The organism is Roseovarius sp. MS2, assembly GCF_051447875.1.
GTDB classification, from domain to species: Bacteria; Pseudomonadota; Alphaproteobacteria; order Rhodobacterales; family Rhodobacteraceae; genus Roseovarius; species Roseovarius mucosus_A.
The window spans coordinates 785,746-842,953 of the sequence record NZ_JBKHVF010000001.1; the positions used below are offsets into that span (position 1 = coordinate 785,746).

Genomic DNA, 57,208 nt, shown 5'->3' on the forward strand with positions numbered 1-57,208 from the left:
GCTGGCGACCGCCGGTCAGGTGCGCGAAACCTTTGCCCGCATGGCGATGAATGACGAAGAAACCGCGGCACTGACCTGTGGTGGTCACACCGTTGGCAAGGCGCATGGCAATGGCGATGCGTCGACATTGGGGGCAGAGCCTGAAGCGGCAGACGTCGAAAATCAGGGCTTTGGCTGGGTCAACCCGAACCTGGGCGGCAAAGCCACCAATGCCGTGACCTCTGGCATTGAAGGGGCCTGGACCACACACCCAACCAAGTGGGACATGGGATATTTCAAACTGCTGTTCGGCTATGACTGGGAACTCACCAAATCCCCGGCGGGCGCGCAGCAGTGGCAGCCCATCGACATCAAGGAAGAGGACATGCCGGTTGATGCGACCGACCCGTCCAAGCGCGTCATGCCGATGATGACCGATGCCGATATGGCGATGAAAATGGATCCGGCCTATCGCGCCATCTGCGAAAAATTCATGGCTGACCCGGCCTATTTCGACGATTGCTTTGGTCGCGCGTGGTTCAAGCTGACACACCGTGACCTCGGACCGCGGACCCGCTACATCGGACCGGACGCCCCCAAAGAGGATCTGATCTGGCAAGATCCGATTCCGGCAGGGTCGACCGGCTACGATGTCGCCGCCGTCAAGGCAAAGATCGCCGCAAGCGGTCTGAGCCTGTCGGATATGGTCGCCACCGCATGGGACAGTGCCCGCACCTTCCGCAACTCTGACCTGCGCGGCGGTGCCAATGGCGCACGCATCCGTCTTGCCCCGCAAAAGGATTGGGACGGTAACGAGCCTGACCGTCTGGCACGGGTTCTGGCAACACTTGAACCCATTGCAGCCGAAACCGGGGCGAGCGTGGCGGATGTGATCGTTCTGGCCGGCAATCTCGGGATCGAACAGGCGGCCAAAGCGGGAGGGTATGCCGTTGAGGTGCCGTTTGCCCCCGGTCGCGGCGACGCGACGGCAGAGATGACCGATGCCGCGTCTTTCGAGGTGCTGGAACCGCTGGCCGATGGCTTCCGCAACTGGCTCAAAAAAGACTACATTGTTGCGCCCGAAGAAATGTTGCTCGACCGGGCACAGCTGATGGGGCTCAATGCGCATGAGATGACCTGCCTCATCGGCGGCATGCGGGTTCTGGGCACCAACCACGGCGACACGGCGCATGGCGTGTTTACCGACAAGGTGGGCGCGCTGACCACGGACTTCTTCACCACGCTCACCGACATGAGCTACAAATGGGAGCCGAATGGCGATGGCACCTATAACATCGTAGATCGCAAATCCGGTGCCGTGAAACACACGGCCACCCGCGTCGATCTGGTGTTCGGCTCGAATTCGATCCTGCGCGCCTATGCAGAGGTCTACGCACAGGACGATGCGCCCGAAAAATTCGTGCGCGATTTCGTCGCCGCATGGACCAAGGTGATGAACGCCGACCGTTTCGATCTGGCCTGATCGGACTGAGCATTCCAATCAGAGAGGCGCGGCGAGAAATCGCCGCGCCTTTTCGTTTCCGTCCCCTTGATCGCTTTTGATTTGGAAACAATCGGGCTATTCTGTGACAAGAGCCACACAACCAAGGGGCCGGACAATGCGAGCGGTATATATCGGATTATTGAGCGTTCTGATCGGGGCACCACCGGTGCTGGCCGGGGCGGTGGACCAGTCATTACGCCCGCAGATGCGGCCCGGTTCGGGCCTCATCACAGCGGCGGTGGTTGTTTCGAGCGACGTGCCAGTGCGCAGCCTACGGCCACAATTGCGCCCGGCGGATGTGTCTGAGACCGCCATCGTGCCGGTCAATGCCAATCCGCGCTTTGACACCTGGGTGGCCGGTTTCCGGGGTCGCGCGCTATCGCAAGGGATCAGCGGACAGGTATTTGACCGCGCCTTTCGTGGTGTGACGTTCAACCCCGAGATTGTATCAAAAGATCGCAACCAATCGGAATTCAAACGCGAGATCTGGGACTACCTTGACAGCGCCGTCTCGCCCATCCGGGTCAACAACGGACAAGAGGCGCTGCGCAAACACCGCCGCGCGCTCGAACGGATCGAGGCACATTACGGCGTAGAAAAAGAGGTGGTCGCCGCCGTCTGGGGGATGGAAAGCACCTATGGCGAACGGCTTGGTGATTTGCCGTTGATCCAATCGCTGGCGACACTGGCCTATGACGGACGGCGCGGCGCGTTTTTTGAAAAACAGCTCATCGCCGCCTTGCAGATCCTGCAATCGGGCGATGTGACACCTGAAAACATGAAAGGGTCATGGGCCGGGGCGATGGGGCATACGCAGTTCATGCCCACTTCTTACCTGGCCTATGCGGTGGATTTTACCGGCGATGGCAAACGCGACATCTGGTCGGACAACCCAACCGATGCCCTGGCCTCAACCGCCGCCTATCTCAAGCGCTTTGGCTGGACCAAGGGCCAACCTTGGGGCGTCGAGGTACAGGTTCCGCGCGGGTTCAGCGCCGCCGCGGCCAAGGCCAAACGGCTACCGTCCCAATGGGCGGCGCAAGGCGTGGTCGGTATGGACGGGCGCGCGGTGCGCGATTTCGGCACTGCGTCGATCCTGCTGCCCGCCGGGCTTCAGGGGCCAGCCTTTATGGTTTTCGACAATTTCGGCGTGATCAAACGCTACAATAATTCCGATGCCTATGCGATGGGCGTTGGGCATCTTTCAGACCGGATCGGCGGCGGGCCAGAAATCAGGGGCGCTTGGCCACGTGGCTATAACCCCCTGTCTTTTGACGAAAAAATGGATATGCAGCGCCGCCTGCAACGCAAGGGTTTTGCCATCGAAAAGATCGACGGCATCATCGGCCCCAATACGATCAACGCCATTCGCGCCTTTCAGCAATCGGTCGGGGTGACGCCGGACGGCCTGCCCTCGCAGGAATTGCTGGCGCTGCTCAAACGCTCGTGAGCGTCCGCCAATCCGCACCCGACGAGTTGGCGGGCCTCATCTGCTGCCCGACGTGTGATCTGGTCTATACCGCGCCCCAGGTGGCGATGCGGCAACGCGCCATTTGCGCGCGCTGTCATACAGTCTTGATCGCACCACGGCGAAAGGCAGGCAAGCAGCTGATCGCTCTGGCGCTGACTGTGCTGATCCTGATCGTGGCAGCGGTGCTCTTTCCCTTTTTGTCGATCGGCGCGGGCGGGCTACACCATGACGCCTCGATCCTGCAGGCCGCCTTTGTGTTCGAGGGCGGGCTGTCTGTGCTGGCGGTGGCGGTTCTCTTTTTCATCGTGGTCATACCGGCGCTGCGCCTGATGCTGCTGATCTATGTCTTGGCCCCCATCATCCGCGATCACCCCCCCGCCCCTCTGGCGCGCCCTGCCTTTCGTCTTTCAGAGGCGCTCGTGCCGTGGTCCATGGCCGAAATCTTCGCCATCGGTTGCGCCGTGGCACTGGTCAAACTCAGCGATCTGGCGGATGTTGTCTTTGGCCCGGCGGCGTGGATGTTTGCGGTGCTGGTGGTGCTGGTGGTGGCGACCGACAGTCTGATGTGCCGCTATTCAATCTGGGCCTCGCTGGACGCATGAGAACCGCGCGCGACATGGGACTGGTGGGCTGCACACGTTGCATGGCTGTGGCGCCTCTTGGCACAGCGCGCTGTTCGCGTTGCGGCAGTGCGTTGCAATCCCGCGATCCGATGGCGCTGCAAAAGGTCTGGGCGTGGTGGCTGTTGGGCCTTGGCTGCTACATTCCGGCCAATCTTTTTCCGATGCTAGAGACGCGCACGCTGGTCAGTACGCAATCTGATACGATTGTCGGCGGGGCGGTGACGCTGGCAGAGCATGGCAATTGGGGCGTGGCACTGATTATTCTTGTGGCCAGTGTGGTGATCCCGGTGGCCAAGTTTCTGGTGCTGGCCGCTCTGGCATTCGGCGTCTGGCGCGGCTCGCGCTTGTCAAAGGCGCGGCGGCACCTGCTCTATGAGATAGTCGAATACATCGGCCGCTGGTCGATGATCGACGTTTTTGTTGTGGCGATCCTGTCATCACTGGTGCAATTGCAGGCCTTGGCCACGATCACACCGGGCCGCGCCAGCCTGTTTTTCGCCCTTTCGGTGGTTTTCACCATGCTCTCCGCGCAAAGTTTTGATAGCCGGATGATCTGGGACGGCACCCGCCGACCCGAAGACCAAGAGGATAGCCAAACGTGACCCAAGACAGCACGCCTCCGCCAGAGCCCACTGTTCTTCCTGCCGGACGGAGCCTGATCGACCGGATTTCAGTGATCTGGCTGGTGCCGCTGGCGGCGCTTTTGGTCGTGCTGGTCGTGGCGTGGCAGGCCTATTCCGAGCGCGGGCCGCTGATCGAAATCGCCTTTGAAAATGCGTCGGGTGTTCGGGCGGGGGCGACCGAGCTTCGCTACCGCGATGTGACCGTCGGCATGGTCGAGGACGTAAGTTTTGCCCCGGGTCTCGACCTCGTGTTGGTCAAGGTCCGCGTGGATCAAGAGGTGGCACCCTATATCGACCGCGACGCCCAATTCTGGGTGGTCCGTCCCCAAGTCACGGCGCGGGGCGTCACTGGCCTTGGGACCGTGCTCTCGGGCGTCTACATCGAAGGTTTATGGGACAATAGCCCCGGTGCGGCCGTCACGCAGATCGCAGGCCTGCCCGATGCCCCCTTGGAACGGGTGGGGCAGGATGGCCTGCGCCTCATGCTGCGGGCGCAGGGGCGCGCCTCGCTGGTCGAAGGCGCTCCGGTGATCTATCGCGGGATCGAGGTGGGGCGCATCGGGCGACCGCGCATCACCGCTGACGGAAGCTCCGCCGAGGCAGAGGCGCTGATCTTTGCCCCGCATGATCGTCTGATCAACAGCGCGACGCGCTTTTGGGACACCTCCGGCTTTTCCTTTTCGCTCGGACCCGGCGGCGCACAACTCGATTTCTCATCCGTTGCCGCACTTGTGTCCGGCGGCGTCACCTTCGAGACGATGATTTCAGGTGGCACATCGGCGCGGGCCGGAGACAACTACACCGTCTACTCCGAAGAATCCGCGGCACGTGCCAGCCTGTTTCGCGGAGACGACAACGAAATCCTCACGCTGGCGGCGGTGTTCGAGGACAATATCGCAGGTCTTAGCGTAGACGCCCCCGTTGAGTGGAACGGGTTGCGCATCGGTCAGGTGAGCGCGCTTAATGGCGTGGTCGATGAGGCGCGATTTGGCGATGACCGCGTGCGGCTTCTTGTCAGTCTGGCAATCCGTCCGGGACGGTTGGGGCTGGAGGGAGGTGCCGGGCGCGACTCGGCCCTTGCTTATTTGCGCGAAAGCGTGGCGACAGGCCTGCGCGCGCGGCTGGCCTCGGCGTCCATATTGACCGGAGGGCTCAAGGTTGAACTGGTCGAAGTGCCCGATGCCCCCCCTGCCGAAATCGAGACGGCAGATGGCGGCGATCTTCTTTTCCCCACCACCGAGAGCGAGATCGCGGATGTATCGGCAACCGCAACGGGCGTATTCGAGCGGATCAATGCCTTGCCCATCGAAGAGGTGATGGCCGAGGCGATCACCCTGCTGCAAAACGCCAATGCCTTGGTCTCCAGCGCCGATACGCGCGCCGTGCCGGGCAATGTCAACGCGCTTCTGGATGAGACACGCGGCGTGATTGGCGCACCAGAGGTGCAGGCCCTGCCTGGGCGGCTTGATGCCGTGCTGACCGAGATGGAGACGCTGGTCGCGCAAATCGCGCAAGAGGCTATAGCGGCCAAGTTGAGCACCGCGCTCAGCGATGCCTCTGCCGCGTCTCAAGGTGTGAGCGATGCCGTGAGCGGTGTGCCAGATCTCGTGGCGCGGCTGGATGCCGTGGCGCAAAAGGCCGAAAGCGTCGAGATTGATGCCATGGTTGCACAGTTGACCACGCTCATAACCTCGGCTGACACGCTTTTGGCCCAAGAGGGCACACAGGCCCTGCCTGCCACGCTGAACGCAACCCTTGACGAAATGCGCAGCGTTCTGGCGCAATTGCGCGAAGGCGGCGTGGTCGAGAATGCCACCGCCGCCCTTGGCTCTGCCCGCGATGCCGCGGATACTTTTGCGCAAGCGGGCCGTGATCTGCCGGGCCTTATTGCCGAGGCCGAGGCCGTGCTGGCACAGGCGCGCGGCACGCTGGCAGGCTATGCCGCCGACAATGGTGTAGGCCGCGACGCCCGCGCCGCAATGCGCGAGGTTGAACGCGCCGCGCGTGCTGTGTCATCCTTGGCCCGAGCCATAGAACGGAATCCAAATTCGCTGCTTTTGGGAAGATGATGAGAATGAAGAGATTTTCCGCCCTGCTTTTGCTGGCCGCCCTCACCGCCTGCACCGCTGTTCCCGAACAGCGACTGACCGTGCCACGCGCGCCGGTTGAGACCAAGCAGCGCATCGCCTTTGGCTCGGTCGCGCTGCGCGAGGTGTCCTTGCCGGGATATGCCGCGGGTGAGGAAATCTATTTCTCGGATGCAACAGGTGTTCTGAGCACTCAACCCGGCCTCTTTTGGGCCGATGATCCGGGCCGCGCCATCACGTTGGAACTCAGCCGTCATCTGGCCCAAATCACCGGCGCGCGGGTGGCGGCAGAGCCTTGGCCCTTTGGTGGCTTTCCCGAGGCACAGGTCGAGGTGCGGGTCGAAGAGATGCTGGCGCAAGCGAATGGCGTATTCCGGCTTGCCGGGCAGTATTTCGTGTCATCTGAGAATGGCCGCGCGCGCGCACAGCTTTTTGACCTGAGCGTGCCCGTACCGGACGAGGCAGGCATTACCGCCATCGCCGCAGCACGCGGTCAGGCCGTGCGGGATTTGGCGGTTACCATTGCACGCGACGGGCTGCGCTAAGGGCGTCCGATCTTTTACCTACCGACGCTTGCGCTCGGCCTTGCGCCTCTCGACCGTCGCCTTGCGCTTGGCGCTGCCAAGCTTGCGTTTGGGCGGCTTGCCGCGTGTGGCGCGCGGGCCTTTGGGCAGGGTCTCGCCATCGAGGCTAACCAGTTCAAGCGCAATGCCACCCGTCACGGGCGCGGCCTCGGCCAGCTTGACCGTCACGCGCTGCCCCAAGCCAATCGTAAGCCCGGTATCGGACCCCATCAGCGTGCTTGCTTCGCGGTCGAAGTGGAAATATTCCCGGCCCAATGAGCGCACCGGGATCAACCCATCCGCCCCGGTTTCATCCAGTTTCACGAACACGCCGAATTTGACGACGCCGCTGATACGCCCGGTGAATTCCTCACCCAATCGCTCCGACAGAAACGCCGCCAGATAGCGGTCATTGGTGTCACGCTCGGCCATCATCGAGCGGCGCTCGGTGTCGGAAATATGCTGCGCCGTCGCCTCAAGCTGCGCTTCTTCCTCATGGCTCAGACCATCTTTGCCCCAGCCATGCGCCGAAATCAGCGCCCGATGGACCACAAGATCGGAATAGCGCCGAATGGGCGAGGTGAAATGCGCATAGGCCTGAAGTGCAAGGCCGAAATGCCCGAAGTTTTGCGGCGCATAATAGGCCTGTGTCATCGCGCGCAGGGTGGACATGTTGATCACCTCGGAATGATCCGTATCGCGCGCTGCATGCAGCAGCGCGTTAAGATGTGCGGTTTTCAGCACCTGACCCTTGGCAAGCACCATCCCCGCCGTCGCCGCTACCTCGCGCAGGGCATCAAGTTTTTCGGGGCTTGGTTCCTCATGCACCCGGAACAAAAGCGCCGATTTGCGCGCCACCAGCGTTTCGGCGGCGGCCACATTGGCCAACACCATGCATTCCTCGATCAGCTTATGGGCCTCCAGTCGCTCGGTGAAATTCACCGACAAAACCTTGCCCGCGTCACTCAGGACCACCTTGCGCTCGGGCAGGTCGAGGTCGAGCGGCTGACGACGACGCCGCGCCTCCTCTAATGCGGCATAGGCGGCATAGAGCGGTGTAATCACCTCGTCCATCAGGGGCGCGCATTTGTCATCCGGCGCACCATCCTGCGCCGACTGAACCTGTTGATACGTCAGCGACGCAGCAGAGCGCATAAGACCGCGCACAAACCGATGCCCGATCTTTTCACCGGTCGCGGTGATCTGCATCCGCACCGCGATACAGGCGCGTGGCACACCCTCATGCAGCGAACACAAATCACCAGATAGGCGGTCGGGTAGCATCGGCACAACGCGATCAGGGAAATAGCTTGAATTGCCGCGCTTGCGCGCCTCGTGGTCAAGCGCCGTGCCGGGGCGCACGTAATGCGCCACATCGGCAATCGCCACCCAGATCACATGCCCCCCTTCGTTCTTGGGATCATCATCGGCATGGGCCCAGACCGCATCGTCATGGTCGCGCGCATCCCAAGGATCAATCGTGATCAGCGGCATATCACGCATATCCTCACGGCCCTTGAGGCCCGCAGGTTTCATCGCATCCGCCTCTGCAATCACGGCATCGGGAAAGCTGTCGGGGATTCCGTGCTGATGGATAGCGATAAGCGAAACTGCCTTGGGTGCCGAGGGATCGCCCAACCGGTCCAGAACCCGCGCGCGCGGCAGGCCCATGCGGCCCGCAGGGCCCGCCTGTTCCGCCTCGACAAGCTCGCCATCCTGGGCGCCGCCTGTGGCATCCGCGGCCACGTGCCATTCCTTGCCGTCGCCCTTGTCGATAGGCAGGATGCGCCCGCCCTCTGCCCCTTTGCGGAAAATTCCCAGCACTTTTCGCGGGTTGGTGCCGATACGGCGAATCAACCGCGCCTCATAGTGATGGCTTTCGCCCTTGACCTCTTGCAGACGCGCCAGGATGCGGTCGCCTACCCCCATCGCGGGGTCAGAGGCGCGCGGAATAAGAAGCACGACAGGCTCTATTCCCTCACCCGTCCATTCCAAGGGCCGCGCAAGCAGCTCTCCGTCAGAGGCCTGCCCCGTGATCTGCAACACGCTTACGGGTGGCAGCCGGTCAGGGTCACGATAGGATTTCTTGCGCTTTTCCAGATGGCCTTCGTCCTCGAGCTCCTTGAGCAGGCGCTTGAGGTCGATCCGCGCAGCCCCCTTGATGCCAAAGGCCTTGGCGATATCGCGTTTCGCGGTGAGGGTCGGGTTGTCCGAAATCCATTGCAGGATTTCGACCTTGCTGGGCATCTGGCTCATGTCTCGGCCCTAGCACGAAGCGCGAGCGGCGTCATCCGGGAAACCACCGAAATACCGGGCAGGGTTTAGAGAATTCTTCACCCTTTGGCCCCTAAGGTCAGACGAGACCCGCAGAGAGGCCCACGATGAAAACAACCACCCCTTTGGCCCGACTGAGCACCGTCGCCCATGGCGGGGTGGCCGCTCATCTGACCCGCGCGCAAAAGGCGGCGATCATCGTCAGGTTTCTGATCAACGAAGGGGCTGAAATCGCGCTGACGGACCTGCCGGACGTGTTGCAAGCGCGCCTCACCACACAGATGGGGTCGATGCGCTATGTCGACCGAGGAACGCTTGCGGATGTGGTCGCGGAATTCGCGCAGGAGTTGGAGGGGATGGGGCTGACCTTTCCGCGCGGCGTGGCTGGGGCGCTTAGCGCGCTCGATGGCCGGATCAGCCCGCAAACCGCTGCGCGCCTGCGCAAGGAGGCGGGCGTGCGCCAACAGGGCGACCCTTGGGAGCAGGTGAAACACGCCGATCTTGCCGCGCTCATCCCCATTGTCGAACGGGAAAGCACAGAGATTGCGGCCGTGCTCTTGTCCAAGCTCGACGTAGCGCGCGCGGCGGACCTCTTGGGCAAACTCCCCGGAGAATTGGCGCGGCGGATCACCTATGCGGTATCGCAGACCGGCGCGGTCAGCCCCGAGGCCGTTGACAGGATCGGTCTGGCACTTGCCGCGGAATTGCACGACATCCCCGAAACCGCCTTTGCCCAAGGGGCGGTCGAACGTGTGGGCGCAATCCTCAACTTCTCGCCCGCCGCGACGCGCGATGACGTGCTGACAGGATTGGACGAAGCCGATCAAGACTTCGCAAACCTTGTGCGGCGCGCGATCTTTACCTTTGTGCATATTCCTGAGCGGGTGAAGCCCACGGATATCCCGCGCATCACGCGGGAAGTGGATCAGGCGGTTCTTGTCACGGCGCTTGCGGGGGCAGCCTCGGGCGATCTGGTGACGGTGGCCGAGTTCATCCTCAGCAATATGGGCAAACGCATGGCAGAGGCCATGCGTGAGGAAATACAAGAGCGCGGCCGCGTACGCCTGCGCGATGCCGAAGAGGCGATGACCGCCGTGGTCAACGCCGTGCGCACCCTCGAAGCGGCGGGCGAGATCACCTATGTGACCCCCGAAGAAGACCAGAGCGCGTGACCACTGGACAAGCCGCGCCGGCCCTCCTAGGCTTGATTCCATGAGTGATTGGGATGGACGCCGCTGGCACGACATGGGCGGACAGGCTGCCGGGCCTGTGCCGATGGACGGTCATGATTTTGCCCTTTGGGAAAAGCGCATTGATGCGCTGATGGTGCTCTGCGGGGAAAAGGGCCTGTTTACCGTTGACGGGCTGCGTCGCGCTCTTGAGGACATGGGCGAAGACGCGTTTGAGACGTATTCCTATTACGAACGCTGGATCGCTGCCGTGAACCAGAACCTGCTCGAGGCCGGTGCCTATTCGCTTGAGGAATTGGCGGCCCGGATGGATGCTGTCGCCGCGCGCGGTCCAACCTATGCCGAGGCGCAAGATGGCTGAGCGGGTGCGGGTCAAGGCGCTTACGCCGCCGGGTCATGTGCGCGCCCCGTGGTATCTGCGCGGCAAGCAGGGCGTGATCGAGCGATCCTTGGGGGCCTTTCGCAACCCCGAGCAACTGGCCTATGGCCTGACAGCCGAGGAAAAGCCGCTCTTTCGCGTCCGTTTTGCCATGCGCGACATCTGGGGCGAAACGGCAGAGAACCCCGACGACACGCTCGATGCCGAACTCTACGCGCATTGGCTGGAACAGGTGGATAGCCATGCCCCATGACCACCACGATCACGACCATTTCCACCATGAGGGGATGAGCCCCTCTGGCCATCCCTACCGCGCCGACAACGACGGCCCACTGACCTATTGGCAGCGCATGGAAATCGCAGTGCGCGAATTGCTCGTGGAAAAAGGCCTGCTCACCCCGGCCGAGATTGCTGCGCAGATTGAGGCGATGGATGCCCGCAGCCCCGCCAACGGCGCGGCCGTCGTGGCGCGCGCCTGGGTCGATCCCGATTTCAAGGCGCGGCTTTTGGCCAATGCCTCTGCAGCCAGCCGCGAGATGGGGTTCAACATCGGCCCGCTCCACCTGATCGCGGTTGAAAACACCGTCCAGACCCATAATCTCATCGTCTGCACGCTTTGTTCGTGCTACCCGCGCAACCTGTTGGGCTTGCCGCCCGATTGGTACAAGACGCGGGAATATCGCAGCCGTGCGGTGCGCGAACCGCGCGCGGTTCTGCGTGAATTCGGTCTGGATCTGCCCGAGGATGTCACCGTCCGCGTCCACGACAGCACCGCCGATATGCGCTATATCGTGCTGCCCGCCCGTCCAGAGGGGACCGACGCGATGGACGAGGCGCAATTGGCCCGCTTGGTCACGCGCGATTCGATGATTGGTACGGGCCTGCCCCGTCAGCCCTGAGAGGCGGCTGGCATGTGCGGACGCTTTGTCATCACCCTGCCCAATGACGCGATGGCGCAGCTCTTTGGCGCGGCCCCGGACAACGACCTACCCGAGCCACCCGATTACAATGTCTGTCCCACAGCCCGGATCGCGACTGTTCGTCTGGGCGAGAGCGGCACGCGGCGGCTTTCGGCCTTGCGATGGGGGTTCTTGCCGAATTGGTATGACAGCCCCACCGCTGGCCCGCTGCTGATCAACGCCCGCGCCGAGACCATCGCCGACAAACCCGCCTTTCGCGAGGCGGCACGCGCGCGCCGATGTCTCATTCCCGTCGCAGGCTTTTACGAATGGACGCGGGATGGCAACACACGCCTGCCGTGGTTTATCCAAAGGCGCGATGCTGCGCCGCTTATCATGGCCGGGGTCTGGCAAATCTGGGAGCGCGGCAATACCCGGATCGACACCTGCGCGATTGTCACCTGCGCCGCGAATGACGGCATGGCGCAAGTGCATCACCGGATGCCGGTGATCCTTGAACCGCAGGACTGGCCGCTCTGGCTGGGCGAGGCGGGGCATGGCGCGGCGCGGCTGATGCGCCCTGCGCCCGAGGACACACTAGAGATGTGGCGCGTCGCCCCAACGGTCAATTCCAACCGCGCGCAGGGGGCTGACCTGATCGTGCCGATCCCACACACGACGGCTTGAACCCCTTCTTTCACGGGGACCCTTTTCTAACCCCGGTCAAACGATATATAGACGTCATGAAACAGACCCTGTCACATGGCAATAATCCGATAGTGCGACTGAAATGATCCAGCATCCGATTACAATGACCGGGCCCAAGGAGGACGCGGGCGATCCTGCGGTGGTCGTTGCCACACGGCCCAAGACCAAGCGCCCGCCGCTCTACAAGGTTCTGCTGCTGAATGACGATTACACGCCGATGGAATTCGTGGTGGCCGTGCTTGAACGGTTTTTCGGCATGTCGCACGCGCAGGCCTTTGAAATCATGCTGACCGTGCACAAAAAGGGGCTGGCGGTCGTGGGTGTCTTCAGCCACGAAATCGCCGAAACCAAGGTGGCGCAGGTGATGGATTTTGCCCGCCGTCACCAACATCCGCTGCAATGCACCATGGAAAAAGAATAACTTGGCCATCGCCACCCGCCTGACACTTGCCCTCGCCGACGGGGTTGCGACCCTGCCCGAGGCTGGACGCATTGCCGTATTCACCCCGCGCGTCGGGGCTGATCTCTCGGCCTTGCCCATGGACCGCGTGCAGGTGATCACGCCACTCAAGCCCGATTATGATTACTTTGCCGGTTTGGGATATGACTGTGCCATAGCCCCCGAGGGGCGGTATGGGGCTGCAATCCTTTGTCTGCCCCGCGCCAAAGCACGGGCCCGCGCCGCATTGGCAGAGGCCGCCACCGTCACCGATGGCCTGATCATCGTCGATGGTCTCAAGACCGATGGTATCGAATCGGTGCTGCGCGACTGCCGCCGCCGCGTCGCGGTCAGCGCGCCGCTGTCCAAGGCACATGGCAAGATCTTTAGCTTTGCCGCAGGCCCTGAATTTGCCGATTGGGCCGCAACCACAGCGCAGCCGATTGCGGGTGGATATGTCACGGCACCGGGGGTCTTTTCCGCCGATGCGGTTGATCCGGCCTCGCGCCTTTTGGCGGATAGCCTGCCGCAAGCGCTTGGCGCGCATGTGGTCGATCTGGGTGCGGGATGGGGCTATCTAAGCGCGCGCGCTCTGGAACGCGCCGGCATTGCCCGTCTTGATCTGGTTGAGGCCGATCATGCGGCCCTCGCCTGTGCACGCCAGAATGTCACAGACGCCCGCGCGCAATTTCATTGGGCCGATGCGACCGTCTGGAATCCCGACGCGCGTGCCGATAGCGTCATCATGAACCCACCCTTTCACGAGAGCCGCAGTGCCGATCCCGATCTTGGCCGCGCCTTTATACGCGCGGCGGCGGGCATGCTCAAACCCTCGGGTAGTCTCTGGATGGTGGCCAACCGGCATCTGCCCTATGAGACCACGCTGGCACAGTCCTTTACCTCGGTCAGTGAGGTAGCTGGCGACACCCGCTTCAAGATCCTCCACGCCAGCCGTCCTGTGCGCCAGAGCCGCTAGTGCCCCCATACGCGCCAGACCCAGCTTGAAAGGTCCGATATGTCCTTCTCGATCACCGGAAAAACCGCCATTATCACCGGAGGTGCCAATGGTATCGGCCTCGCTATCGGGCGTCACTTCGCAGACAAGGGCGCCAATGTTGTCTTTGCCGACATGGATGAAGCGCGCCTGATCAAGGAATTGGGCGAGAATGACGACAGCAGCAACATCCGCTATTTCGCGGGCGACCTGCGGCAAAAACTGACGCAGGCCAATCTGCTGTCGGCCACGATCGACGCCTTTGAACAGGTGGATATCCTCGTCAATGCCTGCCGCCAGATCGTGCCCTCGGATGCGCTCAACCCCGATGATGACGCGGTTGAGATGCTATTGGAGCAGAACCTGTTGACCGCGCTGCGCATGAGCCAACAGGTCGCGCGCCGGATGATCAAGCAATCCGAAGGCCAGACCGAAGGCAGCGCGGGCACCATCGTCAACCTGTCCTCGATTGCCGCGCGCTGCACCCATCCGGATCTCTTGGCCTATTCGGTGGCCTCGGCGGCACTGGATCAGATGACACGCAGCCTGGCACTTGCCCTGGCACCGCACCGTATCCGGGTCAACGCCCTGGCCTTTGGCTCGGTCATGAGCGCGTCGCTCAAGGAAACGCTACGGGAACACAGCGATTACCGCGCCGATATCGAATGCCACACGCCCCTTGGGCGGATTGCCTCGGCGGCGGAACTGGCAGAAGCGGTGCATTATCTGGCCTGTGATGGATCAGCCTTTATGACCGGACAGATCATGACGGTGGACGGCGGGCGGACCCTGCTTGACCCCTGCGCAGCCCCGGCGCACTAATAGGCAACATCGCCCGAGGACCAGACGCATGACCGACAACTTTACCCAGCAAAAATCACGTGCCGCCGCATGGTTTCGCCAGTTGCGCGACGATATCGTTACCGCGTTTGAGGGGTTGGAGGACAACCACGCCACCGGGCCTCTGTCAGACGCCGCGCCCGCGCGCTTTGAGGTAAGCGACACCAGCCGCCATAGTGACAACGGATCGGACGCCGGGGGCGGGCTGATGAGCGTGATGCGTGGCGGGCGGGTCTTTGAAAAGGTCGGCGTCAATGTGTCAGAGGTCTATGGCACCTTGGGAGAGGCCGCACAGCGCGCCATGGCGGCGCGCGGTGTGCCCGGCATGGACAGCGATCCACGGTTCTGGGCCTCTGGGATCAGCCTTGTGGCGCATATGCAGAACCCGCATTGCCCGGCGGTCCATATGAACACCCGCATGTTCTGGACCCCGCATGCGTGGTGGTTCGGTGGCGGATCGGATCTTAATCCCTGTATCGAGTATCCCGAGGATACGGCCCATTTCCATGGCCAGCAACAGGCGCATCTAGATCCGCATGGCACAGACCTCTATCCGAAACTCAAGGCTTGGGCGGATGAGTATTTCTTTGTGCCACACCGCAATCGGGCGCGCGGCGTGGGCGGTATTTTCATGGATGACCGCAACACTGGCGATTGGGAGGCCGATTTTGCACTGACGCAGGATATTGGCCGCGCCTTTCTGCCTGCTTATGTTCCTTTGGTGGAAAAACGCCGGGTGCAGCCTTGGTCGGATGCGGACAAGGACACGCAGCTTGTGCATCGTGGCCTCTATGCCGAATATAACCTCGTCTATGACCGAGGCACGAAATTCGGACTGGCCACAGGCCATGACGCCAACGCGGTGCTCATGAGCCTGCCACCTCTGGCGAAATGGACCTAAGCGCGTCCTAGGCGACGAGCTTTGACAAATCCGCCGCCGCGTGTCGCATCGGTTCTAGATACTCCATCGCCCGCTCGATGCTGAACCGCTGCGTCGGCGCGTGAAAGGCCAGTGTTGCCATCAGCCGGTCGTTGACATCAAGGATCGGCACAGCCAGAGCGATCATATCCTCCATGAACTCTTCGCGGTCGAGCGAGTAGCCTTGCTCGCGCACACGCTGGATCTCGGCCAAAAGGGCATCGGGGTCGGTCAGGGTGTTGGCGGTGCGGGCAACAATATCTGTCGCAGAGAGATAGCGCACCAGGTGGCTGCGCGCCAAAGTGCTCAGATACATCTTGCCACTGGCCGTGCAATAAAACGGCACACGCGTGCCGATCGGCAATTGTATCCGGAGCGGCCATTGTGTCTCAACGCGCTCTAGATAGATCATGGCATCGCGGTCCGGTAAGGCGATGTTGCAGGTCTCGCCTATTTCGCCGCTCAACCGCTTAAGGATTGCCTGCCGCGCTGTGCGGATGCGCAGCGACGACAGGATACCCCCGGCCATGCTGCGCAGGCGCGGACCCGGGGAATAAGTCCGCCCATCCATGTCGCGTTGCAGAAACCCTTCCTCTTCGAGTGTAGCGAAAAGGCGGTGGATCGTCGGCTTGGGCAGGCCAAGCGCTGCGTTGATCTCGGTTGGCGTGACGGGCACGCCCACGCGCGCGATCTCCTCGAGCACAAGCAGGAGCCTCAGATTGGTGGGAATGGTCCCTGCGTCGTCACCATCCATGTCCTGACCTTTCTCACCGTTGCGGAAGCAGCGCTGTGGATAGGGAAGGCACCAGAGCCACAAGCACCCAAACCGACAACAGCGCCACAAGATAAGGCACGATGTAGCGCAAGAGCTTGAAATAGGGAACGCCCGTCACCCCAGAGGCGACATAGAGGTTCAGCCCATAGGGCGGCGTGACAAAGCCGATAGAGGCCCCGACAAGGAAGATCACCGCAAACTGCACCGGCTCAACCCCGACGGAATGGGCGATAGGGGCCAGAATAGGGGCCAGAATGATCGTCACAGGCAGGCTTTCCAGCACCATGCCACAGACAAACACAATCGCCATCGCGGTAAAGAGCACCGCATAATACCCGCCCATTGAGGTCACGAAATTACCAATGACTTCCTGTGCCCCCAGAACCGACAGGATCTGTTGCATCACGACTGAAACCGCGATGAGAGGGGCAAGAATACCGGTGATTTGCGCCGAGCGCATGGTGATAGAAGGCAATTCCAGCGGGCTAAACCCTTCGACGACCAGCATCTCCGAGATTTTCTTTTCGCTCACATCACGCCCTTTGGCACCGCCCATCAGCTTGTAAAGCGGCAGGCTGATAAAGCCCACGATCACGCAAAAGCCCACGGTCACGCCCGCCGCCTCTGTCGGAGAGAATTTGCCGGTGTAGATGCCCCAAAGAACAAGGCCGATGGCAAAGAACCCAAGCCATGCGCCGATGGCGGTTTTGAAAACGCGCAGGGGGCTGAGGGGAATGAGGAACCCCCAGCCATTACGCCAGCAGATCAGAAAGGCGGCGAACATCATCGCCAAAACCATCAGCGCGCCGGGAATGATCCCCGCAACGAACAGTTCCGAAATCGGCAGGTTGAGCAGAAAGCCGTAAACGATGAAAATGATCGACGGTGGGATGATGATGCCCACAGTCCCCCCGCCGCCGCCGTCGCCGCCGAAAAGCGCGCATCATACCCGCCCTTGATCATCTCGGGATGCAGCATCGAGCCGATGGTCGCGGTAGTGGCCGAGTTAGAGCCCGAGATTGCGGCAAAGAGCCCACAAGCGCCAAGCGCCGCCATGGCCAAACCGCCGCGTATCCACCCTAGGCAGGCATAGGCAAAATCACTCAAGCGCCGCGCAATGCCTGAGCGGTTGATCAAGTCTCCCGTCAGAATGAACAGCGGCATCGCCAAAAGCGCAAAGCCGTCCGTGAACACATCGCCCAATGCGCCCCCAATATTCTGGAGCGGCATACCAAGGACAAATGACACACCGATCACCCAGTAACCGATGACCAGAAACACCGGCACACCCAGCATGAAAAGGAACGTCACCCCAATGGAAATGGCGGTGATGAGGGTTGGGTCGCTCATATCAGTCGCCTCCGATCACAGCTTGGGTGATCAAGGTCTCACCACTGCGGAAATTGGCAATATCGGTCAGGACATTCTCGATCACCCGCGCCACCAGCGTGGTAAAGGCCAGAGGCACGGACAAAAGGAACCACCATTGCATGACATTGTCGGTGCCCAGCATGATTTGGAAATTCGCTGCCGAATTGATCGCCACCTTGGTCGAGGTAACGACCACGACCCAGGAAAACCCGGTCCAGAGCAATGCATCCAGCATGAGGCAGGCCATTTGTCCCGTGCGCGACATCGCGTTGCGGAATTCGGCAAAGGCCAGATGCGTGCGCAACTTGACGTTATAGCTGCACCCGAAATACGTCATGATCAGAAAAAGAAAGGGCGGCAGGGTGGTCGACCATGGGACCTGTTGTGACAAGACGAAACGGCGAAACACCTCGACAAAGATGATCCCGCCAATGGCCAGATAAGACACGACCATGATCGTCTTTTCCAGATTACGCTCTGACCAAGGGCTGAAGCGATAGAACACCAGAATCAACAAGGCCAGCGCCAGCATCGCGGCCAGCCCAAGCGGCCAAGCCGCCGGTTCGTTCATCGCCTGACTTAACATCCAGGAATCGCCTGCCATGAGGGCACTCATGATATCGCCTGTGCCCTGAAACCAGCCGGTCATGCCCGTTCCTCCCTTTGGGTTGCCGTATGTATTCGCCGCACGTCTCGGCGGCTTGGGGTAACGGGCCGCGCGGATGGCGCGACCCGATCAGAGCCTATCGCGTCAGGCTGATCGCCACCAGCGGCGCGGCTCGACATTCTCGGGCAAGGTATCCACAGGAATCTCGCGGGCCACGTTGTAGATTTCTTGATAGGTGTCGATGCCACCAGCCCAGCCATTGAGACGCTCACGCCACTGCGCCCATGGCTCTGGATTGAACTCGGGCGAGCACATTTCTTCGGCCATCTTGATCTGATCGTCCGCCAGAAACGCAGGGCGCACATTGTTCTGGGCAAAGATGGTGCCGGGCAGTTGCGGGTCAGAGAAGCCAACGGTTTTGACCAGCGCCGCCTCATTGGCCGCCTGCACATGAACCTGCGCCAGATAGGCGGATTCCATGATGGCATCCTGCAAATGCGGCTCCATCGCGTCAAACACCTTGACCGACATGGAGGTATGTTCCGTGCCACAGAAGAACCGCAGGTCAACCGATTGGCTGACAACGGGGGCCATGTTGGCATAGGCCACAGCAGAGGCCCAGGTTTCCGCGCCGTCAATGAGGCCCTGCTTGAGTCCGTCCAGTGTTTCTTCCCAGGCCACCGGCACCGGGTTGAGGTTGAGCAACTGCATGGCGATACGGCCCAACTGTGTGCCAGTCACGCGGTTCTTGGTGCCAAACAGCTCTTCCAGCTTGGTGACGGTGGGTTTGTCAGCAAAGGACTGTCCCATCTGGAGGCCGCGCAATTCGCAATGCGAGAACAGAAACTTCAGCCCATGCCGACTTTCTAGTGGTTCGCGCAAAATCTTTTGCGAAGCGGGGCTATAGAGGAAATGATACTGCGCGGCGCGGCTCGGGAACATATAGGCATAGTCGAGCACGTTGAGATAGGGCGCGCCCCCGGCCGAGTTCTGCGTCGAGGCGGCATACATATCCACCACGCCGGTCTGGGTTTTTTCCACGCAGTTGAGCTGGCCACAAATCTGGTTGTCGCCGATGAACTCTACGCGGATTTCGCCGTCAGTGCGTTCTTCCAGATCGCGGGCGAATTCCAGAACGCCGGCGCGCTCGATCAGCAGGTTGCGAGCGTTAAACCCCGAAGCCCCCAGTTTCAGCGTATGCTTCGGTTCTTTGCCAAAGCGTTTTTCATAGGTGCTCTCGGCGGCCCGCGCCACCGACGAAAGCGAGACCGCCCCCGTCAGCGCCCCGGCCCCCAACACAACGGATGATAGGCCAAACTGACCTGACAGACGGAACAGGTCCCTGCGGGAAATTCCGCTCAGGGCTTTCGATACTTTCATGGTCTCCTCCCTATTTTGCAATTTTGATACTTGCAGTCTCAATAATGATCGAATTATCCTTGATCTGGCAAGGAGATTTTTTCCTTGCGCCAAGATTGAGCAAGGAGGCCCGGAATGTCGGAGATTTCAGCGGACTACGTGATCGTCGGCGCGGGTTCTGCCGGATGTGTTCTGGCGAATCGCCTCTCTGCGGATCCTCGGAACACGGTTATTCTGCTTGAGGCAGGTGGGCGCGATTGGAACCCGTGGATTCACATTCCGGTTGGGTATTTCAAAACGATGCATAACCCGGCGGTGGACTGGTGCTATCGCACGGAGCCAGATCCGGGGCTCAATGGCCGCGCACTAGACTGGCCACGTGGCAAAGTTTTAGGGGGCTCATCCTCGCTCAACGGTTTGCTTTATGTGCGCGGACAGCCGCAGGATTACGACCGTTGGGCGCAAATGGGCAATCCCGGCTGGGGATGGGACGATGTGCTGCCGCTCTTCAAGCGCTCCGAGCGACAGGAACGCGGTGCCGATGAGTATCACGGCGATCAGGGCACGCTTTGGGTGTCGAACATGCGCCTGCAAAGGCCCATCTGCGATGCCTGGGTCGCGGCGGCACAAGAGGCGGGCTATCCATTCAACCCCGATTACAATGGGGCCACCCAAGAAGGCGTGGGATATTTCCAACTGACAACGCGCAATGGCAGGCGGTGTTCTGCTGCCGTGGCATTCCTCAACCCGGCGCGCAAAAGACCGAACCTGACCATCATCACCCATGCGCAAGCCAGCCGTATCATGCTGGAGGGGCGACGTGCTGTTGGCGTGGCCTACCGTGACCGGGCGGGGTTGGATCAGGTGGTCAAGGCCGGACGCGAGGTCATCCTATCCTCAGGCGCGATTGGTTCGCCGCAACTCTTGATGCTCTCGGGCATCGGAGAGGCGGCGCATTTGCAGGATCACGGCATCGAGGTGCGCCAGAATCTGCGCGCCGTGGGCCGCAACATGCAGGACCATCTGCAAGCGCGTCTGGTGTTCAAGTGCCATGATGCCACGTTGAATGACGAGGTGCGCAGCCTGTCCAATCAGGCGCGGATCGCCCTGAAGTATGCTCTTTTTCGCTCGGGCCCCATGGCCATGGCCGCAAGTCTTGCCACGGGCTTTATGCGTACGGGCAACCATGTCGAGACACCAGACATTCAGTTTCACGTCCAGCCATGGTCCGCCGACAGCCCCGGCGAAGGGGTGCATCGCTTTTCGGCCTTTACCATGTCGGTCTGTCAATTGCGGCCCGAAAGCCGCGGGGAAATCCGCCTCGCCTCATCGGACCCGCGGAAGTATCCCAAGATCATTCCAAATTACCTCTCGACCGAGACCGACTGCAGGACCATCGTCGAAGGTATACGGATTGCCCGTCGCATTGCGCGCTGCGCGCCGCTGACCTCCAAGATCTCAGAAGAATTTCGCCCAGACCGCACGCTGGATCTGGACGATTACGAAGGCACGCTCGACTGGGCGCGGCGCTATTCGACAACGATCTATCACCCGACAGGCACCTGCAAGATGGGACAGGGGCCGGATACCGTCGTCGATGCCCGGCTCCGGGTGCATGGCATCGACGGGCTGCGCGTGGCGGATTGTTCGATCATGCCCGAGATCGTGTCAGGCAACACCAACGCCCCCGCGATCATGATCGGCGAGAAAGCCTCGGACATGATCCTTGCGGATCTCGCGGCGGGCTGAGTCCTACTCAGCCCTTCCTGATCGGGTTGGACCATGCGCGCTTGCCTGCCGCGTCCACCACAGTGACCCGAAGCCACGGTGAGGCGACGCAGCGGGGGTCAAGGGTAACGCGCGCGCGGGTCATGGAATGGCCATGCACCGCCACCCCGGCTGATCCGTGGCCCAGCACGATCACCGCAGACGCAGCAGAGCATTCAACCTCGACCGCCCCGTCTTCCAGATGCAGCGCGCGAATTTCAGGACCTTGGCTGGAATAAAACAGCCCCGCCTTGAGTGCGGCAAGCAGAGCCTCGGGGCTGTTTTCCGCTGCCTTGACCATGACCCAGCCACCGAAATGATCCGGTTCCGAGAAATGCGCGTCATCTGTGGCAATCAGGCTCAGACGCCGCCCCTCGCTCAGCAAGAGGTCGGCAATCCCAAAGCCGTCTCCCCGGTCACAGCCCATATGGCATCCATGGTTGTAAATCTCGACCGCATGCGCCGCCGTAAGACTGCGCGCATCGGCGAGTGTCAGCCCTGACCATTGTGGATGTGCCACGGCAACAAAGGCCCCGGCGGCGACGGCCCGCGCCGCAATCTCGGGTCCGGTTTCCTGATTGGCAACCGGTTTGAACTCGGGGGAATGGGAGGGGGCGAAATCATCCGGCAGACCCACGGCCAGAATATGCCACACCTCGCCATTGACCAAAGCGCCAGAATGCAACTCGGCCCCAAGCAGGGTGGTAAAGCGATTGCTGCGATAGGCGCGGGTATCGGTGATCGGATAGCCGTAGCGCCCGACAAAATGATCGGTCAGCGCCATGAAATCATAGCCCTCGGCGGCATAGCGGCGGCAGACCTCCTCAGGGGGCAACACCCCATCTGAGCGGGTCGAATGGGTGTGCAGATTGCCGCGCCAGAACCGTCCGGGGGCCGAGAATGTGTCGATCATGCCGATGCTCCGTTTGCGGCGCGGCGCTCGCGCTCTTTGAGGATGGCCCAGATCACCGCGCAGGTGATCGTTGCAAGGATAAAGAGAATTCCGATGACATTGACCACCGGCGAGAGACCAAAACGCATACGGGATCCGATTTCCGTTACCAGCGTATGCTGACCGCCGATGGCAAACATGGTGGTGTTGTAATTCTCAAAGCTCTGCAAGAAGGCGATGACAGCCGCCGTGGCGATGGTGGGGCGCAGGAACGGCAGGGTGATCCGGCGAAACGCCTGCAAAGGCGTGGCACCAAGGTCACGCGCCGCCTCTTCCAGCGCTGCATCCTGTCGCTGCAACCGCGCCATGAACATCAGCATCGCGTAAGAGGCAACAAAGGTGGTCTGCGCAAGAATCGCAGTGAACAGCCCCCCCGCCACCTCAAAATTGCGCCAGAAAATTACGGTTGAGATGCCCAAGATAAGTCCGGGCGTCAAAAGTGGTGACACCATCAACGTATAGAGCACCCCAGCCGCCCGCGTGCCCAACCGCCCCAGCAAAAGGGCCCCCGCCAACCCCATCGGCAGAGCAAGCGCGATCACGGCCCCCGCAATGATCAGCGAGTTGCGCAGGCCCGACCACATTCGCGCATCCGCCCAAAGTTCGCCAAACCAGCCTAGCGTAAATCCCTGCCAGACCGTGACAGACGGCGGCGAATAGGCATTAAATCCCGCTGCAACCATGATCCCGAGCGGCAGGAACATATAGACAAAGAACAGCGCCATATAGAGGCGGAGGATAACACCGCTGCCCTGCCCTCTCATTTCGCAATGTCCTTGAGCCGAACCTTGAGCAGCCGCATCATCAGGAAAATGAACCCGGTGCAGACGACCAGCAGGCTAAGCGCATAGGCGGCCCCTACGTTCCAGTTGGTCGCCTGAAAAAAGCGGTTGTAGACCAGTTGCGTGAACCACGGATCAGCGGTGCCGCGCGTCATGATATAGGGCACCGCATAAGACCCCGCCGACAGCATGAATGTCATGATACAGCCTACTGCAATCCCGGGGCGGGCATGCGGCAGCACCACGCGGCGGTGGATTTGAAGGGTTCCGGCCCCCAGATCCCGCGCCGCCTCGATCTGATGGGTATCGAGCGTTTCCAGCACGTTGTAGAGCGGAAAAACCATGAACAGGATATAGGCATAGACCATGGCTATAAAGACGCCAGACCCACTTTCTAGAAAGGGCACCGGGCCAATCCCCACCAGCCCAAGGGCCGCATTGATCGGCCCACCGTAGTTCAGGATCATCTGCCAGGCAAAGACCCGCAGCAGCTCGTTAAGGGCATAGGGCACGATCAGCGCCATCATAATCATCGCGGCCCGGCGCGGCGGCTCTAGCTTGGCGATGGCAAAAGCGATGGGATAGCAGACGACAAAGGCGATGGCCGTCACCGCAAGCGAGGCAAGGATCGTCTTGGCAAAGATTGCAAGATGCGCCTGCCCCATCTGCCCGTAATTGGACAGCGTCCAGGTTTTGACAGGCGTGGTTTCCCGGGCTTCGAGCGTGGCAATTTCGGCCCGAACCGTGTCGCGCTCGGTGTCGATAGCGGCGCGGGCTGTGGCGTCTGCGGCGGCCTGATGGTCCAGCGCAAGAACATCGAGACGATTGTAGAGCCCGTCGATTTTGACCGACAGTTCGGCGGCGCCTTCGGGGCGCTGCATGGTCCAGAACGACTGCCCGATCATGATGATCTGTGGCGCGGCAATCAGGCCCAGAATCCAGACCCCCACCAGAAACACGATCAGTGCCGACAAGGGTGCCCCAAAGGCGCGGCGCAACTCAGTCATGGGCGGTTTCGCCCAAGGGCAGGATTACCCCAGCCTCTTGCGAGAACCCAAGGCGCAACGGGCCCTCCGCAAGGGGGATGCCCCCGCCATTCACGCGGTGCACGGTCAAATGGCTTTGGCCGGTGTCAATCACGAGCGTCGAGAATGCCCCCTCCATATCGCGACGTATGAGGCCACCGGCCAGCATGTTGGCGCGGCTCTCGCCTTCGGTCAGCACATGCAACCGCTCGGGCCGCAAAAAGAGAAACGCCTGTGCGCCAACACTCAAACCCGCCGGATTGAGCGCGACAAAGGCCCCCTCGGGTGTGGCGATGCGGGCGCTTTGCCCGTCTACCGCCTCGATGCGCCCGGTCAATCGGTTGGTTTCGCCGACAAAGGTTGCAACAAAGGCATCAGTGGGGCGGTCATAAAGGTCGTCCGCCGTGCCCAATTGCACCAGCCGTCCGGCGTTCATGACGGCCACCCGGTCAGACATGGTCAGCGCCTCGCCCTGATCATGGGTGATATAGACAAAGGTGATGCCAGTCTCGCGCTGTAACTGCTTGAGTTCGGCGCGCATGTGCTGCCGCAGCTTGAGATCCAACGCCGAGAGCGGTTCGTCCAACAGCAGAACCGCCGGTTCAACGGCCAGAGCACGGGCAATCGCCACCCGCTGACGTTGGCCCCCCGACAATTCCGAAGGCAGCTTGTCGGCCTGTTCGCCAAGGGCGACCATCGTGAGCAGTTCAAGCGCCCGCGTGCGGCGTTTGGCCTTGCTCCAGCCGCGCATCTCTAGGCCAAAGGCGACATTCTCCCACACTGGCATCAGGGGAAAGAGCGCGAGATTCTGAAAGATCAGCGCAGTTGGACGGTCCGAGGGCGCAATGCCCGCCATCGACCGGCCACCGATCAATATGCTGCCCTCTGAAGGGTCCAAAAACCCCGAGACAAGGCGCAGAATCGTGGTTTTGCCACAGCCCGAGGGGCCAAGGATCGAGAAAAACTCGCCCGCGCGAATGGTCAGGTCCGTAGGGTGCACGGCCTGAAAGTCGCCAAATCGCACGGCGGCTGAGCAGAGGGTGATTTCCATACCGCGAGCGGAAACTGTCATTGGGGTCGTTCCATGAAACGGGCGCGGGGAACTCTCCCCGCGCCACTCTGTCAGCTCAGGCGTTGGTCAGTTTTTCGGAATACTCTTCGCGCACCGCCGAGAACCACGGCGTGAACATCGGCCACCACCACAGGTTCTCGATCGCACCGTTCTGATAGGCAAAGGCAAACGCCGTCTTGTTGGCCTCGCTCAGATGCGCCGATGCGCCGACAGCCGCTGAATTATAGCCGGTCGCATTGGCAAACATGCCGCCGATTTCCGGGCTCATCAGAAAGTTGAGGAACTCATAGGCCTGATCGACATTCTCGGCACCCGAGGGGATCGCAGCGGTATCCATCCACGCCAGAGCGCCCTCTTTCGGGGCGGCATAGCGCCACTTGGGGTCCACATCCATGTGCAGCTTGATGCCGGTCGTATCCCATGTCTGGCCGATGGTGCAGCCCGCATCGGTAAAGGCACCGGTGGCCTCGGTGGCGTTATTCCAATAAGCGCCGATATTGGCCTTGTTCTTGGCGGCAAAGGCCACGCAGGCATCAAAGATACGGCGCGTGTCTTCTTCGGTCTTGTAGAGATCCATGGCCCGGTTCGACGGCACTTCGCCAATCGAGTCGAGATAGATCGCAAGGGTGATCAGCACTGATTTCTGGCGCATGGCAACCTTGCCATCCAGACCATCAGTCCAGAGATGGGCATAGGACAGATCGGCGGGCGCGACATCGACAGCGCTCGAATCCCACGTCATGCCCTCAGTGCCCCAATCGAACGGCACCAGATAACGCTTGCCGCGATGCGCAGCCCCCAGTTCCAGCGACGAACGCCACAGCGCGGGCTCGATCCGATCCACCTTGAGGCGGCTCTCGTCGATCTCAGACAACAGGTTGCCCTCGTCATAATTGGGACGGGTGTCAACCGAGGGGAAGAGAATGTCAAAGCCCTTGCCGCCAGCGGCGCGCAGCTTGGACGCGGCTTCTTCGTTCGAGCCATAGGTCGAGACATTCACCTTGATGCCGGTGGCCTTGGTAAAGGCTTCGGGGATCTCGCCATTCTGGAAGTAATCGCCCCAAGCAAAAACATTCACCTCGCCAGACGAGGCAAGCGCGCGGCGCGCAATCAGCGGGGTCGCCAGGGCGGCGGCACCCGTGGCCAGCACGGCACGACGGGACAGGGATTGAAGGGGGTAGGTCATTCTTGTCTCCTGAGTTTGATCAACTCCGGCCCAGAACTGGCCGAGTTGCTCAGGCGTTTAGAATGCTCAGGCAACAATCACGTGACAGTCCCCGGCTCTTGCCGGGAACTGCCCAAGGTCAATCGCGCGACTTGGCCCGGCCAAAGAGACGCGTCACGATCACAAAGAAGAGCGGCACAAAAACCACGCCCAACACTGTGCCCGAAATGGTGCCGCTCAGCACGCCGGACCCAATGGCATTGCGCCCACCGGACCCTGCGCCAGAACTCAGCACAAGCGGCAGAACGCCAAGAGAGAACGCCATCGAAGTCATGATGATCGGTCGGAACCTTTGACGCGCCGCCTCGATCACCGCCTCCAAAATGGTCTCGCCTGCCTCATAGCGTTCTCGGGCAAACTCTACGATCAGGATCGCATTCTTGCCCGTCAGGCCCACCACCGTCAGCAGCCCCACCTGAAAGAATACCCCATTCTCAAACCCGCCAATCCACGCGCCGGTCAGCGCGCCCACGATGCCGATGGGCATGGCCAACATGACCGCAAAGGGAATTGACCAGCTTTCATAGAGGGCCGCCAATGACAGGAACACCGCCGCCAAAGAAAGCGCGTAGAGCAGCGGTGCCTGATTGCCCGACTCGCGCTCTTCCAGCGACAGCCCGGTCCAGGCCAGCTCATAGCCCTGTCCCAGTTCCGCCACGAGACGCTCCATCTCGGCCATCGCCTCGCCTGTCGACACACCGGGCGCGGGCGAGCCCTGCAACTGCACCGATGGGATGCCGTTGTAACGATAAAGCCCCTGCGCGCCGTAATCCCATCGCCCTTCGGCGAAATTGGAAAACGGCACCAGCCCGCCGCTGGCGTTTCGTACCCGCCATTTGTCAATATCGGTGGGTTGCGCGCGCGCGTCGGCCTCTCCTTGAACATAAACCCGCTTGATCCGGCCCTGATCAAGGAAGTCGTTCACATAGCTGCCCGCCCAAGCAATCTGGAGCAATTGCCCCACATCCGTCGGCGTCAGCCCCATAGCCCCCGCCTTGCGCCAGTCGATATCAAGATTGTATTGCGCTGCATCCTCTAGCCCGTTGGGCCGAGCCGAGGCGATAAGATCGCTTTGCGCCGCCATGCCCAGCAGCTGATTGCGCGCGGCCATCAGATCGGCATGGCTTTGCCCCGCCCGCGCTTGCAGGTAGAAATCAAAGCCCGACACATTGCCCAGCTCGATCACCGAGGGCGGCACGACCGGGAACACCATCGCATCGCGGATTTGGCTAAAGGCCCCAAAGGCACGGCCCGCCAAGGCCTGCACGCTCTGTCCCGGTTCGGTCCGCTCTTCCCAATCCTTGAGCTGCACAAAGGCCAGACCCATGTTCTGCCCATTCCCCGAAAAGCTGAAGCCGACGACGCCGAACATCGAGTTCACAACATCGGTTTCTTGTTCGAGATAATAATCCTCGACCTGCTTGATCACCTCCAGCGTGCGCTCGGCGCTTGATCCGGTAGGGGTTTGGATGAGGGTAAAGAGAATGCCCTGATCTTCTTCGGGCAGGAACCCGGTGGGCGTGCGCAAGAACATCAGCGCCATGCCCAACGCCAACGCCAAATAGACGACGAACACCCGCACCGGGCGGCGCACCGACCAGCCCACCGCGCCGCCATAGCCATTGGTCAGCTTACCAAAGCCGGTGTTGAACCACGCGAACGGTCCGCGCGTCGCACCATGGCCATTCTTGGCCTTGAGCAGGGACGCGCAGAGCGCGGGCGTGAGCGTGATCGCAACCACCACCGACAGCGCCATGGCGGACACGATGGTGATCGCGAATTGCTGATAGATCACGCCGGTCGATCCGGGAAAGAACGCCATCGGCACGAACACCGCCGAAAGCACCATGGCAATGCCCACCAGCGCTCCGGTGATCTGGCCCATGGATTTATGCGTAGCCTCACGCGGGCCAAGGCCCTCTTCCTCCATGATACGCTCGACATTTTCAACAACGACAATCGCGTCATCAACCAAAAGGCCGATCGCCAGCACCATCGCCAGCATCGTCAGCGTGTTGATCGAGAACCCCGCCGCCGCCAGCACCCCGAAGGTGCCCAACAAGACAACAGGCACCGCGAGGGTAGGGATAAGCGTCGCGCGCAGGTTTTGCAGGAAGAGGAACATCACGAGAAACACAAGACCAATCGCCTCGAACAGGGTCTTGACCACTTCCTTGATCGAAATTTCGACAAAGGGCGTGGTGTCATAGGGGATCACGTAATCCACACCTTCGGGAAAGAAGCGGGCGAATTCGACCATCCGCTCCTTGATCGCGCGCGCCGTGTCGAGGGCATTCGCCCCCGGAGCCAGAGTGATCGCCATACCTGCCGCAGGATCGGTGTTGAACCGCGCCGTCGTGGCATAGTTTTCCGCCCCAATCTCGACCCGCGCCACATCGTCGAGCAGCACGAGGCCGCCGTCAGTCTCGGCACGCAGCACGATCTGACGGAAATCCTCAGGCGTGCTGAGCAGCGATTGCGCGGTGATCGTGGCGTTGAGTTGTTGGCCTTCGACCGCCGGTTGCGCGCCAAAGGCACCAGCAGAAATCTGCGCGTTCTGCGCCGAAACCGCCGCCACAACGTCTGATGGCGTCAGGCCGAATCCCGCCAGCTTGGACGGGTCGAGCCAGATACGCATCGCATATTGCGCACCAAAAACGTTGACCGATCCGACCCCCTCGGTCCGACTTAGTTCATCAACAAGGTTGGTGACCATGTAATCCGACAGGTCCACCTGATCGAGCGTGCCATCGGTCGAGATCATCCCAACCACCATCAGGAAGCCTGCCGAGGATTTCTCGACCGTGATCCCCTGACGCTGCACAATCTCGGGCAAGAGTGGCGTGGCCTGACCTAGTTTGTTCTGAACCTGCACCTGCGCGATATCCGCATCTGTGCCCGTCTCAAAGGTCAGCGTCACCTCGGCACTGCCCGCCGAGGTCGAGCGAGACGAGAAATAGCGCAGGCCGTCCAGCCCGGTCATCTGCTGCTCGATCACCTGTGTCACCGTATTGGCCACAGTATCGGCTGAGGCCCCGGGATAATTGGCGGTGACCGTGACAGAGGGCGGCGCGATTTGCGGATATTGCGCCACAGGCAGGATCAGGATGGCCAGCACCCCGACCCCCATGATCAGGATCGAAATGACCCATGCGAACACCGGGCGGTCGATAAAAAAGCTGGCCATTCGGAATATCCTCTGCCCGGTCGGTTATTGTTGTTGTGCGGCGGCGCGCTCTTCAGGCGTCACGGTCGCCCCCGGTGCGGTTTTCTGGAACCCTGCCACCATCACGCGATCACCAGGGTTCAACCCCTCATCCACCACCCAGGCATTGCCACGGTCTTGGATAATGTTCAGCGCGCGTTCCTCGATCACACCGTCGCCATTGACCACCCAAGCAAGCGGACGACCGCGCCGATCGCGAACCACGCCCTCTTGCGGCACGAGGTACACATCGCGCGCCACTTCAACCGGCATATCGACCTGCACATACATCCCCGGCAGCAAAAGAAGATCAGGATTGTCGAACTGCATCCGCAGCGTGACAACCCCGGTTTGCGGATTCACATTGGGTTCCGCCGCCTTGAGCTGACCTGTCTCGCTATAGTCCGAGCCATCCGCCAGCTTGAGCCGCACCGTGGCATCCGCATCCTCAAGCTCGCGCTCCGTCTCACCGCGCCGCCACCGCAAGAGGTCTGCAGCGGATTGCGTCACATCGACATAAACCGGATTGATGTTGCGGATCACAGTCAAAGGCTGGGCTTGGCTTGCGGTCACAAGCGCACCCTGCGAGGTTAATGACAGGCCTATCCGCCCCGACAGGCGAGCCCGAATAGTTGTGCGTGACAGCTCGATTTCCGCAGAATTGAGCTGTGCTTCGGCGAGTTCCAGCCCTGCTGCCGCCGCATCTCGAGTCGATGTCGCCTCGTCAAGCGCCTGCTCGCTGGCGACATTTCGGGATTGCAGTTCCACCAGACGTCTCGCCTCGCGCTCTGCCGCGCGCAGCTGCGCTGCGGCCTGCGCCACACCGGCACGCGACTGCCGCACAGTGGCCTCATAGGTGGCCTTGTCGATCTGATAGAGGGGATCACCGATGGTCACATCAGCCCCTTCTTCGAACAGGCGTTCCGTGATGATCCCATTGACCTGCGGACGCACCTCAGCCTCTGCCGAAGCTGCCACGCGCCCCGGCAAGAGCGACGTCAAGGTCACATCCTGCGGCGCAAGCGTTACAACGGTCACGGGTGTCGGCCCCTGGGCCTGTTGCGCAATGGCAAATCCCGGCACAAAGCCAGCACAGAGCGCGAGCACGCGGATCATTCGGGGAAACGCAGCCATCAGAGACCCTTTCACGATATGGATTGGCAGAACGGCGTCCAGTCAGATATAAAACGCGTGCGTTTTATAAATATGACAAACGGGCAAATGGCAACAGCACAGCGCCATGCGCACAACCAATGTGCGAAAATGAGGCCACGTGATGCGAGATGGCACACGACGCGAGCAAGCCCAGAGCAAGATCCGGCGCGGACGCCCGGTCACACGCAGTTGCGAAGACCGGCGCGACGCCATTTTTGCCGCACTCGAAGCGGTGCATGCCGAGCGCGGTCTAGACGGGGCCACGATGGAGGCAATCGCCGCCCATGCAGGAATGTCCAAGCGGACGCTCTATGCCGCTTTTTCCAGCCGCAGCGCGCTCTTTCGGGCCTATATCAATAAGGTGGCCGATGCGTTCATCCGTCCGCTGCCCGACGCCGACACGGCCCTGCCCATCGCCGCGCGACTTGAGCGTGTGTTATCGCAAGGTGTCCGGCATCAGGGTTATGGCTTGCCGCTGGAAATCCTGCGCGCCTTCATCGCACAGGTGCCGCAGGCACCGGATATTGGCCGCGATCTGGTCCAAACCCTGATGCGACGTGATCTGTCGATCCTCAAGGCCGAGTTGGACCGTGGTCTTGACCGAAGTGAAATTGCGGTTGCAGATACAACCGACGCGGCGCTCCTGCTGCTCGATATGGTGCGGCCATGGCCGCTGGAGTCTCTGCTGGATCCCACCTGTCTTGCAACACCAGAGGCCCTTGCCATGCGGCAAAGATTGGCAATCCGGGTGTTTCTCAACGGCCTTGTGCCTTAGTTGCCCGGCACTCCAGCCACCAGGACCAGGGGTGGCTGCACCTGCAATCCCCCCTCCTCAACGATGAAATCGACAATGGCATCAACGCCCAAGCCGCGCCGCAATTGCGCCAGCACATAGGGCCTGCCAGCGCGGGCCTGCGCCGTATCCGCCTCAAGACGCACCAGATCGACGCCAACATAGGGGGCAAGATCGGTCTTGTTCACCACCAACAGGCCCGATTTCGTTACCCCCGGCCCACGTTTGCGCGGAATGTCCTGACCGGCGGCAGTATCAATCACATAAAGGGTAATATCCGCCAATTCCGGGCTGAACGTCGCGGCAAGGTTGTCACCGCCCGACTCGATCAGGATGAGATCGAGATCAGGAAAGGCGGCCGTCAGCTCCTCCACTGCGGCCAGATTGATAGAGGCATCTTCGCGAATGGCCGTATGCGGGCAGCCGCCGGTTTCCACCCCGCGAATGCGGTCTGCGGGCAGGACCTGCGCACGCAAGAGGTATTCGGCATCCTCGCGGGTGTAAATGTCATTGGTGATAACCGCCATCGAACAGCGCGGCGCCAGCGCACGCGCCAGCATTTCGGTCAGCGTCGTCTTGCCCGCGCCCACTGGGCCACCGATCCCCACACGCAGCGGGCCATTCATGCTCTTGCCTGTCATGTCCGGAATATCCTCACGTCCTGAGTTTCATGTCGCAACGCCGCAAGATCACCCGCCAGCGCACAGGTCCCGATCTCGTCAAGGGTGGCTCGCGCCGCCCGATCCGCCTGCGCGTGAATTTCCGGCAAAAGCCGCGCCAACACAGCCTGCCCTTCGGTCTGACCCAATGGCACGTGGCGGACGCTGATGGTCACAAGGTTCCCGACAAAGCCATGCAGATAAAGCGCGATCACATCGCGCTTGGGCAGGTCCAGCGCCGCCGCCGCCTCACCCACCGCCACAGGTAGGAAACGCGCGGGCAAGGCGCGCCCAGTGATCCCCGCCACGCATCGCGCCAGTGCCGCCCCCTGTTCCCGGCTTTCCTGCAAGCGTTCGGCGCAGGGTTGCAGCGCGCGTGCAAGATCGTCGAGCCTGTCACATTCCCCATCCAGCGCATGGGCCAGCAGCAACGCATCTTGCCAGCCAGCGCCGTATCGCAGGATATTGCCAAGCCATACCACAAGGCTTGCGGCATCCCGCACCGTGCCTGCCGCAATCTCAGCCTCCAGACCATGTGAATAGGCAAACGCCCCGGTTGGAAAGGCTGGCGAGAGCCATTGCACAAGCGTGAGATGCCCAGAGCTGAGCATCAGGCGTGGCTGTGATGGGCGTGGCTGTGATCCCCGTGGTCATGCCCCATGGTGCGCCCCTTGCCATAGGCCCCGCCCTCGGGCCGGAACGGGCCAGTGACGGGCGTCAGCTTTGCACCCAGATAGGCCAGCATCGCCTCGATCACGTGGTCGCGGCGGATACACAGATGATCCGCACCAATCTGGCATGGCGTGTGCCGGTTGCCGATATGCCAAGCCAGCCGCGCAAGATCGCCACGCACCTCAATTAGATCCTCGGGTGCGGCCTCGACCGCCACCGCGCGCCCATCGTCGAGCGCAAAGCCCCAGTGATCGTCAAGGTTCGTCACCTCTGCCAGATCGACAAGAAATGCCAGGCCATCCCGCCCCACCAGCCGCTTGCGGCGCATCAGCCGCGCGTCATAATCCAGCACGACCGTATCAGACACCCGATCAGGGGCGTGATGAAGCAGGTGGCGGGCAACAGGCAGGTCGGTCATGGCAGGCCCTCAGAACATGAAATAGCGTTGTGCCAGCGGCAACTCAGAGGCTGGTTCGCAAGTGAGCAATTCGCCATTGGCGCGCACCTCGTAGGTTTCGGGATGCACCTCGACCTCGGGTGTCAGGCTGTTGTGGATCATGTCGCGCTTGGTGATCTTGCGGGTATTGGCGACGGCGAGGGTCTCTTTGGCCAGACCCAAGGCCGCGCCGATCCCCTCGGCCTGCGCTGCGGCACTGACAAAGAGCACGGCAGAGCGTTCCACCGCCCGCCCATAGGCCCCGAACATGGGCCGCGAATAAACCGGCTGGGGCGTGGGAATAGATGCATTGGGATCACCCATCTGCGCCAAAACGATCGTGCCGCCCATCAGCACCATTTCCGGCTTTGCACCAAAAAACGCCGGGCTCCAGAGGACAAGATCAGCGCGCTTGCCGGGGCTGACACTTCCGATATAGGCGCTCATCCCGTGCACAATGGCGGGGTTGATGGTGTATTTCGCGATATAGCGTTTCACCCGCATGTTGTCGTTGTCGCCGGTCTCTTCCGGCAACCGCCCACGCTGCTTGCGCATTTTTGAGGCGGTTTGCCATGTGCGGATGATCACCTCGCCCACGCGCCCCATCGCCTGACTGTCCGAGGCCATGACAGAAAACGCGCCCATGTCGTGCAGGATATCCTCGGCGGCGATGGTTTCACGCCGGATCCGGCTCTCGGCAAAGGCCACATCCTCGGGGATCGCTTTGTCCAGATGGTGACAGACCATCAGCATATCGAGATGTTCCTCGATCGTGTTGACAGTGTAGGGCATGGTCGGGTTGGTCGAAGACGGCAGGATATGTTCATAACCCACCACTTTCATGATGTCCGGCGCGTGCCCGCCGCCTGCGCCCTCGGTGTGAAAGGCGTGGATGGTGCGGCCTTTGATAGCGGCAAGGGTATTTTCCACAAAGCCGCTTTCATTCAGCGTGTCGGTGTGGATCATCACCTGCACATCCATGTCATCGGCAACACTCAGGCAGCAATCAATCGCACCGGGCGTGGTGCCCCAATCCTCGTGCAGCTTCATCGCGCAGGCCCCCGCTCGGATCATTTCGATCAGCGCCTCGGGTTGGCTTGCATTGCCCTTGGATGACAGGCCGAAATTCATCGGGAACGCATCCAACGATTGCAGCATCCGCCCGATATGCCACGCTCCCGGCGTGCAGGTTGTGGCAAGCGTGCCATGCGCGGGGCCGGTGCCGCCACCCAGCATGGTGGTGATCCCGGAATGCAGCGCATCCTCGATTTGCTGCGGGCAGATGAAGTGGATATGCGCATCAAAGCCACCCGGAGTAAGGATCTTGCCTTCTCCGGCGATGATCTCGGTGCCCGGACCGATGATGATATCGACACCCGATTGCGTGTCTGGGTTGCCCGCCTTGCCTATGGCGGCAATCAAGCCATCGCGCAGGCCGACATCCGCCTTGGTGATCCCTTGATGATCGACAATCAGCGCGTTGGTGATGACGGTATCCATCGCACCCCCGGCGCGGGGGATCTGGCTCTGGCCCATCCCGTCACGGATCACCTTGCCGCCGCCGAATTTCACCTCTTCGCCATAGGTGGTCAGATCACGCTCTACCTCGATGATGAGATCGGTATCACCAAGCCGCAGCCGGTCGCCCGTGGTGGGGCCATACATGGCGGCATAGGCAGAGCGGGGGATCGCATAGGGCATCTAGAGGTCTCCCATCACCTGTTGATTAAAGCCGAACACCCGCCGCGCGCCGCCGTAGGGGATCAGCCGCACCTCGCGGCTTTGCCCCGGCTCGAACCGGACGGCGGTGCCAGCAGGAATATCCAGACGCTGGCCGCGCGCCGCGTCGCGGTCAAAGCTGAGGCCACTATTGGCCTCGGCGAAATGGTAATGGCTGCCGACTTGAACTGGTCTGTCGCCGGTATTGGCAACCATCAGCACAGTCACCGGCGCGCCCGCATTCAGGGTGATGTCACCGTCGGCGGGCAACACCTCGCCGGGGATCATTTGCGCCTCCGACCCAGCACATAGCCGCCAGCAGCTGCGATCACCCCGACAACGCCAAGCCACATTGCGTCAATCCCATGCGGGTGCAGATGCGGACCAGGGTCGGCCAGTGCCAGCGTCGGTGTGAGAAGGAAAAAGGCAACGGGATAGCGCATGATCAGTTCCTTTCAGCGGATGGGATTATGAACGGTGACAAGCTTGGTGCCATCAGGAAAGGTCGCCTCGACCTGCACCGCATGGATCATCTCTGCGATGCCATCCATACAGTGCTGGGACGTGATGACATGCGCACCCGCCTCCATCAGATCGGCCACCGTGCGCCCGTCGCGCGCGCCCTCGACCACGTAATCGGTGATCAGCGCCACGGCCTCGGGGTGGTTAAGTTTGACGCCGCGTGCGAGCCGCCCTCGTGCGACCATCGCGGCGAGGCTAATCAACAGCTTGTCCTTTTCACGCGGGGTGAGGTTCATCGCGGTTCTCTCCTAAATCTGCCAGACGCGGGGCAAAGGGCCAGGGCGCAACACCGAAACCAGCCGCATGATCTGCCGCTTGAGCGGCCAGCCATCAGTGGCCATAAGGCGGATCACCAGCTTGCCGTCAAAGCCCGACGCGCCGCTGGTCACGCCCTCTTCGGTCAGTTCTGCACGAGCGCGCTCCACCGCATCCGCAGCCCCCGGCGCCACCAACGCCAGCGTGGCAAAGGCCCGCGCTGCGCCCAAAATGGCGGGACCAGCGGTCAACGCCTCGGTGCCCAAATGCAGCGGCTCGATCAGAACCGGGCGGCCCAAGCGCATGATCCGGCGCGTATCGCGCAGCGTTACATCGGCCAGTGTCTCGCCCATGGCAATGCGGCCCAGAACGATGGCCTCTAGCATCAGGCAAGAAGCATCCTCGGCCAAGTCTATCTCGGTTTCGCGGACGAGGTGGCTGCTGTCATAGAGGATGGTTTCCTGCGGCAGCCAATCGAGGTGCCCGCCGCCCCCTACAGAATGCCGCACCGTGACATGCGCCGCACCATCCGCGCTGCGATAGGCGCGTTCAGCGGTCTGCGTGGTGGCGGTGGCACGGCACCCCGCTGCCAAATCAAGACGGTAGGCCAAGGTGTCTCCGCCCGCCAAACCGCCGGATGTGTTGAGAAAGACCACCTCAGGGCCAAAGGCGCCCGGATGCACGAACGCTTTGGCCGACCCCGCCTGATGCAGCCGGTCCAGCCGCGCCCCGGCGGGGCCCGGCAAGAGGGCGACATGTGCCGCGCCGTGGCTACGCTGATGCAAGGGGGCGGGACAGGCGGTCATGGGTGATTCCGAGTTGCGACAGGTCAGAGGCTACCTGTTGTGTCGGGGCCTGCCAGTCGCCCGGCGCGCCAGCCTGAAATCCCACAGGCACGCCGGCTGTATCTGCCTATTTTTAGCGCAGATGGCCTATTAAATAGACACCTCACGCAAAAGCCGGTCTCGCTCCACCATCGCCGCAGGCTCGGACAGCCGCACTTCGCCCCGGTTCAAGACGACCAGATCATCCGCCAGCCCATAGGCGAAATCGAAATACTGTTCGACCAACACGATGGCAATTTCCCCCTCGTCCCGCAGCAAACCGATCACCTCGCCAATTTGCTTGATGATATTGGGTTGAATCCCCTCGGTCGGCTCATCGAGCAAAAGCACGCGCGGCTTGGCGATCAGCGCACGGGCAATGGCCAACTGCTGTTGCTGCCCGCCCGAGAGGTCGCCGCCGCGCCGGTCCTTCATCTGGTCCAGCACCGGAAAGAGATCATAAATCCGCGACGGAATCCGGTGTTCGGATTTCGGCAGACAGGCAAAGCCGGTTTCGAGGTTTTCGGTCACAGTCAGGAGCGGAAACACCTCGCGCCCCTGCGGCACATAACCGATGCCCGCCCGCGCCGCCTGCGCCGCGCTCAGATGATCCAGAAACGCCCCATCAAGCGTGATATGCCCACCCGAATACGGATGCCGCCCGGCAATCGCCTTTAGCAAGCTGGTCTTGCCCACACCATTGGTGCCCATCACCGCCGTCACAGCACCGGGGCGCGCCGTCAGGCTGACACCATGCAGGATCTGCGACGCACCGTAATGCAGCGTGAGGTTCTCGACGCTCAGCATCGCTTATCTCCCCAGATAGACATCAATCACCTGCTGGTTTTGGGTCACATGATCCAGACTGCCCTCGGCCAGAACCGAGCCTTCGTGCAGCACCGTCACCTTGCAACCCAAGCGGCGGATGAATTCCATGTCATGCTCGATCACAACAACGGCGCGGGTCTGCGCCGCGCGTTTGAGAATATCCGTCGTATGCTCGCGCTCGGCGGGGGTCATCCCGGCGGCGGGCTCATCCACCAGCAAGAGACGCGGATCTTGGGCCAAGAGCATCCCGATTTCCAGCCATTGCTTTTGCCCATGGCTCAACTCTCCGGCGCGGCGCGGTAGCGCATCAAGCAGGCCGATTTCCTCAGCCAATTCAGCAATCCGGGCCGTGGCACGCAAGGAGCGGCGATAGAACAACACATCAAACGGCCCGCGCTTGGCCTTGAGCGCCATGGCAAGGTTCTCGCGCACGGTCTGCGCCTCAAAGACCGTCGGCTTTTGAAACTTGCGCCCAATCCCTGCTCGCGCGATCTGGCTTTCGCTCATCCCAAGCAGCGAGACGGATTTCTCTCCCCAGATCACGCGGCCCTCATCGGGCCGCGTCTTGCCGGTCACGATATCCATAAAGGTTGTCTTGCCTGCGCCATTCGGTCCGATCACGGCGCGCAATTCAGGCTCTGCCACTTGGATCGACAGGTTGTTGATCGCGCGGAACCCGTCAAAGGTCACGGAAACGCCTGAAACTTCTAGAAGCGTGCTCATGGTTTTCTCACGATCTTGTCAAAGAGGCCACCGATGCCACGCGGAAAGAACAGTGTCACCGCAACAAAGCCGAGGCCCAGCAACACCAGCCACCAATCGGTCCAATTGATCGTATAGAACCCGAGGTTGATGTTGGGCGCGCCGCCCCCCGTGAACCAGCTTGACGCAAGGCTGACAACCGCAGCCCCAATCACCGCCCCATAGAGCCGCCCACGCCCACCGATAGCCACCCAGACGGCAAGGTAAATCGAGGCAATCGGCGCAATCTCGGCTGGGTTGATGATACCAGCCTGCGGATAATACAGCGCCCCGGCGATTGCCGACACCACCGCTGTCAGCGTGAAAATGACCAGTTTGTAACTCTCGACATCATAGCCCAGAAACCGCACCCGCGCCTCATTGTCGCGAATGGCGCGGATGACCGATCCGAATTTGGCCGAGACCAGCCAAGCAAAAAGCAGATAGCCGAGCCCAAGCGCAACCGCTGAGGCCCAGAAGAACCACAGCGACAGCGTGGATTGCGGCACATGATCAAGACCGGGAATGTTTTGCAGGCCCGACAGACCGTTGTTGCCCCGCAACCCGGTGTCGTTCTGGAAAAGATAAAGCGACAGCGCCAGCGTCATCGCCTGCGTGAGAATGGAAAGATATACCCCGGTAACCCGACTGCGAAACGCCAGCCAGCCAAAGACCAGCGCCAAAAGGCCCGGCACCAGCAAAACCATCAACAATTGCAGCGTGAGACTGTGCGCAAAGCCCCAAAGCCATGGCAATTCATTGCTGCCCACCACACCAAAAATCTGGCTGGCGATGGCATTTTGAACCTCACTCTGCGTTGGCGGAATGGGCGCAGCGGAAAGCGACTCGACTACGATCCCTTGGGTGCGGGCATACATAAGCCACATGCCGATGGCATAGCCGCCAAGGCCGAAAAAGGCGAAATGCCCTAGGCTTAGGATGCCGCAATAGCCCCAGACCACATCCATCGCAACCGCGATGAGACACAGGCAAAGCGTCATACCAAGGATCTTGACCATCGAGGTTGAGAGAAGCGCAATGCCGAACCCCTCGGACAAAACCGTCACCCCAAGGGTGAAGAGCGCGAGGCAACCAAGGAACCACAAAACCGACGGGTTCTCTGCCAAAAACCGCTTGCGTGGGGCAATCTCGGGTTTGCTCATGGCTCAGTCCCCCGCCGCACGACCCTTGAGGGCGACGATACCCTTGGGCCGGAATTGAATGAAAAGGATGACGAAAAGCACCATATAGGTCTGCGCGGCCAGGGTGTTCGAGGGGTTGAACCACTCGATCCCCTTTTGCAGAAACCCGATCATCGAGGCCCCCGCCAGCGTGCCCCAGACGTTGCCGACGCCGCCCACTACAACGGTCATAAAGCTCTGAACGATGTAATTCGCCCCCATCTCGGATGTGACCTGCGCGTAAAGACCAATCGCCACGCCCGCGATGCCAGCGATGCCCGACCCAAGGCCAAAGGTCAGCATGTTGATGCGGTCCGGGTCGATGCCCATACTTGCCGCCATCCCGGGATTTTGCGTGACCGCGCGCACCTCCAGCCCCAGCCGCGTGCGCTTGAGGATGAAAAGCAAGAGCGCCAGAAAGATCAGGGCAAGCACGAAAATTGCCACGCGAATATTGCTGATGCTGACAATGTCATTCAGCGTCAACGCCCCGCTTAGCCAGTCAGGGGCCGTCAGAGGGCGCGCCTGCGTGCCAAAGATGTTCTTGGCGAGCTGTTGCAGGGCAATCGAGATGCCAAAGGTCGCGAGCAGTGTTTCCAATGGCCGGGTGTAAAGATGCCGGATCACCAGCCGCTCCATCACCACGCCCGCGCCAAAGGTCACGACAAAGGCCAGTGGCAGGGCAATGATCAGGCTGACGGTGTAATCGGGGATGAACAGCTGCACCACATAGCCGGTGTAGGCCCCCATCATGATGAATTCGCCATGCGCCATGTTGATCACGCCCATGACGCCAAAGGTGATAGCAAGACCGATGGCCGCGAGGAAAAAGATCGAGGCGAGCGAGAGCCCGTCAAGCACCAGATCGAAGGTCTGAAAGAGGCCAAGCGCGCGCGAGGTGGAAGCGAGCGCCGCCTCAGCGGCGGCTGTCACCTCGGGGTTCGGCTCGGCATAGACCTCGTAGAACATATGCGCCGCAACTGCGCGGGCCACTTCATCATCGGCAGCACGAGGGGGCACAGTGCCTGCAGCCTCCAACGCCTCATAGGCGCGGGCACGGGCATCATCGGTGTTGAGAAGATGCAAGGGCACCCCCCCACAGCCCCATCGACGATATGCTGTGCCAGCACATCACGACGATCAGTGGCGCTCTGACGTGGCGGCGCGAGATTGGCAGCCACCAGCCGATCATAGGCCTCAACCTCGGAAACATCCGTGCCAACCTCAAGCACGCGCGCAATATTGGCATCAGTGGGCAGGGCGGTGCCGACGCCCTGCGCGCGAACCGTCAATTGGTTGAGCACGCTGCGCGCTTCAATGCTGATATCCCCGGCCAACCCTTCGATTGCCGCGAGGCGGTAGGGCAGCGCCGATGCAAACTGCGCGGTCAATAGCGTCAGAAGCCGTTCTTTGCGCTGTTTCAGCGCGGGATCTGTCTCGGTCTCAATAGACTTGCTCAATGGGTCGATCTGGCTGGCGTCCCCACTGCGGGCAATCGCGTCTAGTGCCGCCGCGCGTCGCGCCGGATCGGGCGCATTCAGCTCAAAGGGCACAAGCGCCGCCGCGATTACCCCACGCACCCCAGAGTTGGGCCGGATTTGATTAACGTCACGGCTGCTGACCTCGGCCACCGCAGCCCCGCTATCGATGTCGATCAAACGCAGCGCGCCGCCCGCCTCTTCAGCATAGAAAAACAGCCCATCGTCAGGCCGCTCATAGACCCCGCGATCCTGCCACCGCAGCAGGAATTCGGCGGTTCCGGGCCGGTCCGCAGCCATCAATGCAGAGAGCACCCGATCAACGGTGCTGCGCGATGGCTTGGCGATCTCTGCCTGATACTCTTGCAAGAGCGGCTGTAGCCCCTCTTGTGCCCGTCCCTCGGAGGGCCGCAACAGGGACAAAAGGCCAATGGCCAGCACTGTCGCCACAAGCTGGGCGAGAAAAAGAAACGAACGCATCTGGATATGGGCCTTGCCTGAGAGGAAAGGCGCGCAGGGGGCTCCCCCCGCGCGCCCGGTGCGCGTCAGTAGTTCGACGTCATCTGCACGCAGGTCTTGGTCTCGGTGTTGTACATACCGCAGCCAAGATCTTTCCAATCGCTCGTGAGCGGTGCGCTCTCGGGCAGGTAATCGGTCCAAGCATCGCCCGGCACCTCTGTGGTCTGGCTGATGATGTCAAACTGCCCATCGGCCCGGATCTCGCCGATCAGCACCGGCTTGGTCAGGTGATGGTTCGGCAGCATGACAGCCGTGCCGCCGGTGAGGTTCGGAAATTCCTGTCCCCACATGGCCGAGCGCACCGCGTCCACATCGGTGGTGCCCGCCGCTGTGACCGCGTTCACCCACATATTGAAGCCGATGTAATGTGCCTCCATCGGGTCGTTGGTTACGCGGTTTTCACCGGCATAGGCCTTCCACGCCTTGACGAATTCGGCGTTGATCTCGGTATCGGCGGACTGGAAATAGTTCCATGCCGCAAGATGGCCCACGAGTTCGGTGGTATCGAGACCCGACAGCTCTTCTTCACCCACAGAGAAGGCCACGACAGGAATGTCGTCGGCGCTGACACCAGCGGCGGCAAGTTCCTTGTAGAAGCCGATATTGGCATCGCCATTGATGGTCGAAATCACACCGACCTTTTTACCGCCAGCGCCCAAAGCAACCACATCCGCGACAATGGTCGCCCAGTCGGAATGGCCAAACGGGGTGTAGTTGACAAAGATGTCCTCGGCGGCGACGCCCTTGGATTTGAGATAAGCGTCAAGGATGTTGTTGGTGGTGCGGGGATAGACATAGTCTGTACCCAACAGAGCAAAGCTCTCGACGCCCAATTCTTCAAGGAAGTAATCTACCGCCGGGATCGCCTGCTGATTGGGCGCGGCACCGGTGTAGAACACGTTCCGCGAGGATTCTTCACCCTCGTATTGCACCGGATAGAACATCAGGCCGTTCAGTTCCTCCAGCACCGGCAGGGCGGATTTGCGGCTGACGCTGGTCCAAGAGCCAAAGATCACATCGACCTCGTTCACCGTCAGCAACTCGCGCGCCTTTTCGGCAAAAAGCGGCCAGTCAGAGGCCGGATCGACCACGACCGCCTCAATCGGGCAACCCAGCAACCCGCCCTTGGCGTTCTGCTGTTCCACCAGCATCAGGACTGTGTCCTTGAGCGTGGTTTCCGAGATTGCCATCGTCCCCGAGAGCGAATGAAGCACGCCCACCTTGACCGGGCAATCCTGAGCCAGCGCAGGGGCCGCCACAAGAACGGTGGTCGCAACGAGGCTCGCCATAAATGTTCTTTTCGTCATATTGTTCGGAACTCCCTTGTCCGGGCTGCGCGCGTCGTGGCGTTGTTCAATTTCGGGTCCCCCACCGTCATTTTGGCGACGCAGCATTTTGTTTGCACCTCTCCGCAGAGGAGCGCCGTTTGGTGTGACCAGCGCCGCCTTCAGAGGGTCTGAGCGATTTCAGACAGAACGAAGCAAACAGATTTGCGGCGATTTGCTCTAGCGAGAGCGTGCAGCGCGGTGGCGAACCTGCCAAGATTACCGCTTTTTGGGCAGTTCGCAGGCGCACCGCCTATTTTATTTGCGATTGCAGAAAAAATGCCGCGCTGCGGCATTGTGCGATCAAGGCTTTTGCCCGCGCCCTTGCACAAGAATACCAAGAAGGCCCAACAGGCCTGATCCCACCATCAGCGTGACCGATACGGCATTCAGCACAGGGGTCGAGCCTTCGCGCATCCGGTCGAACATCGTCACCGTCAGCGGCGCATTCGATCCGTTGAGGATCAGCGTGGTGTTGAAATTCTCGAAGGAAATCAAAAAGGCCACGATCCCCGCCCCAAAAAGCGCGGGCCGCAGCCATGGCAAGGTGATAGTCAGAAAGACCACCGCTGGGCTTGCCCCGAGGTTGAGCGCCGCCTCTTCCAGCGTGCGATCAAAGCGGCGCAGGCGCGCGGTGATCACCAGTGTCGCAATCGTGGTGATAAAGGAAAACTGCCCGAGAATCACCAGAAACAGCCCCGGTCGCAGGGCGGAAACCTCGTATCCCGTCAGAGAATTCACCGCCTCTGCCAACGTGGACGAAAACACGAGGATGGAAATGCCCAAGATCACCCCCGGAATGACCAAGGGTGCCAGCATCATGATATAGGCGAATTCCTTGAACCGGAAATCGTGGCGATCAAAGAGAAAGGCGGTGGTGGTCGCCACACTCAGCGACAGGGCCGTGACCCAGAATGCCACAAACGCCGAGTTAAAGAAGCCCGCGACGATGCGCCGGTCGTTGATCAGACCCAAGCGAGGTTGCTCCGCCCCGATGAACCAATCCAGCGTAAACCCTTCCCACGGGAGGCCAGGAAACTGACTGTCGTTGAATGCAAAAACCGCCACCACCGCCAGCGGCAGCGCCATGTAGACAAAGAACAGCGCGACATAGGCCGCATAGGCAAAGCGCAACAGCGGCGAACGGGGGAGCGAAGCCAGCATCCTAGCGCCCCAGCGTATTCGAGAGCGACTGCCCCGACAGCCGCAACAAGAGCCAGACAAGCGCGCTCGACGTGGCCAAGAGGATAAAGCCAAAGGCCGATCCCAACTCCCAGTTGAAGCGCGTGATGAACTGCGAATAGATCTGCGCGGTGAACCACTGTCCGCTCTTGCCGCCCAGCAAGGTCGGCGTCAGATAATTGCCAAGCGCCAGCATGAACACCACGATAGAGCCCGCGATGATCCCCGGCATGGCATAGGGAATGACGATACGCGTCAGCACGGTCCAGCCATTGCCGCCCAGATCATACCCCGCCTCGACCAGCGCATCATCCATGCCGTCAATGGTGGAAATCAGCGGCACGATCATAAAAAGCATCGAGGTATAAACCAGCCCGATCAGAATGGCTGCATCATTATAAAGAAACTCAACCGGCCCCGATGTGATCCCCAACCCCTGCAAGGCGTTGGAAATCAGTCCAGTTTCCCGCAAGAGCAGCATCCAGCCAAATACCCGCACAATCTCGGACACCCAGAACGGCAAAAGGCATAGCATGAAGAGCGCCGCCTTGGTGCGGCCCTGCGCAATCTTGGCGATGTAATAGGCCACCGGAAATCCGATGAGGAATGTCAGAACCGTGGCGATGATGGAAAAGACCACCGTGCGCAACAACGTCCAAGGATAGACCCACGTCGCCGCGAAATCCGCATAGTTTCGAAACCCGGTTTCATAGACGCGCGGGGCCACTTTTTCGCGCAAGGACAGGATCAGCATGTCGATATGCGGGATCACGATCAAAAGCGCGATCCATGCTACGAAGGGTGCAAAGAGCAACCAAAAGACCAGCTTGCCCTCGCGCATCACACCCCCGCCACCGCAAAGGACACGACAGACCCCGGCCCTAGCCCTAGCGCCACAGAGGCCCCGCGCCGCAAGGGTTCAGCCTCTCCTGATTGTGGCAACAGCGCTTCGATCACGTCGCCCCCCGGCAGACGTGCCAATATCCGGCTTTGCGCACCGTTAAAGAGCACATCCTCGATCACCGCTTCCAGCCGGTTGGTGCTGTCTTGAGCAGGCGCGCCCACGGCGATGGATTCGGGCCGGATAAAGATGTCGAGCATTCCCCCCACCTCGACCGAACCCGACCGGGGGGCGCGGCAACCAGTGTCAGCCCCTGATCCGTTGCCAGCTTGCATCCCGCACTATCCGCCGCGATCAAGCGCGCGCGCAGTTTGTTGGCATCGCCCACGAACCCGGCGACAAAGGCGGTCTGCGGCCTGAAATACAATTCCTCTGGCGTGCCCACCTGTTCGAACCGCCCGGCGTTCATCACCGCAACCCGGTCCGACATCATCATCGCCTCGGATTGGTCATGGGTGATGTAAACAAAGGTTGTGCCGAATTCGTGCTGCAACTGCTTGAGTTCGATTTTCATATGCTCGCGCAGTTTGAGATCGAGTGCGCCCAATGGCTCGTCCAGCAGCAACACGGCCGGGTCGAGCACCATCGCCCGCGCAATCGCGATCCGCTGCTTTTGTCCGCCCGAGAGCTGATCGATCCGCTTGGGTCCGGCATCTGACAGCCCCACCCGGCCCAGCACCCCCGCAACCGCGCGGGTAATCTCGGCGCGGGGTGTGCCGCGACGGCGCAGACCATAGGCGATATTTTCGGCGACGGTCATCATCGGGAACAGCGCCAGATGCTGAAACACAAGATTGACAGGCCGCCGGTTGGGGGGCGTATCCAGAACCGACGCACCCTTGATCAGGATATCGCCCGCATCCGGGCGCGCAAACCCTGCCATCATCCGCAGCAAAGTGGTCTTGCCGCAGCCAGACGGGCCAAGAATTGAAAAGAAGGATCCCTTGGGGATTGCAAAGGACACGTCGTCCACAGCCGTGAAGCTGCCGAACCGCTTGATCAGGTTACGGCATTCGAGATCGGCGGAAATACTGTCCACGTGGTCTGACCTTTTAGGGGTGACGCGGCGGTTGACCCGCCGCGCCCCATTCCAGTTATTGCGCCGCAATCTGATCCAGCAAACGGCCTTCGATATCCTCAAGACCGGCGGGGATTGGCGGGAACCACTTGATGTTGGAAATCACCTCGGGCGGGAACGCCTCTTGATAGGCGGCACGCAGTGCCGGATCGACCATGTCGTCAGACCCTTTGGAGGCCGAGAAAGACCCCGCTTGATTGACGATCTGCGCCGCAACATCAGGGCGCATCACAAAGTTGATCCATTTGTAGGCGGCCGCATCATTCTCGCCTTTGGCGGGAATGGCAAAGGTGTCGATCCAGCCCAAGGCCCCTGTCGAGGGGGCCACGAAGTTCCACTTGGCATCCTCGGCATTCAGCTTGAAGCCGGTCGCATCCCACGCCTCTGCGGCCACAACCTCGCCTGAGCGCATCATCGCCAAGAGATCATCAGCACCGCTCCAATAGGCTTTTACATTGGCCTTGCATTCGCCCATGGCAGTTGCGGCGGCGGTGATGATTTCCTCGTATTTCGCAGGGTCAGAATAGGCCGCGAACGGATCCTCTCCGGCAGCAAAGGCAAAGCCCAGAAGGGCGATCCGCTTGGTCCGCATGGAAATCTTGCCCGCGTAGTCAGCCGAGCAGAGATCGGCATAGGTCTTGATATCGCCTGCAACCGAGCGGTCCACAGCAAAGCCTGACACGCCCCAGATATGCGCCACGCCGTAAGCCGCGCCATCCACCGTGGTTGCGGCCACCGAGGCATCATAGAGATCGCCGATGAATTGCTCTTTGTCGATCTGGCTCAGGTCGAGCGGCTTGTAGATGCCGAATGCCTGTTGCGGCCCAAGGATACGGTCCTGGCTGGGCTGTGCCAGATCAAAACCTGCCCCACCCGTGGCGCGCAGCTTGGAGATCATGTCCTCGTTATTGGAGAGGGTCACTTCTACGTCGATGCCCGTCTCGGCCTTGAAGGCGGTGATCACAGACTCGGGCGCGTAACCGCCCCAAGTCAAAAGGCGCAAGGTCTCGGCAGACCCGGCAGTGCCGATCAGCGCAAAGGCTGCGCTGGTCAGGACGGTTCCCAACAGCTTTCTCATAGTCCACTCCCTGTGTATCGCCCGGTTCCCGGGCCTTTGTTGTGGCCAGACGCTATGCCGCTGCCCGGCATGCGTCAAGCCATGCGCAGATTACGCTTGAGCGAGGGCTGTCGCCAACCCTCGCTATTCAACAGCAACAGAGCCGAGAGGATCAGAGCGTCAGGATCGTCGAGCCCGTCGTCTGCCGCCCTTCCAGCGCGCGATGCGCCTCTGCAACCTGATCCAGAGGGAAACGCTGCCCGATATTGACCTTGATTGCGCCGCTCTCGACCTTGTCGAAGAGATGCCGCGCCATATCCTGACAACGGGCGTGATCGGCGAGGAAGGTGAACAGCGTCGTGCGCGTCAGCTTGAGAGATCCCTTGGCTGCCAGCGTCAAAAGGCTCACCGGCTCAACCGGGCCAGAGGCATTGCCAAAAGACATCATCATTCCCAAGGGCTTGAGGCAATCGAGGGATGGCGCGAACGTATCCTTGCCAACACCGTCCATCACAACATCCACACCCTTGCCATCGGTCAGCGCCTTGACCTCTGCCACGAAATCGCTGTCGCGATAGTTGATGCAGGCTGAGGCGCCGTTTTCCATCGCAAGGCGGCATTTTTCATCCGTGCCTGCGGTGCCAATCAACCGGATACCTTCTGAGCGCGCCCATTGGCAGGCCAATAGGCCGACACCCCCCGCAGCGGCATGGAACAGCACGGTTTGCCCCGCCTCAAGAGGCCAGACCCGATGAAAGAGATATTCCACCGTCATCCCTTGCAACATGATCGACGCGGCATCTTCAAACGAAATGCCATCCGGCAGCGGGCAAACCTGCGACGCGGGCATCACCCGCGCCTCGGCATAGGCACCCGGCGGGGTCGCGGCATAGGCGGCGCGATCACCGGCTTTCAGGTGGGTCACACCCTCGCCAACTGCCTCGACAATCCCTGCCGCCTCCATCCCCAAAGCATGCGGATAGGCCAGCGGATAGAGGCCAGTGCGTTGATAAACATCAATAAAATTCAACCCACAGGCCATGTGGCGGATGCGGATTTCACCCGGCCCCGGCTCTCCTACGGGCCAGTCGACCAGCTTCAACTCGTCTGCACCGCCCGCTTTTTCGATAATGACTGTTCGCGCCATGTCGTGCTCCCTCTCATTCATTGCATGATCCCTGTCGCCATGTGGCGATTGGCGGGGAATAAAGGCCAGTCCGCGGCGAAAGGCAATCCCGGCGCTTGGGATTTCCCAGTCTGCAATCCGCATGACCCAATCCTGACCAGCCGCGCTGCACGACGCCCAAGTATTTGTTAAAAAATGGAAAAAGGGCAAAGATGAACGCGTGCATGCGCAACGCTCTGTCTTTGACCGCTGACTATGTCCGTTTGAAACCTGAGATATGGCGGCGTGAAATGGGCCAACCGATCCAAGATCCAATAGATCAATGACAGCGAGGCCCTGCGCGGCTATGCTGAGCAGGACCCGGCAGAAACATGGGGTAAAGCATTGTGAACAAACTGGAAACTGCACTTGCTGCGATTGACGCGGCCAACCGTCATGACCCGGATTTGCGCGAGGGCGAACCGGCGGCTTGGCTTTATGGGCGACGGATGAGCGCGGAATGCACTCGGCTGTTTCCAGAGGCATCAGAGCCGTTGCAGATTGCCGCGCGCGGCCAGCATATCGAGCGTTGGGTATTGAAAAGACAGGATTTTCCAGAGGGGCGTGCCGGATATCTGACATGGCGCACGACCCTTGCCAAGCATCACGCGGCCCGCGTGGGCGAAATCATGCAAGACGCAGGCTATGACAGCCACGACATTGATATTGCAGGAAAAATGATCCGAAAAGAGGGCATCAAGCGCGATGCGGACGTGCAGGCGCTGGAGGATGTCATCTGTTTCACCTTTCTCAAGTGGTATTTCGCGCCCTTCGCCCCCTCGCAAGACCCGGAAAAGCTGGATCGGATCGTTACGAAGACCGCGCTAAAAATGTCGGAGGAGGGACGCGCGCGGGTGTTGGAGGAGTTCGATCTGCCCGAGGCTTTGGCCGTTCATTTCCGGGTTTGAACCTTACAGAACTTACGAAGCTTGAGGCGATTTTGTAAGGTTTTCCAGAACATTTCGCGATCAGACAGAGCACCGGCCAGCGCAGGCAGAAACGTGCCAGCGCGATGGTAAGTCCAAGCCGTCAAAATGAGCCGACACCCGCCAGAACATCCACCGCGTGACAGCAGGTGAGATGGGAACAAAAGGTTAAGAAGGGGTGCGTGCTCCATCCGATTGTGGCCAGAGCCGGGGGCCGCCGTGACGCATGTGGAGTTTACCCACGACGGGCGCTATGTGTTGGTGTCCATCCGACAGGACGCAGGTGCGGTGATCGTTTACCATGCGGTCACGCTAGAAAAAGTGACCCGCCTGCCGATGCGCAAACCCTTGGGGACAGACATTGCCGATACCAAGATCACATTCCCGGACGGAACCCGCCATGAACACCGTCGCAATCATTGTAAGCCATGGCCAGCCTTCGGACCCGGACCCTGCCGAGGCGGCGCTGGCCGATTTTGCCGCTGAAGTGGCACAGGCTCTGCCCGGCTGGCATGTGGGATCGGCCACGCTGGCCAAGCCCGGCGCGCTGGAGGCGGCGCTGCTCGAGGCTGGGCCGGGCGCGCATGTTTATCCCTATTTCATGACGGGGGGGTGGTTCACCGGCGATGCATTGATGCAGCGGCTGGAAGGGTCGCGTGCGGTTGTCTTGCCGCCCTTTGGTCTTGACCCCGGATTGCCGGGCTTGGCGGCCGCGCTCTTGACAGACACGATGGCTGCAAAAGGATGGCAGGCACCGGAGGTGCGGGTGTTTCTGGCGGCGCATGGATCAGGGCGCAGCACGCAAACGGCGCGCGACACGCAAGGGTTTGCCGAAGCACTTGCCAACGTGTTGCCCTTGGCGGAATTGCGGGTGGGGTTTGTCGAGGAACCCCCCTATCTGGCGGATCAGGCGTTTGATCTGGGCGCGATGGCGATTTGCCTGCCGTTCTTTGCCGCAAAGGGCGGGCATGTTCTGGACGATGTTCCCGAAGCGCTGGATCTGGCGGCGTTTCAGGGTGTTTTGCTGGATCCTATCGGCTGTGCGCCGGGGGCGGCGGCGCTGGTGGCGCGCAGTTTGGCGCGGGCGATGGTGGCGGCATGATGCGCGGCTCTTTTGCTGCTTTATCCGTCAACCGCGCGGGCGGGGCGATTACTCTCGTCCTGCTGGCGCGGATGGGCCACGTGCTGGGCTGCCGCCGGTAAAAGCGCTTGTTGACCGGGCTGTCATGGGGCCGCTTGTTTGAGACGGGGCAGAGGCGGCTGTGAAAGTGCCAGCATCGCGGCCAGTTCCGGGCGGCAGGAACCGCAGCTTGTGCCCGCGTGCAGGGCTGCGCCGATCTGCTCGACGCTGGTCAGGCTTTGCGCTGCAATCGCCGCCATGATCGTATTGAGCCCGACATTGAGGCAGGCGCAGACCGTCGGGCCGGGATCGAACGTGCCCACCCCCGGACGCCCCGCCAGAAGCGAGGCCCCTGCCCGCCCCACCTCGGCGGCCAGATGGCCGCGCGCAAGCTGCACGGGGTCAGGCGCGATAAAGAGCGCGGCCAGCGTGCAGCCATCGTGCATCAGGGCCAAGCGATGCGTGCCGCGCATGCGATCCTCGACACTGAGGCAGATGGCATCGGGCAAATCAAAGAGGGCGCGCGCATAGGCTTCCCATGTCTCGGGCCTGTCCAGCCCGGCCAATTCACTGCGCCAGCCGCCTGAATGACGGGCGCGCGCCCAATAGGTTGCATCGGGATGTTGCGGGCCGGTAGACACGGCAAAGCCATACCATGCGGGGGCAAGCGGGGCGATGGCGACAACGGCGGCCTTGCTCTCGGGTTGGCCAGAGACAGGGTCTGTCACCGGCGCGATGAGGGCATCGACGCGGCCCATCGGGGCGGTATCGCCGGTCCAGTGGATCGGTGCGAAAACTTGGCCGGGTTGCACCCGGTCGGTGATGGCCACGCGCAGGATGGCTGCACCCTGGGGGCTGGTGACGCGGGCGAGGGTCGCCGGAGCAAGGCCAAGGCGCGCGGCATCCTGCGGGTGGATTTCGAGGAACGGCTCGGCGATGTGCTGGGTGAGGCGCGGGGCAAGGGCGGTGCGCGTCATCGTATGCCACTGGTCACGGATGCGGCCCGTATTGAGCCGGAATGGATAGCGGCGGGCGGTTTGCGCGACCGGAAGGCGCGGCGTGATGGGCAGCATCCGCGCGCGGCCATCGGGCGTGAAGAATCCGCCCTGTCCAAAGAAACGCCCCCCCTGTTGCTGGGCTGTGACCGGCCAGCGGGTGGGCGGCAGCGCGTCATAATCAGCCTGCGCCAGACCCGAGATGTCAAAGTCGCGCCCCAGATGGCCGGCAATGCCGGACAGGGCCGCGTGTTCGGCAAAGACCTCGGCGGCGCTGGACCAGCCAAAGGCATCAGCCCAGCCCATCCGCGCGGCCACATCGGCGATCATGCGCCAGTCATCCCGCGCCTGACCGGGGGCGGGCAGGAAGGGGCGTTGGCGGCTGATGGTGCGGTCGGAATTGGTGACAGTGCCGGATTTCTCGCCCCATGCGGTGGCAGGCAGCACCACATCGGCAAGCCGGGTGGTGTCGGTGCGGGTGATGTCACTGACCACCACGAAATCACAGCCTTTGATGGCGGCGGCCACTGCATCGGCATCGGGCATGGAGACGGCGGGATTGGTGTGAATGATCCAGAGCGCCTTGATCCGTCCGGTTGCCGCGGCCTCAAACATCTCGACCGCTTTGAGGCCGGGCTGATCGGGCATTGCGGGACTGGCCCAGAACCCCTGCACGGCGGCGCGGTGTTGGGGGTTTTCAAGGTCGAGGTGGCAGGCCAACATATTGGCAAGCCCCCCCACCTCGCGGCCGCCCATGGCGTTGGGTTGGCCGGTCACGGAGAACGGCCCCATGCCGGGGCGTCCGATCCGACCTGTGGCAAGGTGACAATTCAGGATCGCATTGACCTTGTCGGTGCCGCTGGAGGATTGGTTGATCCCTTGGGAATAGACCGTCACGACCCGGTCGGTCGTGGTGAACCAGTCGAGGAATTGCGCGAGATCACCGGGGGACAGCCCCGTCAGACCGGGATCACCGGCGCGCGCGGCGGCAAGTGCCGCGTCAAACCCGCTGACATGCTGCGCCACATAAGAGAGGTCCACCGCGCCACGATCCGCGAGGGCGACCAGAGCCGCGTTGAAGAGCGCGGCATCGCTACCGGGGGTGAGGGAAAGATGCAGATCGGCGCTATCGCAGGTCGCGGTGCGGCGCGGGTCCACCACCACAATCCGGGTTCCGCGCGCCTTTTTCGCGGCGACCAGCCGCTGATAAAGCACAGGATGGCACCAAGCGAGGTTGCTGCCCACCAGCACCACCAGATCTGCGGTATCGAGATCCTCATAGGTGCCGGGCACAGTGTCTGACCCGAAGGCCCGTTTATGCCCCGCAACCGAAGAGGCCATGCAGAGCCGCGAGTTCGTATCGACATTGGCGGTGCCGATATAGCCCTTGATGAGCTTGTTGGCGGCGTAATAATCCTCGGTCAGCATCTGGCCCGAGAGGTAAAAGGCCACGCTATCAGGCCCGTGATCCCGGATGGCCGCCTGAAAGCGGCTGGCCACCAGATCGAGCGCCGTCTCCCAATCGGCGGGTTTGCCGCCAATCTGCGGTGACAGGATACGATCCGCAAGCCCGAGGCTTTCGCCCAAGGCGGTGCCCTTGGAGCAGAGCCGCCCGAAATTGGCCGGGTGATCGGGATCGCCTTTTACCGTGGCCCCCCATGACCATCGGGCGAGACAAGAAGGCCGCAACCGACGCCGCAATAGGGGCAGGTGGTGCGCATGCTCATGCCGCCGCCACAGGGATGAGGCGCGCCGCATCCAGCAGGATGCGCCCACCCGCGACCCGTGCCGCGTAGGTGGCGACCGCCCCTGCATCCGCCCCCTGCGCCAACCCGGTTTCAAGGTTGAACACCCAGTTATGCAAGGGGCAGGTCACGGCATGGCCATGCACGATCCCCTCTGACAGGGGGCCGCCCTTGTGCGGGCAGCGATCCGAGAGGGCAAAGACCTGATCGTCGGCGGTGCGGAACACGGCGACGCAGCCCTGAGCGGTCTTAACAACCCGCGCCCCGCGTTGTGGAATATCCTCTAGCGCGCCGATATCGAGCCAGTTTTGATCGGGGCTCCTCATTCCGCCGCCTCCTGTGTCAGATCGGCCAGCGGCGCGAAATCCGCCTGCGCCTGTGGGGTGGCGCGGTCTGCCCAAGGGTCGCGTTGATAAAGGCTTTGCGACAGATCGAACCGGGCGATCAGGGCGGCGCGGGTGGCGGCATCCTCGACAATCTGCGCCTGCACCCATGCCAAACCCACCTTGGCCAGCCATTTATAGGGGCGATCCAGATATTTGGCGTGTTCGCGGTAAAGCTGCACAAAGGCCACGGTCAGGTCGATCGCCTCTTGTTCTGTGGCGACCTTGGCCAAACGATCTGTTTCGCGCAGGTCCATCCCGGCGGCACCGCCGACGCCGATCTCGAACCCGGAGTCGACGCAGACGATGCCCACATCCTTGCAGGTGGCTTCGGCGCAGTTGCGGGGGCAGCCCGAAACCGCCAGCTTGACCTTGTGCGGGGTCCACGACCCCCAGAGGCGTTGTTCGAGCTTGATCCCCAGACCGGTCGAATCCTGCGTGCCAAAGCGGCAAAAATCGGTGCCGACACAGGTTTTGACTGTGCGCAGGCCCTTGGAATAGGCGTGGCCTGACACCAGCCCCGCCGCGTTCAGATCGGCCCAGACATGCGGCAGGTCTTCTTTCCTGACGCCCAAAAGGTCGATGCGCTGGCCGCCTGTCACCTTGACCGCCGGGATGGCGTATTTGTCGGCGGCATCGGCAATGGCGCGCAATTCGCGGGGGTTGGTCATGCCGCCCCACATGCGCGGCACCACCGAATAGGTGCCGTCTTTCTGGATATTGGCGTGGTTGCGTTCGTTGACGAAGCGGCTTTGGGCATCGTCGGTATAATCCATCGGCCAGTCGGCAAGCAGGTAAAAGTTCAGGGCAGGTCGACAGTGATGACAGCCACAAGAGGTTCTCCAGCCCAATTCCTGCATCACGGCAGGCATGGATTTGAGGCCGCGCGCCTTGATCAGGCGGCGCACATCCTCGTGCGTCAGGTCGGTGCAACCGCAGATTGGCTGGGCTGCGGGCCTCTGGAAGGCATCGCCGAGCGTGCTGGCCAGAACCTGCTCGACCAGCCCTGTGCAGGTGCCACAAGAGGCGCTGGCCTTGGTCTGGGCCTTGATCGTTGTGAGGGTGGTGGCGCCGCCATGGATTGCGGCCACGATCGTGCCTTTGCAAATGCCGTTACAGCCACAGATTTCCGCCTCAGGCGGCAAGGCTGCAACGGCTGCCAAAGGGTCCGTTTGGTCCCCCCCTGATAGGCCGGGCCAAAGATCAGCGTATCGCGCATCGGGGCAATCGGGGTGCCGTCCTTGATCAGGCCAAAGAACCATGACCCATCGGCAGTGTCGCCATAGATCACCGCGCCAATCAGGCGGTCGGCCTCGATGATCAAGCGTTTGTAGACGCCGCGCGCCGGGTCTCGAAACACGATATCCTCGCGCCCTTGGCCCTCGGCAAAGTCGCCGGCGCTGAAGAGGTCAACGCCCGTGACCTTGAGCTTGGTTGCGGTCTGCGCCGGTTGAAACGCCGCCGCCTGTCCCTGAAGCGTTGCTGCAACCACCCGTGCCTGATCGTAGAGGGGGGCCACCAGCCCAAAAAGCTGTGCGTTATGTTCCACGCATTCGCCCACGGCCAGAATATCGGGGTCAGAAGTTATCATCTGGTCATTCACCAAGATGCCGCGCCCGATTTCGAGGGCGGCATCGGTGGCGATGCGGGTTTCGGGGCGGATGCCGACGGCCATGCAGACCAGATCAGCCGCGTAGATCGTGCCATCCTCGAGCAACACGGCCTCGACCCGGTCTTGGCCGAGAATTGCCTTGGTGGCCCCTTTGCAATGCACGCGGATGCCGCGCGCCTCGAGATCCTTTTGCAGCAGATAGCCTGCGGCGGGATCAAGTTGTCGTTCCATCAGGTGGCCCATCAGGTGAATGACCGTCACCTCCATGCCGCGCGCCGCGAGACCTGCCGCCGCCTCGAGCCCGAGCAATCCGCCGCCGATGACAACGGCCTTGGCGCATGGTCGCGCGGAGGCGTCGATCATGGCCTGCGTGTCGTCCATATCACGATAGGTAAGGACGCCGGGCAGATCCTTGCCTGCGACGGGAATGAGGAAGGGGGCTGATCCGGTGGCAATCAGCAGCTTGTCATAGGGTGCGGTGCCCGAGTTGGAATAGACCAGCTTGGCCGCGCGGTCGATCCGCACCACGCTTTCGCCGAAGCGGCAGGTGATGTTGTGCTGCGTGTAAAAGGCATCGTCATGGGTGACGATATCCGCATAGGTTTTTTCCCCTGAAAGGACGGGCGAGAGCATGATCCGGTTGTAATTGCCGCGCCGCTCGGCGTTGAAGAGGGTGATATCCCAGCCGTCGGGATCGGCAGCCAGCAGATGCTCGAGCGCCCGCCCCGAGGCCATGCCCGCGCCAATGACAACAAGTTTGCGTTTCATCATGCAGCCTCTTTCTTGTGGGCGCCGTGTTCGTAATCCTCAAGGAATTGCAGAACCTCAGCGCGGTAGCTGTAGTAGTCGGGATGTTCGAGCAGCGCCTTGCGGGTGCGGGGGCGGGGCAGGTCTACATCCACGATTTTGCCGATGCGGGCATGCGGCCCGTTGGTCATCATCACCACACGATCCGCGAGCAAGATCGCCTCGTCCACGTCATGGGTCACGCAAACCGCCGTCACCTTGGTGCGCGACCAGACCTCCATCAGCACCTCTTGCAGTTCCCAGCGCGTCAGGCTGTCCAGCATGCCAAAAGGCTCATCCAGCAACAAAAGTTTGGGGGAGAGGGCGAAGGCGCGGGCAATGCCCACCCGCTGTTTCATACCGTTGGAAAGATCAGCGGCGCGCCGGTCCATGCTGTCGCCCAAGCCCACACGTTCGAGATAGTATTCCACCACATCCTGACGTTCCGCGCGGCTGGCGCGCGGGTAGACACGATCCACACCGATGGCCACGTTTTCCTTGGCGGTCAGCCAAGGAAAGAGGCTGGGCGCCTGAAACACCACGGCGCGTTCGGGATCGGCCCCGCGCACCTCGTGACCATCAAGTTTGATCGCGCCACCGGAGATTTCGTTGAGACCCGCCGCCATGGTCAGGACGGTGGATTTACCGCACCCCGAATGGCCGATCAGGCTGATGAATTCGCCCTTTTTCATCTTGAGGTCGAAGCGGTCGACCACGGTCAGGGGCCCCTCGGAGGTTGGATAGACCTTGGAGAGCTGAGAGAATTCGAGATATTTTTCGGCAAGCGGGCTTTTGGCGGCTTCGGCATAGGCCTTGGGCGTGCCGTGAATGGGCGTGATCTGTGGCAAGTGCCGTGTCTCTGCGACCTTGGCCGCGATGCCCACCTCCATCAGGTATTTCGTGACATCGGCGCGCAGTCGCTTGAACGCTGGGTCGTTGTTCATGGCACTGCGGATACGTGGACGCGGCAGCGCGACCTTGAAGGCGGTGCCGAGGGTGCCATCCGGGGTCAGTGGAATGATGCGGTCGGCAAGCAAGAGCGCCTCGTCCACATCATTGGTGATGAGAACGACGGTTTTTTGGTCCGCCTGCCAGATCCGCGTGATCTCGTCCTGCAGGTTGGCGCGGGTGAGCGCGTCAAGCGCTGAGAGCGGTTCATCCAGAAGCAGGACTTCGGGTGTCATGGCAAGGGCACGCGCGACCGAGACCCGTTGGCGCATGCCTCCCGACAATTCCGCCGGATACCGCGCCTTGGCGTGGCTGAGGCCCACCATGGCGATGTATTTATCCACCATGGCCGCCCGTTCGGCGCGGCCTGCGGATTTGTGCACGGCATCCACCGCAAGCGCCACATTGCCCGCAACCGTCAGCCACGGCATCAGCGAGTAGGACTGAAACACCACCCCGCGTTCCGGCCCCGGCCCGGTGATGGGTTTGTTTCTGAACAAGACCTCGCCGCTGTCAGGCTGGGAGAGCCCCGCCATTTGGTTGATCAGCGTGGTCTTGCCCGTGCCGGAAA

Annotated in this window: 51 protein-coding genes and 4 pseudogenes (2 of these 55 running past the window's edge); 20 read left to right on the forward strand and 35 right to left on the reverse strand. The window is 61.5% G+C overall.

The features are described from left to right. The 6 genes from katG to ACLGGT_RS03975 all read left to right on the forward strand — a co-directional run. Positions 1-1,462 carry the 3' portion of a catalase/peroxidase HPI gene (gene katG / locus ACLGGT_RS03950; RefSeq protein WP_437195088.1) on the forward strand. 704 nt of this gene lie to the left of the window's left edge, so 1,462 of the gene's 2,166 nt are visible here — the last part of the coding sequence; its start codon lies off the left edge, out of view; its stop codon occupies positions 1,460-1,462. A gap of 136 nt (positions 1,463-1,598) precedes the next feature. Then, positions 1,599-2,933 (forward strand): lytic murein transglycosylase, encoded by a 1,335-nt coding sequence (locus ACLGGT_RS03955; protein WP_037296728.1) that lies wholly within the window; start codon positions 1,599-1,601, stop codon positions 2,931-2,933. Next, positions 2,930-3,556, forward strand: coding sequence for a paraquat-inducible protein A (locus ACLGGT_RS03960; RefSeq protein WP_008279385.1), 627 nt, complete (start codon positions 2,930-2,932; stop codon positions 3,554-3,556). The genes ACLGGT_RS03955 and ACLGGT_RS03960 overlap by 4 nt, the downstream gene beginning before the upstream one ends. After that, positions 3,553-4,179 (forward strand): paraquat-inducible protein A, encoded by a 627-nt coding sequence (locus tag ACLGGT_RS03965; RefSeq protein ID WP_008279386.1) that lies wholly within the window; start codon positions 3,553-3,555, stop codon positions 4,177-4,179. Before ACLGGT_RS03960 ends, ACLGGT_RS03965 begins: the two co-directional genes overlap by 4 nt. After that, complete coding sequence (locus ACLGGT_RS03970) at positions 4,176-6,269, forward strand: MlaD family protein (protein WP_437195089.1); 2,094 nt, start codon at positions 4,176-4,178, stop codon at positions 6,267-6,269. Before ACLGGT_RS03965 ends, ACLGGT_RS03970 begins: the two co-directional genes overlap by 4 nt. A gap of 5 nt (positions 6,270-6,274) precedes the next feature. Further along, on the forward strand, positions 6,275-6,832 hold the full coding sequence (locus tag ACLGGT_RS03975; protein ID WP_437195090.1) for a PqiC family protein: 558 nt from the start codon (positions 6,275-6,277) through the stop codon (positions 6,830-6,832). 18 nt (positions 6,833-6,850) lie between these two features. Here the strand turns inward: ACLGGT_RS03975 and rnr are convergent, their stop codons facing one another. Continuing rightward, entirely contained in the window at positions 6,851-9,106 is a 2,256-nt protein-coding gene (gene rnr, locus ACLGGT_RS03980; protein WP_437195091.1) for a ribonuclease R, read from the reverse strand. A gap of 125 nt (positions 9,107-9,231) precedes the next feature. Between rnr and ACLGGT_RS03985 the strand changes: the two genes are divergently transcribed. The 9 genes from ACLGGT_RS03985 (at position 9,232) to hemF (ending at position 15,474) form a co-directional block, all read left to right on the forward strand. Next, on the forward strand, positions 9,232-10,296 hold the full coding sequence (locus ACLGGT_RS03985) for a flagellar motor switch protein FliG (protein ID WP_008279390.1): 1,065 nt from the start codon (positions 9,232-9,234) through the stop codon (positions 10,294-10,296). A 40-nt stretch (positions 10,297-10,336) separates the two neighbouring features. Further along, the gene (locus ACLGGT_RS03990) at positions 10,337-10,675 is read left to right on the forward strand and encodes an SH3-like domain-containing protein (protein WP_037296735.1); all 339 of its coding nucleotides are present in this window, start codon (positions 10,337-10,339) and stop codon (positions 10,673-10,675) included. Further along, positions 10,668-10,946, forward strand: coding sequence for an SH3-like domain-containing protein (locus ACLGGT_RS03995; RefSeq protein ID WP_008279392.1), 279 nt, complete (start codon positions 10,668-10,670; stop codon positions 10,944-10,946). Before ACLGGT_RS03990 ends, ACLGGT_RS03995 begins: the two co-directional genes overlap by 8 nt. Beyond that, positions 10,936-11,592 carry a nitrile hydratase subunit alpha gene (gene nthA / locus ACLGGT_RS04000; protein WP_151976812.1) on the forward strand — a complete coding sequence of 219 codons (657 nt, stop codon included), beginning with the start codon at positions 10,936-10,938 and terminating at the stop codon, positions 11,590-11,592. Before ACLGGT_RS03995 ends, nthA begins: the two co-directional genes overlap by 11 nt. A gap of 12 nt (positions 11,593-11,604) precedes the next feature. Beyond that, complete coding sequence (locus ACLGGT_RS04005; protein ID WP_437195092.1) at positions 11,605-12,279, forward strand: SOS response-associated peptidase; 675 nt, start codon at positions 11,605-11,607, stop codon at positions 12,277-12,279. Positions 12,280-12,403: 124 nt separating this feature from the next. After that, positions 12,404-12,721, forward strand: a complete 318-nt coding sequence (clpS, locus tag ACLGGT_RS04010; RefSeq protein ID WP_232279150.1) for an ATP-dependent Clp protease adapter ClpS — start codon at positions 12,404-12,406, stop codon at positions 12,719-12,721. A 1-nt stretch (position 12,722) separates the two neighbouring features. Further along, positions 12,723-13,715 carry a class I SAM-dependent methyltransferase gene (locus ACLGGT_RS04015; RefSeq protein ID WP_437195093.1) on the forward strand — a complete coding sequence of 331 codons (993 nt, stop codon included), beginning with the start codon at positions 12,723-12,725 and terminating at the stop codon, positions 13,713-13,715. 39 nt (positions 13,716-13,754) lie between these two features. Further along, entirely contained in the window at positions 13,755-14,555 is an 801-nt protein-coding gene (locus ACLGGT_RS04020; protein WP_008279397.1) for an SDR family NAD(P)-dependent oxidoreductase, read from the forward strand. Positions 14,556-14,583: 28 nt separating this feature from the next. Further along, the gene (gene hemF, locus ACLGGT_RS04025; protein ID WP_437195094.1) at positions 14,584-15,474 is read left to right on the forward strand and encodes an oxygen-dependent coproporphyrinogen oxidase; all 891 of its coding nucleotides are present in this window, start codon (positions 14,584-14,586) and stop codon (positions 15,472-15,474) included. 7 nt (positions 15,475-15,481) lie between these two features. On the opposite strand, the gene ACLGGT_RS04030 is transcribed toward hemF, so the two are convergent. The 4 genes and pseudogenes from ACLGGT_RS04030 to ACLGGT_RS04045 form a co-directional block, all read right to left on the reverse strand. Beyond that, positions 15,482-16,246 (reverse strand): IclR family transcriptional regulator, encoded by a 765-nt coding sequence (locus tag ACLGGT_RS04030; RefSeq protein ID WP_081507543.1) that lies wholly within the window; start codon positions 16,244-16,246, stop codon positions 15,482-15,484. A 13-nt stretch (positions 16,247-16,259) separates the two neighbouring features. Then, positions 16,260-17,617 (reverse strand): annotated as a pseudogene (locus ACLGGT_RS04035) (TRAP transporter large permease). A 1-nt stretch (position 17,618) separates the two neighbouring features. Then, on the reverse strand, positions 17,619-18,287 hold the full coding sequence (locus tag ACLGGT_RS04040) for a TRAP transporter small permease (protein WP_008279401.1): 669 nt from the start codon (positions 18,285-18,287) through the stop codon (positions 17,619-17,621). A 102-nt stretch (positions 18,288-18,389) separates the two neighbouring features. Further along, the gene (locus ACLGGT_RS04045) at positions 18,390-19,625 is read right to left on the reverse strand and encodes a TRAP transporter substrate-binding protein (protein WP_037296743.1); all 1,236 of its coding nucleotides are present in this window, start codon (positions 19,623-19,625) and stop codon (positions 18,390-18,392) included. Positions 19,626-19,739: 114 nt separating this feature from the next. Between ACLGGT_RS04045 and ACLGGT_RS04050 the strand changes: the two genes are divergently transcribed. Then, positions 19,740-21,353 carry a GMC family oxidoreductase gene (locus ACLGGT_RS04050; protein ID WP_437195095.1) on the forward strand — a complete coding sequence of 538 codons (1,614 nt, stop codon included), beginning with the start codon at positions 19,740-19,742 and terminating at the stop codon, positions 21,351-21,353. A gap of 7 nt (positions 21,354-21,360) precedes the next feature. Here ACLGGT_RS04050 and ACLGGT_RS04055 read toward each other — a convergent pair whose 3' ends face one another. The 7 genes from ACLGGT_RS04055 to ACLGGT_RS04085 form a co-directional block, all read right to left on the reverse strand. Beyond that, positions 21,361-22,284, reverse strand: a complete 924-nt coding sequence (locus ACLGGT_RS04055) for a PHP domain-containing protein (protein ID WP_437195096.1) — start codon at positions 22,282-22,284, stop codon at positions 21,361-21,363. Continuing rightward, on the reverse strand, positions 22,281-23,087 hold the full coding sequence (locus ACLGGT_RS04060) for an ABC transporter permease (protein WP_437195097.1): 807 nt from the start codon (positions 23,085-23,087) through the stop codon (positions 22,281-22,283). The genes ACLGGT_RS04055 and ACLGGT_RS04060 overlap by 4 nt, the downstream gene beginning before the upstream one ends. Next, positions 23,084-24,112: an ABC transporter permease gene (locus ACLGGT_RS04065; protein ID WP_437195098.1), complete on the reverse strand. Its 1,029-nt coding sequence runs from the start codon at positions 24,110-24,112 to the stop codon at positions 23,084-23,086. The genes ACLGGT_RS04060 and ACLGGT_RS04065 overlap by 4 nt, the downstream gene beginning before the upstream one ends. Further along, on the reverse strand, positions 24,105-25,181 hold the full coding sequence (locus ACLGGT_RS04070) for an ABC transporter ATP-binding protein (RefSeq protein WP_437197393.1): 1,077 nt from the start codon (positions 25,179-25,181) through the stop codon (positions 24,105-24,107). Before ACLGGT_RS04070 ends, ACLGGT_RS04065 begins: the two co-directional genes overlap by 8 nt. A gap of 76 nt (positions 25,182-25,257) precedes the next feature. After that, positions 25,258-26,388: an extracellular solute-binding protein gene (locus ACLGGT_RS04075; RefSeq protein WP_437195099.1), complete on the reverse strand. Its 1,131-nt coding sequence runs from the start codon at positions 26,386-26,388 to the stop codon at positions 25,258-25,260. 118 nt (positions 26,389-26,506) lie between these two features. Beyond that, on the reverse strand, positions 26,507-29,614 hold the full coding sequence (locus ACLGGT_RS04080; RefSeq protein WP_008279409.1) for an efflux RND transporter permease subunit: 3,108 nt from the start codon (positions 29,612-29,614) through the stop codon (positions 26,507-26,509). 24 nt (positions 29,615-29,638) lie between these two features. Further along, on the reverse strand, positions 29,639-30,748 hold the full coding sequence (locus ACLGGT_RS04085; protein WP_081508627.1) for an efflux RND transporter periplasmic adaptor subunit: 1,110 nt from the start codon (positions 30,746-30,748) through the stop codon (positions 29,639-29,641). A gap of 160 nt (positions 30,749-30,908) precedes the next feature. On the opposite strand from ACLGGT_RS04085, the gene ACLGGT_RS04090 reads away from it, so the two are divergent. Beyond that, a complete protein-coding gene (locus tag ACLGGT_RS04090) occupies positions 30,909-31,562 on the forward strand; it encodes a TetR/AcrR family transcriptional regulator (RefSeq protein WP_219435964.1) in 654 nt (217 codons plus the stop codon). On the opposite strand, the gene ureG is transcribed toward ACLGGT_RS04090, so the two are convergent. From ureG to ACLGGT_RS04185, 19 genes and pseudogenes are all read right to left on the reverse strand, one after another. Further along, on the reverse strand, positions 31,559-32,221 hold the full coding sequence (gene ureG, locus ACLGGT_RS04095) for an urease accessory protein UreG (protein WP_008279412.1): 663 nt from the start codon (positions 32,219-32,221) through the stop codon (positions 31,559-31,561). The genes ACLGGT_RS04090 and ureG overlap by 4 nt on opposite strands. After that, positions 32,218-32,850 (reverse strand): urease accessory protein UreF, encoded by a 633-nt coding sequence (locus ACLGGT_RS04100; protein WP_437195100.1) that lies wholly within the window; start codon positions 32,848-32,850, stop codon positions 32,218-32,220. Before ACLGGT_RS04100 ends, ureG begins: the two co-directional genes overlap by 4 nt. Continuing rightward, complete coding sequence (locus tag ACLGGT_RS04105) at positions 32,850-33,329, reverse strand: urease accessory protein UreE (RefSeq protein ID WP_437195101.1); 480 nt, start codon at positions 33,327-33,329, stop codon at positions 32,850-32,852. The genes ACLGGT_RS04100 and ACLGGT_RS04105 overlap by 1 nt, the downstream gene beginning before the upstream one ends. A 9-nt stretch (positions 33,330-33,338) precedes the next feature. Next, positions 33,339-35,048: an urease subunit alpha gene (gene ureC, locus ACLGGT_RS04110; RefSeq protein WP_081507533.1), complete on the reverse strand. Its 1,710-nt coding sequence runs from the start codon at positions 35,046-35,048 to the stop codon at positions 33,339-33,341. Continuing rightward, positions 35,049-35,354, reverse strand: a complete 306-nt coding sequence (locus tag ACLGGT_RS04115) for an urease subunit beta (protein WP_008279416.1) — start codon at positions 35,352-35,354, stop codon at positions 35,049-35,051. It abuts the gene before it with no gap. Next, positions 35,351-35,509 (reverse strand): LPXTG cell wall anchor domain-containing protein, encoded by a 159-nt coding sequence (locus tag ACLGGT_RS04120; RefSeq protein WP_151976836.1) that lies wholly within the window; start codon positions 35,507-35,509, stop codon positions 35,351-35,353. Before ACLGGT_RS04120 ends, ACLGGT_RS04115 begins: the two co-directional genes overlap by 4 nt. A 12-nt stretch (positions 35,510-35,521) precedes the next feature. After that, positions 35,522-35,824: an urease subunit gamma gene (locus tag ACLGGT_RS04125; protein ID WP_081507532.1), complete on the reverse strand. Its 303-nt coding sequence runs from the start codon at positions 35,822-35,824 to the stop codon at positions 35,522-35,524. A 12-nt stretch (positions 35,825-35,836) separates the two neighbouring features. After that, a complete protein-coding gene (locus ACLGGT_RS04130; protein WP_437195102.1) occupies positions 35,837-36,649 on the reverse strand; it encodes an urease accessory protein UreD in 813 nt (270 codons plus the stop codon). Between the two features lie 129 nt (positions 36,650-36,778). Then, complete coding sequence (gene urtE, locus ACLGGT_RS04135; protein WP_437195103.1) at positions 36,779-37,474, reverse strand: urea ABC transporter ATP-binding subunit UrtE; 696 nt, start codon at positions 37,472-37,474, stop codon at positions 36,779-36,781. 3 nt (positions 37,475-37,477) lie between these two features. Continuing rightward, positions 37,478-38,218 carry an urea ABC transporter ATP-binding protein UrtD gene (urtD, locus tag ACLGGT_RS04140; protein WP_008279421.1) on the reverse strand — a complete coding sequence of 247 codons (741 nt, stop codon included), beginning with the start codon at positions 38,216-38,218 and terminating at the stop codon, positions 37,478-37,480. Next, positions 38,215-39,399, reverse strand: coding sequence for an urea ABC transporter permease subunit UrtC (urtC, locus tag ACLGGT_RS04145; RefSeq protein ID WP_437195104.1), 1,185 nt, complete (start codon positions 39,397-39,399; stop codon positions 38,215-38,217). The genes urtD and urtC overlap by 4 nt, the downstream gene beginning before the upstream one ends. Positions 39,400-39,402: 3 nt before the next feature. Further along, positions 39,403-41,375: pseudogene (gene urtB, locus ACLGGT_RS04150) on the reverse strand (urea ABC transporter permease subunit UrtB). A 65-nt stretch (positions 41,376-41,440) separates the two neighbouring features. Continuing rightward, positions 41,441-42,703: an urea ABC transporter substrate-binding protein gene (gene urtA, locus ACLGGT_RS04155; protein ID WP_232279151.1), complete on the reverse strand. Its 1,263-nt coding sequence runs from the start codon at positions 42,701-42,703 to the stop codon at positions 41,441-41,443. A gap of 339 nt (positions 42,704-43,042) precedes the next feature. Further along, on the reverse strand, positions 43,043-43,903 hold the full coding sequence (locus tag ACLGGT_RS04160) for an ABC transporter permease (RefSeq protein WP_437195105.1): 861 nt from the start codon (positions 43,901-43,903) through the stop codon (positions 43,043-43,045). A 1-nt stretch (position 43,904) separates the two neighbouring features. After that, entirely contained in the window at positions 43,905-44,762 is an 858-nt protein-coding gene (locus ACLGGT_RS04165; RefSeq protein WP_151976840.1) for an ABC transporter permease, read from the reverse strand. Next, positions 44,762-45,022: a TOBE domain-containing protein gene (locus tag ACLGGT_RS04170; RefSeq protein ID WP_437195106.1), complete on the reverse strand. Its 261-nt coding sequence runs from the start codon at positions 45,020-45,022 to the stop codon at positions 44,762-44,764. The genes ACLGGT_RS04165 and ACLGGT_RS04170 overlap by 1 nt, the downstream gene beginning before the upstream one ends. Continuing rightward, positions 44,941-45,861 (reverse strand): ABC transporter ATP-binding protein, encoded by a 921-nt coding sequence (locus ACLGGT_RS04175; RefSeq protein WP_437195107.1) that lies wholly within the window; start codon positions 45,859-45,861, stop codon positions 44,941-44,943. The genes ACLGGT_RS04170 and ACLGGT_RS04175 overlap by 82 nt, the downstream gene beginning before the upstream one ends. 55 nt (positions 45,862-45,916) lie before the next feature. Then, a complete protein-coding gene (locus ACLGGT_RS04180) occupies positions 45,917-46,978 on the reverse strand; it encodes an extracellular solute-binding protein (protein ID WP_437195108.1) in 1,062 nt (353 codons plus the stop codon). Between the two features lie 151 nt (positions 46,979-47,129). After that, positions 47,130-48,104: a quinone oxidoreductase family protein gene (locus tag ACLGGT_RS04185; protein WP_037296964.1), complete on the reverse strand. Its 975-nt coding sequence runs from the start codon at positions 48,102-48,104 to the stop codon at positions 47,130-47,132. 365 nt (positions 48,105-48,469) lie between these two features. Between ACLGGT_RS04185 and ACLGGT_RS04190 the strand changes: the two genes are divergently transcribed. The 3 genes from ACLGGT_RS04190 to ACLGGT_RS04200 all read left to right on the forward strand — a co-directional run bounded on the left by ACLGGT_RS04190 (position 48,470) and on the right by ACLGGT_RS04200 (position 50,150). Beyond that, complete coding sequence (locus tag ACLGGT_RS04190; RefSeq protein ID WP_219435954.1) at positions 48,470-49,030, forward strand: DUF4202 domain-containing protein; 561 nt, start codon at positions 48,470-48,472, stop codon at positions 49,028-49,030. A 213-nt stretch (positions 49,031-49,243) separates the two neighbouring features. Then, positions 49,244-49,534, forward strand: coding sequence for a cytochrome D1 domain-containing protein (locus tag ACLGGT_RS04195; protein ID WP_437195109.1), 291 nt, complete (start codon positions 49,244-49,246; stop codon positions 49,532-49,534). Then, entirely contained in the window at positions 49,449-50,150 is a 702-nt protein-coding gene (locus tag ACLGGT_RS04200) for a sirohydrochlorin chelatase (RefSeq protein WP_437195110.1), read from the forward strand. The genes ACLGGT_RS04195 and ACLGGT_RS04200 overlap by 86 nt, the downstream gene beginning before the upstream one ends. 122 nt (positions 50,151-50,272) lie before the next feature. On the opposite strand, the pseudogene ACLGGT_RS04205 reads toward ACLGGT_RS04200, so the two are convergent. From ACLGGT_RS04205 to ACLGGT_RS04220, 4 genes and pseudogenes are all read right to left on the reverse strand, one after another. Beyond that, positions 50,273-52,890, reverse strand: a pseudogene (locus ACLGGT_RS04205) (molybdopterin-dependent oxidoreductase). Next, positions 52,887-53,234, reverse strand: coding sequence for a nitrite reductase small subunit NirD (gene nirD / locus ACLGGT_RS04210; protein ID WP_008279434.1), 348 nt, complete (start codon positions 53,232-53,234; stop codon positions 52,887-52,889). Before nirD ends, ACLGGT_RS04205 begins: the two are co-directional and overlap by 4 nt. Next, positions 53,231-55,671, reverse strand: a pseudogene (gene nirB / locus ACLGGT_RS04215) (nitrite reductase large subunit NirB). Before nirB ends, nirD begins: the two are co-directional and overlap by 4 nt. Next, on the reverse strand, positions 55,671-57,208 hold the 3' portion of the coding sequence (locus ACLGGT_RS04220) for an ABC transporter ATP-binding protein (protein ID WP_437195111.1). It continues 121 nt past the right edge of the window; only the last 1,538 of its 1,659 coding nucleotides appear in the window; its start codon lies off the right edge, out of view — the gene reads right to left on this strand; the stop codon is at positions 55,671-55,673. The pseudogene nirB and the gene ACLGGT_RS04220 overlap by 1 nt, the downstream one beginning before the upstream one ends.

Bases quoted from the DNA above. Each gene is read 5' to 3' on its own strand.
- ACLGGT_RS04020 (WP_008279397.1), top strand. From the start codon at position 13,755: ATGTCCTTCTCGATCACCGGAAAAACCGCCATTATCACCGGAGGTGCC.
- ACLGGT_RS04030 (WP_081507543.1), bottom strand. From the start codon at position 16,246: ATGGATGGTGACGACGCAGGGACCATTCCCACCAATCTGAGGCTCCTG.
- ACLGGT_RS04055 (WP_437195096.1), bottom strand. From the start codon at position 22,284: ATGATCGACACATTCTCGGCCCCCGGACGGTTCTGGCGCGGCAATCTG.
- rnr (WP_437195091.1), bottom strand. From the start codon at position 9,106: ATGAGCCAGATGCCCAGCAAGGTCGAAATCCTGCAATGGATTTCGGAC.
- ACLGGT_RS04180 (WP_437195108.1), bottom strand. From the start codon at position 46,978: ATGAGAAAGCTGTTGGGAACCGTCCTGACCAGCGCAGCCTTTGCGCTG.
- ACLGGT_RS04125 (WP_081507532.1), bottom strand. From the start codon at position 35,824: ATGAACCTCACCCCGCGTGAAAAGGACAAGCTGTTGATTAGCCTCGCC.
- nthA (WP_151976812.1), top strand. From the start codon at position 10,936: ATGCCCCATGACCACCACGATCACGACCATTTCCACCATGAGGGGATG.
- clpS (WP_232279150.1), top strand. From the start codon at position 12,404: ATGACCGGGCCCAAGGAGGACGCGGGCGATCCTGCGGTGGTCGTTGCC.
- ACLGGT_RS04080 (WP_008279409.1), bottom strand. From the start codon at position 29,614: ATGGCCAGCTTTTTTATCGACCGCCCGGTGTTCGCATGGGTCATTTCG.
- hemF (WP_437195094.1), top strand. From the start codon at position 14,584: ATGACCGACAACTTTACCCAGCAAAAATCACGTGCCGCCGCATGGTTT.
- ACLGGT_RS04005 (WP_437195092.1), top strand. From the start codon at position 11,605: ATGTGCGGACGCTTTGTCATCACCCTGCCCAATGACGCGATGGCGCAG.
- urtD (WP_008279421.1), bottom strand. From the start codon at position 38,218: ATGAGCACGCTTCTAGAAGTTTCAGGCGTTTCCGTGACCTTTGACGGG.
- ACLGGT_RS04075 (WP_437195099.1), bottom strand. From the start codon at position 26,388: ATGACCTACCCCCTTCAATCCCTGTCCCGTCGTGCCGTGCTGGCCACG.
- ACLGGT_RS04120 (WP_151976836.1), bottom strand. From the start codon at position 35,509: ATGCGCTATCCCGTTGCCTTTTTCCTTCTCACACCGACGCTGGCACTG.
- ACLGGT_RS04040 (WP_008279401.1), bottom strand. From the start codon at position 18,287: ATGACCGGCTGGTTTCAGGGCACAGGCGATATCATGAGTGCCCTCATG.
- ACLGGT_RS04090 (WP_219435964.1), top strand. From the start codon at position 30,909: ATGCGAGATGGCACACGACGCGAGCAAGCCCAGAGCAAGATCCGGCGC.
- ACLGGT_RS04085 (WP_081508627.1), bottom strand. From the start codon at position 30,748: ATGATCCGCGTGCTCGCGCTCTGTGCTGGCTTTGTGCCGGGATTTGCC.
- nirD (WP_008279434.1), bottom strand. From the start codon at position 53,234: ATGAGGAGCCCCGATCAAAACTGGCTCGATATCGGCGCGCTAGAGGAT.
- ACLGGT_RS04065 (WP_437195098.1), bottom strand. From the start codon at position 24,112: ATGACTGAGTTGCGCCGCGCCTTTGGGGCACCCTTGTCGGCACTGATC.
- ACLGGT_RS04060 (WP_437195097.1), bottom strand. From the start codon at position 23,087: ATGAGAGGGCAGGGCAGCGGTGTTATCCTCCGCCTCTATATGGCGCTG.
- ACLGGT_RS03990 (WP_037296735.1), top strand. From the start codon at position 10,337: ATGAGTGATTGGGATGGACGCCGCTGGCACGACATGGGCGGACAGGCT.
- ureG (WP_008279412.1), bottom strand. From the start codon at position 32,221: ATGACAGGCAAGAGCATGAATGGCCCGCTGCGTGTGGGGATCGGTGGC.
- ACLGGT_RS04105 (WP_437195101.1), bottom strand. From the start codon at position 33,329: ATGACCGACCTGCCTGTTGCCCGCCACCTGCTTCATCACGCCCCTGAT.
- ureC (WP_081507533.1), bottom strand. From the start codon at position 35,048: ATGCCCTATGCGATCCCCCGCTCTGCCTATGCCGCCATGTATGGCCCC.
- ACLGGT_RS03965 (WP_008279386.1), top strand. From the start codon at position 3,553: ATGAGAACCGCGCGCGACATGGGACTGGTGGGCTGCACACGTTGCATG.
- ACLGGT_RS04185 (WP_037296964.1), bottom strand. From the start codon at position 48,104: ATGGCGCGAACAGTCATTATCGAAAAAGCGGGCGGTGCAGACGAGTTG.
- ACLGGT_RS04070 (WP_437197393.1), bottom strand. From the start codon at position 25,181: ATGGAAATCACCCTCTGCTCAGCCGCCGTGCGATTTGGCGACTTTCAG.
- urtA (WP_232279151.1), bottom strand. From the start codon at position 42,703: ATGGCGAGCCTCGTTGCGACCACCGTTCTTGTGGCGGCCCCTGCGCTG.
- ACLGGT_RS03955 (WP_037296728.1), top strand. From the start codon at position 1,599: ATGCGAGCGGTATATATCGGATTATTGAGCGTTCTGATCGGGGCACCA.
- ACLGGT_RS04100 (WP_437195100.1), bottom strand. From the start codon at position 32,850: ATGCTCAGCTCTGGGCATCTCACGCTTGTGCAATGGCTCTCGCCAGCC.
- ACLGGT_RS04165 (WP_151976840.1), bottom strand. From the start codon at position 44,762: ATGCGCGAGGGCAAGCTGGTCTTTTGGTTGCTCTTTGCACCCTTCGTA.
- urtE (WP_437195103.1), bottom strand. From the start codon at position 37,474: ATGCTGAGCGTCGAGAACCTCACGCTGCATTACGGTGCGTCGCAGATC.
- ACLGGT_RS03975 (WP_437195090.1), top strand. From the start codon at position 6,275: ATGAAGAGATTTTCCGCCCTGCTTTTGCTGGCCGCCCTCACCGCCTGC.
- ACLGGT_RS04115 (WP_008279416.1), bottom strand. From the start codon at position 35,354: ATGATCCCCGGCGAGGTGTTGCCCGCCGACGGTGACATCACCCTGAAT.
- ACLGGT_RS04045 (WP_037296743.1), bottom strand. From the start codon at position 19,625: ATGAAAGTATCGAAAGCCCTGAGCGGAATTTCCCGCAGGGACCTGTTC.
- ACLGGT_RS04170 (WP_437195106.1), bottom strand. From the start codon at position 45,022: ATGCTCGACATCTTTATCCGGCCCGAATCCATCGCCGTGGGCGCGCCT.
- ACLGGT_RS04130 (WP_437195102.1), bottom strand. From the start codon at position 36,649: ATGACCGCCTGTCCCGCCCCCTTGCATCAGCGTAGCCACGGCGCGGCA.
- ACLGGT_RS03995 (WP_008279392.1), top strand. From the start codon at position 10,668: ATGGCTGAGCGGGTGCGGGTCAAGGCGCTTACGCCGCCGGGTCATGTG.
- ACLGGT_RS04050 (WP_437195095.1), top strand. From the start codon at position 19,740: ATGTCGGAGATTTCAGCGGACTACGTGATCGTCGGCGCGGGTTCTGCC.
- urtC (WP_437195104.1), bottom strand. From the start codon at position 39,399: ATGAGCAAACCCGAGATTGCCCCACGCAAGCGGTTTTTGGCAGAGAAC.
- ACLGGT_RS04160 (WP_437195105.1), bottom strand. From the start codon at position 43,903: ATGCTGGCTTCGCTCCCCCGTTCGCCGCTGTTGCGCTTTGCCTATGCG.
- ACLGGT_RS04200 (WP_437195110.1), top strand. From the start codon at position 49,449: ATGAACACCGTCGCAATCATTGTAAGCCATGGCCAGCCTTCGGACCCG.
- ACLGGT_RS03985 (WP_008279390.1), top strand. From the start codon at position 9,232: ATGAAAACAACCACCCCTTTGGCCCGACTGAGCACCGTCGCCCATGGC.